At 66.3% G+C, this 57,671-nt stretch carries 48 protein-coding genes and 1 pseudogene (1 of these 49 running past the window's edge); 26 read left to right on the forward strand and 23 right to left on the reverse strand.

What is annotated here, in order from left to right; translation table 11 throughout:
* Positions 1-270 precede the first annotated feature (270 nt).
* From nudE to gspG, 10 genes are read right to left on the reverse strand one after another with little or no spacing between them, the layout of a single operon-like run.
* Positions 271-834 carry an ADP compounds hydrolase NudE gene (nudE, locus tag ACDC67_RS13710; protein WP_376694020.1) on the reverse strand — a complete coding sequence of 188 codons (564 nt, stop codon included), beginning with the start codon at positions 832-834 and terminating at the stop codon, positions 271-273.
* Entirely contained in the window at positions 827-1,594 is a 768-nt protein-coding gene (locus ACDC67_RS13715; RefSeq protein ID WP_376694021.1) for an inositol monophosphatase family protein, read from the reverse strand. Before ACDC67_RS13715 ends, nudE begins: the two co-directional genes overlap by 8 nt.
* A 25-nt stretch (positions 1,595-1,619) precedes the next feature.
* Positions 1,620-2,330, reverse strand: coding sequence for a type II secretion system protein N (gspN, locus tag ACDC67_RS13720; RefSeq protein WP_376694023.1), 711 nt, complete (start codon positions 2,328-2,330; stop codon positions 1,620-1,622).
* Positions 2,323-2,805 (reverse strand): type II secretion system protein GspM, encoded by a 483-nt coding sequence (gspM, locus tag ACDC67_RS13725; RefSeq protein WP_376694024.1) that lies wholly within the window; start codon positions 2,803-2,805, stop codon positions 2,323-2,325. Before gspM ends, gspN begins: the two co-directional genes overlap by 8 nt.
* Positions 2,802-3,977: a type II secretion system protein GspL gene (gene gspL / locus ACDC67_RS13730; RefSeq protein ID WP_376694026.1), complete on the reverse strand. Its 1,176-nt coding sequence runs from the start codon at positions 3,975-3,977 to the stop codon at positions 2,802-2,804. The genes gspM and gspL overlap by 4 nt, the downstream gene beginning before the upstream one ends.
* Positions 3,978-3,979: 2 nt before the next feature.
* Complete coding sequence (gene gspK, locus ACDC67_RS13735) at positions 3,980-4,903, reverse strand: type II secretion system minor pseudopilin GspK (RefSeq protein WP_376694027.1); 924 nt, start codon at positions 4,901-4,903, stop codon at positions 3,980-3,982.
* Positions 4,900-5,490 carry a type II secretion system minor pseudopilin GspJ gene (gene gspJ, locus ACDC67_RS13740; protein ID WP_376694028.1) on the reverse strand — a complete coding sequence of 197 codons (591 nt, stop codon included), beginning with the start codon at positions 5,488-5,490 and terminating at the stop codon, positions 4,900-4,902. Before gspJ ends, gspK begins: the two co-directional genes overlap by 4 nt.
* On the reverse strand, positions 5,487-5,846 hold the full coding sequence (gene gspI / locus ACDC67_RS13745) for a type II secretion system minor pseudopilin GspI (protein ID WP_376694030.1): 360 nt from the start codon (positions 5,844-5,846) through the stop codon (positions 5,487-5,489). Before gspI ends, gspJ begins: the two co-directional genes overlap by 4 nt.
* Positions 5,843-6,328: a prepilin-type N-terminal cleavage/methylation domain-containing protein gene (locus ACDC67_RS13750; RefSeq protein WP_376694032.1), complete on the reverse strand. Its 486-nt coding sequence runs from the start codon at positions 6,326-6,328 to the stop codon at positions 5,843-5,845. Before ACDC67_RS13750 ends, gspI begins: the two co-directional genes overlap by 4 nt.
* 36 nt (positions 6,329-6,364) lie before the next feature.
* Positions 6,365-6,799 carry a type II secretion system major pseudopilin GspG gene (gene gspG, locus ACDC67_RS13755; RefSeq protein WP_376694033.1) on the reverse strand — a complete coding sequence of 145 codons (435 nt, stop codon included), beginning with the start codon at positions 6,797-6,799 and terminating at the stop codon, positions 6,365-6,367.
* 73 nt (positions 6,800-6,872) lie between these two features.
* On the opposite strand from gspG, the gene ACDC67_RS13760 reads away from it, so the two are divergent.
* The 5 genes from ACDC67_RS13760 to ACDC67_RS13780 are packed head-to-tail and all read left to right on the forward strand — an operon-like array spanning position 6,873 to position 11,806.
* Positions 6,873-7,604, forward strand: coding sequence for a 16S rRNA (uracil(1498)-N(3))-methyltransferase (locus ACDC67_RS13760; protein WP_376694035.1), 732 nt, complete (start codon positions 6,873-6,875; stop codon positions 7,602-7,604).
* Entirely contained in the window at positions 7,601-8,533 is a 933-nt protein-coding gene (gene prmA / locus ACDC67_RS13765) for a 50S ribosomal protein L11 methyltransferase (RefSeq protein ID WP_376694037.1), read from the forward strand. The genes ACDC67_RS13760 and prmA overlap by 4 nt, the downstream gene beginning before the upstream one ends.
* Positions 8,530-9,396, forward strand: a complete 867-nt coding sequence (locus ACDC67_RS13770; RefSeq protein WP_376694039.1) for a hypothetical protein — start codon at positions 8,530-8,532, stop codon at positions 9,394-9,396. Before prmA ends, ACDC67_RS13770 begins: the two co-directional genes overlap by 4 nt.
* Positions 9,348-10,805, forward strand: a complete 1,458-nt coding sequence (locus ACDC67_RS13775) for an MBOAT family O-acyltransferase (protein ID WP_376694040.1) — start codon at positions 9,348-9,350, stop codon at positions 10,803-10,805. Before ACDC67_RS13770 ends, ACDC67_RS13775 begins: the two co-directional genes overlap by 49 nt.
* A gap of 2 nt (positions 10,806-10,807) precedes the next feature.
* Positions 10,808-11,806, forward strand: a complete 999-nt coding sequence (locus ACDC67_RS13780; RefSeq protein ID WP_376694042.1) for a hypothetical protein — start codon at positions 10,808-10,810, stop codon at positions 11,804-11,806.
* A 2-nt stretch (positions 11,807-11,808) separates the two neighbouring features.
* Here ACDC67_RS13780 and ppa read toward each other — a convergent pair whose 3' ends face one another.
* Both ppa and ACDC67_RS15910 read right to left on the reverse strand, forming a co-directional pair.
* A complete protein-coding gene (ppa, locus tag ACDC67_RS13785) occupies positions 11,809-12,342 on the reverse strand; it encodes an inorganic diphosphatase (RefSeq protein WP_376694043.1) in 534 nt (177 codons plus the stop codon).
* Between the two features lie 125 nt (positions 12,343-12,467).
* Positions 12,468-12,743, reverse strand: a pseudogene (locus tag ACDC67_RS15910) (hypothetical protein); the annotation flags it as partial.
* A gap of 492 nt (positions 12,744-13,235) precedes the next feature.
* Between ACDC67_RS15910 and ACDC67_RS13795 the strand changes: the two are divergent.
* Positions 13,236-15,257: a sodium-translocating pyrophosphatase gene (locus ACDC67_RS13795; protein ID WP_376694047.1), complete on the forward strand. Its 2,022-nt coding sequence runs from the start codon at positions 13,236-13,238 to the stop codon at positions 15,255-15,257.
* Between the two features lie 293 nt (positions 15,258-15,550).
* Here the strand turns inward: ACDC67_RS13795 and ACDC67_RS13800 are convergent, their stop codons facing one another.
* Positions 15,551-16,243 (reverse strand): M48 family metallopeptidase, encoded by a 693-nt coding sequence (locus ACDC67_RS13800; RefSeq protein WP_376694048.1) that lies wholly within the window; start codon positions 16,241-16,243, stop codon positions 15,551-15,553.
* Positions 16,244-16,475: 232 nt separating this feature from the next.
* On the opposite strand from ACDC67_RS13800, the gene ACDC67_RS13805 reads away from it, so the two are divergent.
* The 4 genes from ACDC67_RS13805 to ACDC67_RS13820 all read left to right on the forward strand — a co-directional run bounded on the left by ACDC67_RS13805 (position 16,476) and on the right by ACDC67_RS13820 (position 24,512).
* Positions 16,476-18,389, forward strand: coding sequence for an ATP-binding cassette domain-containing protein (locus ACDC67_RS13805; protein ID WP_376694050.1), 1,914 nt, complete (start codon positions 16,476-16,478; stop codon positions 18,387-18,389).
* 96 nt (positions 18,390-18,485) lie between these two features.
* Positions 18,486-19,730 carry a hypothetical protein gene (locus ACDC67_RS13810; protein WP_376694052.1) on the forward strand — a complete coding sequence of 415 codons (1,245 nt, stop codon included), beginning with the start codon at positions 18,486-18,488 and terminating at the stop codon, positions 19,728-19,730.
* Between the two features lie 85 nt (positions 19,731-19,815).
* Positions 19,816-21,072 (forward strand): metallophosphoesterase family protein, encoded by a 1,257-nt coding sequence (locus tag ACDC67_RS13815; RefSeq protein ID WP_376694053.1) that lies wholly within the window; start codon positions 19,816-19,818, stop codon positions 21,070-21,072.
* Entirely contained in the window at positions 21,069-24,512 is a 3,444-nt protein-coding gene (locus ACDC67_RS13820) for an ATP-binding protein (protein ID WP_376694055.1), read from the forward strand. Before ACDC67_RS13815 ends, ACDC67_RS13820 begins: the two co-directional genes overlap by 4 nt.
* Positions 24,513-25,334: 822 nt before the next feature.
* On the opposite strand, the gene speD is transcribed toward ACDC67_RS13820, so the two are convergent.
* A complete protein-coding gene (gene speD / locus ACDC67_RS13825) occupies positions 25,335-26,126 on the reverse strand; it encodes an adenosylmethionine decarboxylase (protein ID WP_376694056.1) in 792 nt (263 codons plus the stop codon).
* A gap of 251 nt (positions 26,127-26,377) precedes the next feature.
* Here speD and crp point away from each other — a divergent pair, with 251 nt between their 5' ends.
* A complete protein-coding gene (gene crp, locus ACDC67_RS13830; RefSeq protein ID WP_376694058.1) occupies positions 26,378-27,046 on the forward strand; it encodes a cAMP-activated global transcriptional regulator CRP in 669 nt (222 codons plus the stop codon).
* A 34-nt stretch (positions 27,047-27,080) separates the two neighbouring features.
* On the opposite strand, the gene ACDC67_RS13835 is transcribed toward crp, so the two are convergent.
* Both ACDC67_RS13835 and ACDC67_RS13840 read right to left on the reverse strand, forming a co-directional pair.
* Positions 27,081-27,593: an FHA domain-containing protein gene (locus tag ACDC67_RS13835; protein ID WP_376694059.1), complete on the reverse strand. Its 513-nt coding sequence runs from the start codon at positions 27,591-27,593 to the stop codon at positions 27,081-27,083.
* A 27-nt stretch (positions 27,594-27,620) separates the two neighbouring features.
* Positions 27,621-28,418 (reverse strand): PP2C family protein-serine/threonine phosphatase, encoded by a 798-nt coding sequence (locus ACDC67_RS13840; protein ID WP_376694061.1) that lies wholly within the window; start codon positions 28,416-28,418, stop codon positions 27,621-27,623.
* 125 nt (positions 28,419-28,543) lie between these two features.
* On the opposite strand from ACDC67_RS13840, the gene ACDC67_RS13845 reads away from it, so the two are divergent.
* Positions 28,544-31,138: a bifunctional aspartate kinase/diaminopimelate decarboxylase gene (locus ACDC67_RS13845; protein ID WP_376694063.1), complete on the forward strand. Its 2,595-nt coding sequence runs from the start codon at positions 28,544-28,546 to the stop codon at positions 31,136-31,138.
* Positions 31,139-31,151: 13 nt separating this feature from the next.
* Here ACDC67_RS13845 and ACDC67_RS13850 read toward each other — a convergent pair whose 3' ends face one another.
* The gene (locus ACDC67_RS13850; RefSeq protein WP_376694065.1) at positions 31,152-31,985 is read right to left on the reverse strand and encodes a universal stress protein; all 834 of its coding nucleotides are present in this window, start codon (positions 31,983-31,985) and stop codon (positions 31,152-31,154) included.
* A complete protein-coding gene (locus tag ACDC67_RS13855; protein WP_376694067.1) occupies positions 31,969-34,371 on the reverse strand; it encodes a Lon protease family protein in 2,403 nt (800 codons plus the stop codon). The genes ACDC67_RS13850 and ACDC67_RS13855 overlap by 17 nt, the downstream gene beginning before the upstream one ends.
* 120 nt (positions 34,372-34,491) lie before the next feature.
* Between ACDC67_RS13855 and ACDC67_RS13860 the strand changes: the two genes are divergently transcribed.
* Positions 34,492-35,571 carry a PA0069 family radical SAM protein gene (locus ACDC67_RS13860; protein ID WP_376694069.1) on the forward strand — a complete coding sequence of 360 codons (1,080 nt, stop codon included), beginning with the start codon at positions 34,492-34,494 and terminating at the stop codon, positions 35,569-35,571.
* On the opposite strand, the gene ACDC67_RS13865 is transcribed toward ACDC67_RS13860, so the two are convergent.
* Together ACDC67_RS13865 and ACDC67_RS13870 are read right to left on the reverse strand one after the other, a co-directional pair.
* Positions 35,572-36,261, reverse strand: a complete 690-nt coding sequence (locus ACDC67_RS13865) for an SDR family NAD(P)-dependent oxidoreductase (protein ID WP_376694071.1) — start codon at positions 36,259-36,261, stop codon at positions 35,572-35,574.
* A 53-nt stretch (positions 36,262-36,314) separates the two neighbouring features.
* Entirely contained in the window at positions 36,315-37,277 is a 963-nt protein-coding gene (locus ACDC67_RS13870) for a calcium/sodium antiporter (RefSeq protein ID WP_376694073.1), read from the reverse strand.
* A 132-nt stretch (positions 37,278-37,409) separates the two neighbouring features.
* Between ACDC67_RS13870 and ACDC67_RS13875 the strand changes: the two genes are divergently transcribed.
* The 5 genes from ACDC67_RS13875 to ACDC67_RS13895 all read left to right on the forward strand — a co-directional run bounded on the left by ACDC67_RS13875 (position 37,410) and on the right by ACDC67_RS13895 (position 40,734).
* Positions 37,410-38,945 carry a Na+/H+ antiporter NhaC family protein gene (locus tag ACDC67_RS13875; protein WP_376694075.1) on the forward strand — a complete coding sequence of 512 codons (1,536 nt, stop codon included), beginning with the start codon at positions 37,410-37,412 and terminating at the stop codon, positions 38,943-38,945.
* A complete protein-coding gene (locus ACDC67_RS13880; RefSeq protein ID WP_376694077.1) occupies positions 38,942-39,187 on the forward strand; it encodes a DUF7513 family protein in 246 nt (81 codons plus the stop codon). Before ACDC67_RS13875 ends, ACDC67_RS13880 begins: the two co-directional genes overlap by 4 nt.
* A gap of 634 nt (positions 39,188-39,821) precedes the next feature.
* Entirely contained in the window at positions 39,822-40,193 is a 372-nt protein-coding gene (locus ACDC67_RS13885; RefSeq protein ID WP_376694079.1) for a helix-turn-helix domain-containing protein, read from the forward strand.
* A gap of 12 nt (positions 40,194-40,205) precedes the next feature.
* Positions 40,206-40,409, forward strand: a complete 204-nt coding sequence (locus ACDC67_RS13890; protein WP_376694080.1) for a DUF2281 domain-containing protein — start codon at positions 40,206-40,208, stop codon at positions 40,407-40,409.
* Positions 40,399-40,734, forward strand: a complete 336-nt coding sequence (locus ACDC67_RS13895) for a type II toxin-antitoxin system PemK/MazF family toxin (protein ID WP_376694082.1) — start codon at positions 40,399-40,401, stop codon at positions 40,732-40,734. Before ACDC67_RS13890 ends, ACDC67_RS13895 begins: the two co-directional genes overlap by 11 nt.
* A 303-nt stretch (positions 40,735-41,037) precedes the next feature.
* On the opposite strand, the gene ACDC67_RS13900 is transcribed toward ACDC67_RS13895, so the two are convergent.
* The 3 genes from ACDC67_RS13900 to ACDC67_RS13910 all read right to left on the reverse strand — a co-directional run bounded on the left by ACDC67_RS13900 (position 41,038) and on the right by ACDC67_RS13910 (position 46,835).
* Complete coding sequence (locus ACDC67_RS13900) at positions 41,038-42,060, reverse strand: transposase (RefSeq protein WP_376694084.1); 1,023 nt, start codon at positions 42,058-42,060, stop codon at positions 41,038-41,040.
* A gap of 2,243 nt (positions 42,061-44,303) precedes the next feature.
* Positions 44,304-45,743 (reverse strand): hypothetical protein, encoded by a 1,440-nt coding sequence (locus ACDC67_RS13905; RefSeq protein WP_376694085.1) that lies wholly within the window; start codon positions 45,741-45,743, stop codon positions 44,304-44,306.
* A gap of 228 nt (positions 45,744-45,971) precedes the next feature.
* Entirely contained in the window at positions 45,972-46,835 is an 864-nt protein-coding gene (locus ACDC67_RS13910; RefSeq protein ID WP_376694086.1) for an Nmad3 family putative nucleotide modification protein, read from the reverse strand.
* A 78-nt stretch (positions 46,836-46,913) separates the two neighbouring features.
* Between ACDC67_RS13910 and ACDC67_RS13915 the strand changes: the two genes are divergently transcribed.
* The 8 genes from ACDC67_RS13915 to ACDC67_RS13950 form a co-directional block, all read left to right on the forward strand.
* Complete coding sequence (locus ACDC67_RS13915; RefSeq protein ID WP_376694088.1) at positions 46,914-48,011, forward strand: energy transducer TonB; 1,098 nt, start codon at positions 46,914-46,916, stop codon at positions 48,009-48,011.
* Between the two features lie 58 nt (positions 48,012-48,069).
* Positions 48,070-49,959 (forward strand): DNA topoisomerase IV subunit B, encoded by a 1,890-nt coding sequence (gene parE / locus ACDC67_RS13920; RefSeq protein WP_376694089.1) that lies wholly within the window; start codon positions 48,070-48,072, stop codon positions 49,957-49,959.
* 84 nt (positions 49,960-50,043) lie between these two features.
* A complete protein-coding gene (msrB, locus tag ACDC67_RS13925) occupies positions 50,044-50,604 on the forward strand; it encodes a peptide-methionine (R)-S-oxide reductase MsrB (protein ID WP_376694091.1) in 561 nt (186 codons plus the stop codon).
* 16 nt (positions 50,605-50,620) lie between these two features.
* A complete protein-coding gene (msrA, locus tag ACDC67_RS13930) occupies positions 50,621-51,244 on the forward strand; it encodes a peptide-methionine (S)-S-oxide reductase MsrA (protein ID WP_376694093.1) in 624 nt (207 codons plus the stop codon).
* Positions 51,245-51,327: 83 nt separating this feature from the next.
* Positions 51,328-54,090: a M16 family metallopeptidase gene (locus ACDC67_RS13935; protein ID WP_376694095.1), complete on the forward strand. Its 2,763-nt coding sequence runs from the start codon at positions 51,328-51,330 to the stop codon at positions 54,088-54,090.
* A 43-nt stretch (positions 54,091-54,133) separates the two neighbouring features.
* The gene (locus ACDC67_RS13940) at positions 54,134-54,793 is read left to right on the forward strand and encodes a lysophospholipid acyltransferase family protein (protein WP_376694096.1); all 660 of its coding nucleotides are present in this window, start codon (positions 54,134-54,136) and stop codon (positions 54,791-54,793) included.
* Positions 54,794-55,011: 218 nt separating this feature from the next.
* Positions 55,012-57,417 carry a sensor domain-containing protein gene (locus ACDC67_RS13945; protein ID WP_376694098.1) on the forward strand — a complete coding sequence of 802 codons (2,406 nt, stop codon included), beginning with the start codon at positions 55,012-55,014 and terminating at the stop codon, positions 57,415-57,417.
* Positions 57,418-57,431: 14 nt separating this feature from the next.
* Positions 57,432-57,671 carry the start of a sulfotransferase gene (locus ACDC67_RS13950; protein ID WP_376694100.1) on the forward strand. 939 nt of this gene lie beyond the right edge of the window, so 240 of the gene's 1,179 nt are visible here — the first part of the coding sequence; it begins with the start codon at positions 57,432-57,434; its stop codon lies off the right edge, out of view.

Below are 57,671 nucleotides of genomic sequence, written 5' to 3' on the forward strand. Positions count from 1 at the left end.
TCGTGGGACTTTGACTTTGAAAAGCGCTTTTTCGTATCTTTTTTCGCTTTGGAAAAAAGGTACTCGCCGAAAGTGCCTGCGAAGCAGGCCGGGCGAAACCGCCTTTGACTTGTCGAGGCCACCAAAGCCCCCGGTAGCACCAACCTCACCCGAGCCCCAACACCCAAAGCCACCCACCAAAACACCAAAGAACCAAAACACCCTACCTCGGCCTCGGCGCACTACCCGCCGGCTGCCGGAACGAAGGCGCGAAGCAACGCAGCTGCGGCGTCAACCCGCCCCGAGCATGTCGCGCGCCATGTAGAGCGCGGCAATGGAGCGACCCTCGGTGCAGTCTTCGCGCCGGATGAGCGACACCAGGTCGTTCATCGGCCAGCGGACCACCTCGATCTCCTCGGGCTCGTCGCCGGGCAGGCGCGACTCGTAGAGGTCGCGGGCGAGGATGACGTGGGTGCGGTGGGTCATGTAGCCGGGAGCCAGCGTGAGATGGCCCAGCTCGGTCAGCGAACGCGCGCCGAAGCCGCATTCTTCCTGCAGCTCGCGGTTGGCGCCCTCGGTGTAGCTCTCGCCCGGTTCGAGCCGCCCCTTGGGCAGGCCCAGTTCGTAACGATGCACGCCGCAGGCGTACTCGCGAATGAGCAGGACGTGGTCGTCGTCGGGCATCGCCACGACGATGACCGCGCCGACACCGCGACTGATCAGGCGCTCGTAGGTGCGGCGCACGCCGTTGGCGAACTCCAGGTCCAGCTGCTCGACGCGGAACAGGTCGGCGGGCCGGCGTTCGCGCCGGTCGTGGATGACCGGCAGGGCTCGATCGGATTCGTGCTCACTCATGGCGTGAGGATAGCAACTGGCGATGCAGTTCGGGACAGGCGGCGAGCACGGAAGTCGTCTCCAGGTCGGGTTCGCCGCCGTCGAGGTCGGTGAACACGCCGCCGGCCTCGCGCACGATCACCGCCACCGCCGCGATATCGAGGATATTGACGTCGCTTTCCACGACCACGTCCTGACCGCCGTCGGCCAGGCGGTGGTAGGAATAGAAATCGCCGTAGCCGCGCGAGCGCGCCGCGCGCGAGACCAGCTCGCCGACCCAGGGCCAGCCGGCACCGCGGGCCAGCGTGCGCAGGTTACCGAAGCAGACATCGGCGTCTTCGAGCCGGTCCAGCGGGCGAACCCGGACGCGGCGATCGTTGATGAACGCCCCCTGCCCGCGCACGGCGTGCGCGCGCTCGCCGAAGGTCGGCGCCGAGGAGACGCCCAGCACCAGCTCGCCGCCGACCATCAGCGCGATCTGTGTCGACCAGAACGGCAACGAGCGGATGAAGCTGCGGGTGCCGTCGATCGGATCGATCAGCCACAGGCAATCGCTTTCGCCCTCGCGGCCGTACTCCTCGCCGAACAGCGCGTGGTCGGGGAAACGCTGGTGGATGACCGCGCGGATGGCCTGTTCGGCCTCGCGGTCGGCGACCGTCACCGGGCTCTCGTCGGACTTCAATTCCACCTCGAGTTCGCGCCCGAAGTGACGCAGGGCGACTTCGTCGGCCGCATCGGCGGCGGCCAGCGCGGTCTCCAGCGCCTGTTCGAGATCGATCATGGACAACACTCCTCTCGCATTCGGACTACCAGCCGAGGGCGCCGCTGAGCCGCACGCGCACCTGGCCGTCGGGCTGGGGCTCGCCGAGCCAGGCGATCTGGCGCAGCAACTCGGGACGGTCGGCGCTGGCGCGCAGCCACAGGTCCACCTCGTAGCGTTCGGCCCCCAATTCGATGTCGCCGCGCACCTGGATGGCGCCCGGTTCGGTGGACTCAACACGCGCGCGCTGGCCCTGCTCGCGTGAATCGAGACGCACGGTGATTTCGCCCAGGGATTCCTGAACGGTGCCCTCGAGACGGGCGTCGCGCCAGACGAGTCGGCCGTCGATCTCGGGCGGACGGCCTTCGGCGATCAGCGCGCGCTCGACCTCGACGTCGAGCTGGCCGCGCGGACGCGCGTTCATCAGCCAGGTCCGGGCATCGAGTCGATCCATGTCGATGCTGCCGCCGATGCCGGCCAGTTCGGTCGCTCCGGCGCCGAGCCGCCACTCGCCGCCCAGGTCCACGCCCGTGCCCTGCACCTGCCAGTCCCAGTTGCGGCCGCCGGCCCAGCGCCAGGTCACGTCCAGCGGCGCGAACCCCGGCTGCTGCCAGACGGCGTCGCCGCGCCACATCGTGCCCTGGACATCGCGCACGTCCTCGCCGATCGCCAGCTGCGGCACGATCACCCGCGCCGGCAGGGTGACGGCGATGACCAGCGGGACGGCCAGCAGGACCAGCCAGAGAATCTTACGCATTGCTCACCAGGGTGACGCGCACGTTGACCTGCCCGTCGTCGCCGGCACGGTCGACCTGGAGTTGTTCCACCTGGACCGGACGCGAGCGCGAGAACTCCTCCAGCCAGCCCATCACGCTGACGAAGTCGGCGCCCTCGAGCCACACGCGCACCTCGTCGTCGCCGGTCGGCTCGATGCGCGCGACCGCGCCGGCCAGGCCGGCGGCACGCGCCGTCTCGTCGGCCAGGCCGAGCAGGGAACGACCGCCCAGGTCGCGACTGGCGCGGCTGTTCTCGCGCAGCCGCTCGGCCATGGGCGCAACCGACTCGAGCCAGTTGAGCAGGGCCTGTTGCTGGGCAATCCGCTCGCGCTCGGCTTCGCGCGCCTCGGCCAGCGGCTCCCAGACCCAGACGTAGACCAGGGCGGCCAGCAGCACGGCGGCGGCCAGGCCGACCAGGCGCCGCTGGCGGGAATCGAGCTGCTGCCAGGCGTTCATGCGCCGCCCCCGCGATTGATGCGGATGCGACCGCTGGCGCCCTCATCGTCCAGGCTGGCGGTCTGCACGTCGGCAGAGAGGTCGAGCGCGCGCAGGCGCTGTTCGAGTTGCTCGAGCGCGGCCACGTCGGGGGCGCGCAGGCCCAACTCCAGCACGCCGTCGCGGTAGTCCAGGCGCTCGACCTGCAACTGCTCCTGGCCGTCGATGACCGGGGCGACGCGATGCATCAGGTCGAGCAGGCCGGCGGCCTGGCCGAAGCGCAGGCGGGCCAGCTCGCGCTCGGCCTGGGTCTGCGGTCGAACCATGCGACCGACCTCGGGAAAGGCCTGCCGGAACTGCTGCTCGATGGCGGTCTCGAGCGCCGCCGAGCGCTGCGCCAGCTGGTAGCGCTCCAGGGCCGCGTAAGCGATGACCATCACCACGGCAACGGCGGCGAAGATGGCCGCCCAGCGCCACTGCGACTGCGCCGTAGCGGCCGAGCGGGGCGCCCAGGGCCCGCTGAGCAGGTTCAATTCCAAGTTCGCGGCCTGGCGCGAGAGAATCGCCAGCAGCGGCTGGCCGTCGCTGCAATCGTCGGCGCCGCGCCGCTCGACCCATTCCGGCCGGTCGCCGCCGTACCAGTCCCAGCCGGCTTCCGGCGGGGCGGCTGAATCGATCATGTCGGCGGCCAGGTCGGCATCGAAGCTGGTGAACGACCACTCGTCCCAGCGCACCAGGATGCGGCCGTCGTGCTCGGCCAGGCTCACGCGCCCCGCCTGCCAGGGCAGGCACAGCGCATCGGGCAACATGCGCTCGGCCGCGAGGCCGTCCAGGGGCGCGGTCAGCTCCGCCATCACGTCGTTGGCGATGCTCACGCAACGCAGGCGCCCGGCCGCGTCACGCGGGCCGGCCACGACGTGCTCGTCCTCGGCGCTGCCGGCGAGATGTTCCTCGGCCGCCCAGCGCATGGCCTGCTGCAGCTTCTGGCCGCGCAGCGGCGGCAATTCCAGGCTCAGGCCCAGGCAGCGGGAAGCGTCGACCAGCACGACGGCCGAGGCCTCGCCCGGCCAGTCCGGCTCGGCCGGATCGCAGCGGCCCTGATCGGCCACGCCGCCGGCGCGGTCGAGCAGCGCCCAGGACCATTGCGGTCCGGCGGCATGTACGACCAGGCTTTCCGAGCGCGCTCGCGCCATGTTCAGGGCACCCCCTGGCTGAAACGACGGAAGCCATCATAACCCGCCGCCGCGCCGCTCATCAGGCGGAAATACTCGCGTTCCACGCCGTCGACGACGACCCGCGCATGGGCCAGGTACCAGCGGCTTCGGATGGCCAATCGCACCTGCTCGTCGGGCCGTATGGCCGGCGCGACGAGGGGGTGCTCGGCGAAACGGACCAGGTCGGAATAGGGGCCGTCGGCGATCACGCGTCGGGCCTGTTCGATATCGAGATCGGCGACCACCGCCGCGAGCACCTCGGGCCGGGCCGTGTTGACGTTGATGCGCAGCTCCGGTTCGGGCAGCGCGGTCACCAGCGGCGCGAGCGCACGCCAGGCCTCCTCGTCGACGCTCCTGAGCCAGCGCAGTTCGCTCGTGCTGCCGAGCGGAACGCCGGCGGTTCGATAGGCGGGATCCTGGCGGGCGTACCAGTCGTTGGCGGCGCTGCCCGGCCGCGGCATGACCGCGCCGTCGAGCCAGTCGGCCAGTTCGTCGGCGATGATCGGGTTGAGCCCGAGCCGCTCGAGCAGTCGGCCGAAGGCCTCGCGCGCCGCGTTCGCGGTGGCGCCGTCGGGATGCCCCAGGGCGTTGAGATTGAACAGCGCGCCCTGGTCGACGAGCCGGCCCTGGACCATGCCGCCGGGCACGTTGAACGGCGCCGTCCAGGTATCGTCGAGCGTCGAGGCATCCGCGCCCTCGGCCAGGGCCTGTTCGAGCATGCGCCGGGCCATGATCGACATGCCCCGGGCGTACTGCCAGGAACGTTCGGTGGCCAGTAGCGCCTCGCTGCGCGCCAGCGAACGCTGCCCGCGCTCGAGCATGACCGTGGCGATCACCGCCGCCAGCGCGGCGGTAACCAGCGCGATCAACAGGGCGCTTCCTCGCTGTCGGCCCGGGACGCTCACTGCAGCACCACCACGCGGCGAACCCGGCCGAAGCGGCGCGTGTCGATGATCACCTCGATCGCGGCCGGCAGGCGAGCCAGCGCGTCGTCGCTGGGCCAGCGCTCCTGCCAGGCGCCCGAGGCTGCGCGGTAGGAAAAGGCCAGCGAATCGACGCCCGGCAGGACCGTTTCGGTCAGCACCTGGCCTTCACGGGCGCGATCGGTCACCGGCCAACGCAGGCGCTGGAGTTCGCTGCCGGCCAGCTGCCAGCCGAAACGCTGCAGGGTCGAGCGTTTCAGGCCGGCCGGGTTGGCCCAACCCGCGCGCGTCGCCCGCAGGCTGCGCGGCTCGCCGGCCAGGGCCGGCTCGGTGCGTCCGGCGGGTGCGGCCACCGGGCGCGCGGCGAGCTGCCGCAGGTCGGCATCGAGGCGGGCGACCGCCAGCTGCAGGGCACCGAAGTCCTCGCTGCGATCGCGGTGACCGCCGGCGGCGCGGCTGAGGGCGTCCAGCGCCACGTAGGCACTGGCCGCGAGAATGCCGAAAACCACTACGGCGACCAGCACCTCGACCAGCGTGTAGCCGCCGGTTTTCGCGCGCGGCGCGCTCACGGCGCCAGGAACCCGGTATGCATGATCACGGGCGAGTCGCGCCGCGGGCTGTCGAAAACGGCAACATCGACGCGCAGCAGCTCACCGCCGGGCGCCGGCTCGATCAGCATCTCCCAGTACCAGGTGCGCTCGCCCATGTCCGTGCTGCCCTGGCGCTGTCCGGATGAGACGCCGACCTCCAGCTGAACTTCGGCCAGGGCATTGTCGGCCACCCACAGCGCCCAGGTACGGCGCTCCAGGTCGGCCTGGCTGTCGAGCACCTGGCTGCCGGCCCGTCCCAGCGCGGCGACCGCCACGGCCACCACCACCAGGGCGACGAGCACCTCCAGCAGGGTGAAGCCCGACGAGCGCTTCACGGCGCGGCCTCCAGCGCCAGGCTGCCGCCGGGTTCGCCAATGAGCACCGCGGCGCGACCCTCCAGTCGGAGTTCGAGGTTGAAGTCAGTCATCTCGCCCAGCGGTTCGCAGGTCAGCTGCGGTGTTTCGGGGTCTTCCTCGAGGGCAACGCGGCGCGATTCCACCACCAGGTCCAGGTCGACCGGGCCCTGCCAGGCTCGCGGCCGCGCGACCTGGTCGTCGGGCAGGGGCGCCCAGCCCGAGCCGGTGGCCTGCCAGAAATCGTAGCCCTCCGTGGTCAGGCGAACGCCGCGCGACTTGGACTGGAACAGGGCCTGTTCGCACTGGTAGTCGATCAGCGCGGCCAGGCGCTCGAGCTGCCGGGTCGGCTCGGCGCCGGAGTCCCAGGCCCCCAGACGCAGGATCACCAGCGCGGCCACGATAGCGGCAATGGTGACCACCACCAGCACTTCGATCAGCGTGAAGCCCCTGAGGTTCTTCATTCGTTCGGGGAATCGCCGCGATCGGCAGCGATTGCCTCAATCCTGCCAGTTGCCGATCTCTGCATTGATGCCATCACCGCCGGAGGTACCATTGGCGCCGTAGGACCACACGTCGATTTCGCCGTGCACGCCGGGATTGAGGTACTGGTACTCGTTGCCCCAGGGGTCGCTGGGCAGCTGGTCGATGTAGCCGCCTTCCTTCCAGTTCGGCGCCGCTGGCTGGCCCGACGGCCGACGCACCAGGGCTTCCAGCCCCTGCTCGGTCGACGGGTAGTTGAAGTTGTCGAGCTTGTACATGTTGAGCGCGGTGACCAGGGACTGGACGTCCTGGCGCGCCTTGGTCACGCGGGCGCGGTCGGGCTCGTCCATGACGCGCGGCACCACGACCGCGGCCAGAATACCGATAATGACGACCACGACCAGAATCTCGATCAGGGAAAAACCGCCGTGACGCGAATGCATACTTTTCATGGCTGTACTGGGGACTATGGCTGCCGATTGGCGCCCATGATACGCGCAATCGTTTCGCCCGTAACATAGACCCATGCGCATCATTCGAGTCCATACCGAGCAGGCGCTCGAGGCCGGGCGTGAAACCCAGCTCGAGCCCGGCCCGTCCCGCCACCTGGTTCGCGTCCTGAGACAGCGCGCCGGCCACGAACTGGCGCTTTTCAACGGCGACGGCTTCGAGTATTTCGGCACGATCACCGCCACCGGCCCGGGTGATCGCTGCAGCGTCGCGGTCAAGCAGCGGCGCGAGGTGCAGGTCGAATCGCCGCTTTTCATCACCCTGGTGCAGGCCGTCGCCCGCGGCGACCGCATGGACTTCAGCATCCAGAAAGCCTGCGAGCTGGGCGTCGGCGCCATCCAGCCGGTGTTTACTGAGCGCACCGAGGTCCGGCTCGAGGGCCAGCGCGCCGACAAGCGACTGCGCCACTGGCAGCAAGTGGCCGTGGCGGCCTGCGAGCAGAGCGGCCGGGTGCGCGTTCCCGCCGTCGAAGCGCCGGTCGCTCTGACCGGCCTGGCCTGGCCGCCCGGCGGGCTGGTTCATCTCGACCCCCTGGCCGACCGGGCCCTGGGCCGCATGCAGCCGCCCGGCGCCGACGGGGTTGTCCTCGTCATCGGCCCTGAGGGCGGCCTGAGCGAGCAAGAGATCGACTGGCTCAGGCGACAGGGCAGCACCGGCCTGCGGCTCGGTCCGCGTATTCTCAGAACGGAAACCGCGGGGCCGGCCGCGATCGCCGCCCTGCAGACCGCATTTGGAGACTGGCAATGAACGACGCCCCCGAGACCGTGCGCTGGCTGCAGGTCCGCCTCACCGTCGACGAACCCGCCGTGGACGAGGCCGAAGCCGCGCTTTCCGAGGCCGGCGCGCATGCCGTCACCCTGCTCGACGCCGCCGATGTGCCGGTGCACGAACCCGACCCCGGCAGCACACCGGTCTGGCCACAGACCATCGTCGAGGGCTTGTTCGACGCCGACGTGGACCGCTCGCACATTGGCGAATCCCTGGCCGAGGCGGGCCTGGGCGAGTCCCTGGGCAGCCTGCGCTTCAACGAACTCGTCGAGCAGGACTGGGAGCGGGCCTGGATGGATCGCTACGAACCGATGCGCTTCGGCCGCGATCTGTGGATCTGCCCCTCGCACCTCGAGCCCGACCCCGACTGGCCGCTGGTCATCCGGCTTGATCCGGGGCTGGCCTTCGGCTCCGGCACGCACCCGACCACGGCGCTGTGCCTGGAATGGATCGACTCGCTGGCCATCGACGGCAGGGACGTGCTCGATTTCGGCTGCGGCTCCGGCGTGCTGGCGATCGCCGCCGGGCTCAAGGGTGCGGGCCGCCTGGTGGCGGTCGATCACGACCCGCAGGCGCTGCTGGCGACCGAGGACAACGCCGCCCGCAACGGCCTCGAGGGCCGCATCGACTGCATGCTGCCCGACGCATTCGAAAGCTTGAATGCCGAACGACGGCAATTCGACCTGGTGCTGGCCAACATCCTGGCCGCTCCCCTGGTCGAGCTGGCCGGGCAGCTGATGGCCTGCCTGCGGCCGGGCGCGGCCCTGGTCCTGTCCGGCATCCTGCCCGAGCAGGTCGAATCCGTCGCCGCGGCCTACCGCCGCCTGGGCGAGCCGGTCGATCAGAGCCTGCGCGACGACTGGGCCCGCCTGGTCTTCATCCGCGAAGCTTCCGGGCCGGGCGCGTGAGTTCGATCCGCCAATGGCTGGCCCACCAGCTCCGCGACGCCGTCACGGCCGTGCTGGCGCCGCTTTCGGCGGCCATTCTGCCGGCGCGCCTGTCGAAATCCTTGCTGTGGCGCGTGGCCTCGATCGGCTGGCTTTTTGCCGAGCACCGCGCCGCCATCGCGTGGAGCGAACAAGCGTGCTTCGGCGAGAAGGCCGACCTGCACCGGCACTGGGCCTGGACCAACCTGATGGATGCGATGGAAACCTGGCGCATCGCCCTGGGTCTTTCGCCGCGCCTGGATATCGAGGGCGAGTGGCCCGCCGCGCCGGGATTCGTGGCCGCGGGCATCCATTTCGGTTCGGGCATCGGCGCGCTCTGGCACCTGCGCGAGAGCGGGCTCTCGCCGCGCCTGGTCTACCGGCCGGTGGCCCCGGGCGACATGCCGGGCCGCCCGATTCTCTACCATTGGTCGCGGCTGAGGGTTCGCCTGATGCATCGCCTCTGCCCGGCCGGGGCCATTTCGACGGGCGGTGCGTCGGACAGGATTGTCGAGACCCTGCGCGACGGCGATTCCACCCTGATGCTGGTGCTCGACACGCCCGGGGCGCCGGACAGCCGCTGGCAGCTGACAATGGGTCGGTGCCGGGTCGGCCTGCGAACGGGCGGCCTGAAGCTGATCGATGAAGAGGCGCCGCCGGTGACCTTCTTTCACGGCCGCTTTGATCGAAACACCGGCCGCACGCGGCTGACGCTGCAAACCCTCGACGAGGCATCCACGAATGCATCGGGCCTGCTGGCGATCATGCAGGAAGCGATCGCCGACGACCCCTGCCAGTGGGTGCTGTGGCACTGCATCCGGGGACACTGCGCGCCGCCTCGATGACCTTCGATTCGCTGACTTTCGCGGTTTTCATCGTCGCGCTCTGGGCCCTGGTGGGCGCCAGCCGCGGCTGGCGCGTTCGCAAGCTCGAGCTGCTGGCGGCCAGCTATCTTTTCTACGCCGCCTGGAACCCGGTGTTCATCTGGCTGCTGCTGGTCTCGACCCTGGTCGACTGGACCGCGGCCCGGCGGCTGAACGCCAGCGTCAATCCGGGCCGGCGCAAGGCCTGGCTGCTGCTTTCGGTGGCGGTCAACCTGGGCCTGCTGAGCTGGTTCAAGTACGCCGACTTCTTCGTCGCCAACTACAACCAGGTCGCCGACTGGCTGGGCCTGGCGGCTTACCAGGCGCCCCTGATCGACGTCGTGCTGCCGATCGGCATTTCCTTCTACACCTTCCAGACCCTGTCCTACACCTTCGACGTCTACCGGCGCCGGATCAGCCCGGGCGGCGACCTGGCCGACTACGCGCTTTACGTGAGCTTCTTTCCGCAGCTGGTCGCCGGCCCGATCGTGCGCTACGAGCAGTTTGCCGGCCAGCTCGCCTCGCCCCGACCGATGACCGGCGCCAACCTGGAGACCGGCACCGCGTTGATGGTCGCCGGCCTGTTCCTCAAGACGGTGCTGGCCGACAGCCTGTTCGCGCCGGTGGTCGACACGGGTTTCGCCGCGGCCGGGCAGCCGGGCGCCCTGGCCGCCTGGTCGAGCATCCTGTCGTTCAGCGGCCAGATCTACTGCGATTTCGCCGGCTATTCGCTGTGCGCCATCGGGGCGGCCCGGATCTTCGGCTTTGTCCTGCCGAAAAACTTTCACGCGCCCTATGCGGCGATCGGGTTCTCCGACTTCTGGCGGCGCTGGCATATATCGCTTTCGACCTGGATCCGTGACTATCTCTACATCACCCTCGGCGGCAACCGCCACGGCCGCGCCCGCACGCTCGGCAACCTGGTCGTGGCCATGGGTCTGGGCGGCCTCTGGCACGGGGCGGCCTGGACCTTCGTGCTGTGGGGGCTGGCCCACGGCCTGTGGCTGGTCATCGAGCATGCGCTCAGGCCGCTGGCCGGGCGCATCGCCCTGCTCGGCAGCCGCCTGATGACGCCGCTGTACATGGCGGTGACCTTCATCGTCGTGACCCTGACCTGGGTGCTGTTCCGCGCCGAGGACCTCGATCAGGCCGGCCGCTTCTACGCCGCCCTGTTCGGGCCGGGCGAGTCGTCGATGAACACGGCCGCCTGGCTGGCCCTGGTCGCCATGGCGATCCTGCTCGCCTGGCAGGTAGCCATCCGCCGGCTCGAGATCGAAGCCGTCTACGCCCGCCTGGCCTGGCCGGTCCGCGGCCTGCTGGTCGGCCTGCTGCTGGCGGCCGTGCTGGCAAGCCCCGGCGACAGCCGCGCGTTCATCTACTTCCAGTTCTGACCATGAACCGTATCCGCCGCCCGATTGCAGCAATTCTCCTGGCCGCGCTCACCGCCGGTCTCGCCGTAGCCGCCTGGGAAACCTTCTGGCGCAGCGAGGGCTATCGACCCGCCCTGTACGACAACCGCGACCTGTGGGCCCTGCATCGCGAACGCGTGAGCCGGGTCGAGCAGGCGCGCAACTTCACCGTCATCGGCGCCTCGCGCATCCAGCTGGCTTTCTCGACCGAAACCTTCGAGACCCAACGGCCGGACTGGACGGCCACCTCGCTGGCGATCAACGGGCATTACCCGTTCGCGGTGCTCGAGGACCTCGCCGCCGACGAGGCCTTTGCCGGCGTGCTGCTGGTGGCCGTGGACGCCCGCGGCCTGGCCCACTGGTACCGCGACATGAGCGCGCCCTGGGTGCGCCACTACCGGCGAGATTTCGGCCCCCAGCGCCGGATCGAACGCCGGCTGCTTTCGGCCCTTCAGGAACGGCTGGTCATCGCCGGCGGCGAGTTCAACCTGGTGCAGCGATTGCGCGGCCTGATCGACGGACAGCCACCGCCGCGCCACTACACCCGGCTGCTCGAAGATCGCACCATCCATGCCGACTACGGCGAGGCCGACGTCGCGGGGCTGCGGCGGAACTTCGCCGCCGGCCTGGCCGAGGACTACGCGCGACGACCCGCACCGGCGCCGCAGCGCTGGATTTCCGATCTCGAACCGGTAACTAAAGCAGTGTCGAAAATCCGGGCGCGCGGCGGTGAAGTGGTCTTCCTGCGCATGCCCACGGCCGACGAGCACTGGTCAATGGACGAGCTGAATTACCCGCGCGATGCTTACTGGGATCGCCTCGAGGAAGCCACCGGGGCCGTCACGATTCACTTCGCGGACCACCCCGGCCTTGCAAGCCTGGAGCTTCCGGACACCTCCCACATCGACGGCAGCAGTCGGGCCCGATTCACCCGGTCCCTGATCGACATCCTGGCCGATGCCGGCGTACTGGACGAGCGCTGAGCTCAGTCGTCGCGGCCGAAAGCCTCGATCGCCTTGACGATCTCGCCGCGCGCCTCGTCGGGACCGTGCCAGCCCAGCACCTCGACCCACTTGCCGACCTCGAGGTCCTTGTAGTGGCTGAAGAAGTGACGGATATTGCGCCGGCTGAACTTGGCCAGGTCGTCGATCGACTGGATGTCCTCGTGCAGCGGCGAGACGTCCTGGATCGGCAATGCCGCGATCTTGACGTCACGACCGGCCTCGTCCGACATTTCCAGAAACCCGATCGGGCGGCAGCGGATGATCGAACCCGGCAGCAGCGGCACCCGGATCAGCACCATCACGTCGAGCGGATCGCCGTCCTCGGCCAGGGTATTGGGCACGAAACCGTAGTTGCAGGGATACCGCATGGCCGTCGCCAGCAGTCGGTTGACGTGAATGGCGCCGGTGGCCTTGTCGACCTCGTACTTGACCGGCGGCCCGTCGAGGGGAATTTCGATAATCGCGTTGAAGTCGTCGGGCGGATTGACGCCCGGCGAGATGTCGTTGACGTTCATGTGGCTGCCTGGATGAAAGCTGGAAGCCGATTATACCGGCCCGATACGACCGGCTCGAGTCAGCGACGACGGCGGCGACGGCGAACCATGGACGGGCGCATGCGGGCATTGGGGTCGAGCACCGACTCCTTTTCGCCTTCCGATGCCTTGGGCCCCGGTTCAGATTCCGGTTCCGGTTCCGGTTCCTGCTCGGGCTCGGGCTCGGGCTCCGGTTCGGGTTCGGGTTCGGGTTCTGGTTCTGGTTCCGGCTCAGGCTCAGGCTCCGGTTCGGGCTCTGGTTCAGGCTCCGGCTCCGGCTCCGGCTCTGGTGTGGACGAGCCATCGGACTCGGAATCGAGACTCCAGATCGAAGCGGGATCATCCTGCGCGACCGGCTCGGATTCGGGTTCCGGCTCCGGCTCGGAGTGCAGCAAGGATCGGCCGTCCACTTCCACATCCACGACGGCTTCCACACCCCGGATTCGGGACAGGTCGTCGATCACGTCGCGGGGGTCGCCGAACGGCTCCTCCGACTCGGCCCGCAAGCGGATCTCGTGGCCCGAGTCCACCGGGTTGAAGCGGTGGGAATTGAACTGCAGCCCGGCCCGGTTCAGGGCGGAGACGGCGGCGGCAAGAATCCCCGACTTGCGGGCCAGCGACAAAGTAATGACGACATCGGACATGTCGAACGAGTCCCTCTTTTTTGTTCCCGAATTTATGGTTTTATCGTTGCTGCGCGGTCAGTCCGCGCCGATGACTGGCGCAAAGAACCGCGTCGAAGATCGCTTTTAGTATAGCAAGGATACCCGTTTTTCCTTACAATTACCCGGTTTTGCGGGCCCGAGCATACTGGCCGGGGCTGCATGCTCGAGCTTCTATTCCGCCAAAATCGCCTGTTCTTTTCGGGAGACAAAATGAACCAGTTGATGATCCCCCCGGTTCTCGGGGTCGTGGGCCTTATCGTGGCCTTCATTCTCTATCGCGTGGTGATGCGCTATCCCGCCATGGAGGGTAAGCCCAGCCAGATCGCCGTGATGATCCAGCAGGGCGCCTCGGCCTTCATGCGCCGGGAGCTGATCCTCATCGGCCTGTCGGTTGCCGTGATTTTCGTGGCCCTGGCCGTGTCGGGACTCGGCATCGAGACCGCCATTTCCTTCCTGGTCGGCGCGATCTGTTCGGCCGCGGCCGGCTTCTTCGGCATGATCGCCGCCACCCGCGCCAACGTGCGCACCACGACGGCGGCTCACGAATTCGGTGCCGCCAAGGCACTGAGCGTGGCCTTCTACGGCGGCTCGGTCATGGGCATGCTCGTCGCCTCGCTCGGCCTGGTCGGCCTGGGCACCCTTTACCTGGTGTTCGGTTCGGACCCAGAAACCGCGCATCGCATCCATGGCTTCGGCATGGGCGCGGGCGTCGTGGCGCTGTTCTATCGTGTGGGCGGCGGCATCTTCACCAAGTCCGCGGACGTGGGTGCCGACCTTGTGGGTAAGGTCGAGGCCGGAATTCCGGAAGACGATCCCCGCAACCCCGGCGTGATCGCCGACAACGTCGGTGACAACGTCGGCGACGTGGCCGGCATGGGCTCGGACATCTTCGAATCCTACTGCGGCGCGATGATCGCGACCGTGGCGCTGGCCACCGTGATGGTGCAGCAGGCCGGCGGCGGCTACGTCGAGGGCCTGGGCGAAGGCTCGGCCATCATGAGCCTGCCGCTGCTGCTGTCTTCCCTCGGCCTGGTCTGCTCGATCGGCGCGATCCTGCTGGTTCGCGCCAGTTCCGGCAGAAGCCCCGAGACCGCCCTGCGCATCGGCACCATCTCCGCGGCCGTGAGCTTCATCGTGCTGGCCTTCTTCCTGATTCGCTATCTCGGCGTTGAAACGAGCGTGTGGTTCGCCGCGCTGGTCGGCGCCCTCGGCGGCATCGTGATCGGCCTTTCCACCGAGTACTTCACGGCGGGCAAGCCCGTACGCGACATCGCCCGGGCGGGCGAAACCGGCTCGGCCACGGTGATCATCGCCGGCCTGTCGACCGGCATGCGCTCGGTCGTCATTCCGATCCTGTCGATCTGCGTGATGATTTACGTCGCCAACGCCTCGGCCGAGCTCTACGGCGTGGGTATCGCCGCGGTCGCCATGCTGGCCACCGTCGGCATGACCATGGCCATCGACGCCTACGGCCCGGTCGCCGACAACGCCGGCGGCATCGCCGAGATGGCCGGCCTGGGCGAGGAAACGCGCAAGATCACCGACTCGCTCGATGAGCTGGGCAACACCACCGCCGCCATCGGCAAGGGCTTCGCGATCGGCGCCGCGGCGCTGGCCGCGCTGACCATCATCAGCGCGTATATCGCCGAGGTCAGCCATCGCCTGCCCGGCTTCTCGCTGGAGATTTCCGATCCCAACGTGCTGATCGGCATGTTCATCGGCGGCATCTTCCCGTTCCTGGTCGCGGCCATCACCATGACCGCCGTCGGCGACGCCGCCTTCGAAATGATCACCGAGATCCGCCGTCAGTTCCGCGAGATCCCGGGCCTGCTCGAGGGCAAGGCCGAACCGGATGCGCCGCGCTGCGTCGACATCGCCACCACCTCGGCGATCAAGCGCATGCTGCTGCCGGCCGCCCTGGCCGTGCTCGGCCCGGTGGTCATCGGCTTCGGCCTGGGCGCCGAAGCGCTCGGCGGCATGCTCGGCGGTGCCCTGCTGGGCTGCGTGTTGCTGGCGCTCACCATGGCCAACGCCGGCGGCGCCTGGGACAACGCCAAGAAGTACGTCGAGAAGGGCAACTTCGGCGGCAAGGGCTCCGAAACCCACAAGGCCAATGTCGTGGGCGACACCGTGGGCGATCCGCTCAAGGACACCTCGGGCCCGTCGATGAACATCCTGATCAACGTCATGGCCATCGTCAGCCTGGTGATTGCGCCGCTTCTGACCCACTGATCGGGCTCGTTACGCTTGGTGCTTTGGAAACGCGGCCGCTGGCCGCGTTTCCTTTATGGGGGAGCGGTCAGTGCAGGACAGGGGGAATGTAGCGGGTCAGAAATTTTCAAATCTCAAGCACCAATTTACAAACAACTTTCAATGTCCAATGATCAAATGATCGAAACGATGCCCGACCTCGTTTGCCGGGGATGTGGCCCCGACATGCGTGAGGCTCCGCTTTTCGTTTGGGTCATTCGATCATTGCTCATTGAGATTTGTTTGAAAATTGGTGCTTGATAATTGGTCATTACCTAAGACAAGCTCACTGTCACCCAATCCGGCAGGCGGTTCCAGACGGTCTTGAGTTCCCGCATGTGCTGGCGATAGTCGGGGCAGAGTTCGGCCACGCGATTCCAGAAGCGCGGGGAGTGGTTCGGGTGTTCGAGGTGGACGAGCTCGTGAATGAGGACGTAGCGGCAGGCCTCGGGCGAGCAGAACAGGAGCCTGGCGTTGAGGGAGAGATTGCCGTTGGACGAGCAGCTGCCCCAGCGTGATTTCTGGTTGCGGAAGCTCAGCCGGCCGTACTCGAAGCCATTGGCGAGCGCGAGCTCATCGACCCGGGGTGCCAGCGTCCTCCGGGCGTGCCGCTTGAGCCATTGCTGCAGACGGCCGGTCGTTGCCTCCACGGCCTCGTCATCCGGAAGCCGCAGGAACGGTTCCGGGTCGCCCTCGCCGCCCTCGCCATACACCACCCGCCACTGCTCCTCCACCGCCGGCAGCTCGATGCGCGTCGGGCGCAGGCCGAAGGCGGCCGGGTCGCGTCCCGACCGGCTGCGGGCCAGGCGCTTGCGCACCGCCGCGATCCAGCCTGCCTGGGCCGCCACGAAACGGTCGATCTCACTCTGCCGCAAGCGCTTGGGCGCGGTAACCACCACGGCCCCGTCGCGCTCGATGCGCAGTTTTACTCTTCGGGCTCGGGGATGGCGGAGTAGGCGGTAGGGCATTCGGCAGGTTTCAGGGTTCAGGGTTCAGGTTTCAGGTTTCAGGGTTCAGGGTTCCGGGTTCCGGGTTCCGGGTTCCGCAACAGCTTGAGATCGCACTGCGATAAGATATCGCCAAGTCTAGTCGAATCCCCTCCGATTCGACTTGCGCTTTTCCTGAAACCTGAAACCTGAACCCTGAAACCTTTCTCCCGGTGAACCCCCTCCCCGTCATTGCGCCTGCCGAGCCGGAAGCATGATCCAGCTATCCGGAATCACCCTCCGCCACGGCCCCGAGCCGCTGCTCGTCGACGCCTCGGCCACCATCCATCCCGGGCACAAGGTCGGGCTGGTCGGGGCCAACGGCAGCGGCAAGTCCAGCCTGTTCAGCCTGTTGCTGGGCGAGCTGTCGGTGGACCAGGGCGAGGCCTCGGTGCCGCAGGACTGGACCATCGGGTACATGGCCCAGGAGATCGGCGATCTCGACCGACCGGCGATCGAGTACGTCATCGACGGCGACCGGGGCCTGCGCAAGGCCGAAGCCGCGCTCGAGAAAGCCGAGGCCGGCGGCGACGGTCACGCCATGGCGGAGGCGCACGCCCGGCTCGACGAGTCGGGAAGCTACACGGCGCGGTCGCGCGCGGGCTCGCTGCTCAACGGGCTGGGCTTTGCGCCGGACGCGCACGAGCACACGGTGGGCAGCTTCTCGGGCGGCTGGCGCATTCGCCTGAGCCTGGCGCGCGCGCTGATGACGCCGTCCGACCTGCTGCTGCTCGATGAGCCCACCAACCACCTCGACATGGAAACGGTGGAGTGGCTGGAGGACTGGCTGCGCCGGTACGACGGCACCCTGATCGTCATCTCGCACGACCGCGACTTTCTCGACAACGTGGTCGGCGGCATCGTCCACATCGAGCACCGGCAGTTGTTCAGCTACAGCGGCGGCTACAGCGAATTCGAGCGCCAGCGTGTCGAACGCCTGGCCCAGCAGCAGGCCACCTACCAGAAACAGCAGCGCGAGATCGCGCACATGCAGAAGTTCGTCGACCGCTTCCGCGCCAAGGCGACCAAGGCGAAAGCGGCGCAGAGCCGCATCAAGGCGATGGAGCGAATGGAAAAGGTCGCGCCGGCGCACGTCGACTCGCCGTTCGATTTCGAGTTTCCGGAACCGCCGCGGGCGGCCAACCCGCTCGTGCATCTCGACGGGGTGCGTCTGGGCTACGGCGACACCGTCATACTCGACGACATCTCGACCAGCCTGGCGCCGGGAGACCGGATCGGCCTGCTGGGCCTCAACGGCGCGGGCAAATCCACCTTCGTGCGCGCCCTGGCCGGCGACCTCGAGCCGATGAGCGGCCGCATCACGCTCACCCGCAACCTGGCGATCGGCTATTTCGCCCAGCACCAGGTCGAGCAGCTCGATGTCAACGCCAGCCCGGTCACCCACCTGCAGCGCATCGCCCCGGACGAGCGCGAGCAGGGCCTGCGCGATTTCCTGGGCGGCTTCGATTTCCGCGGCGACATGGCCACAGCAGCAGTCGGCCCGTTCTCCGGCGGCGAGAAGGCCCGCCTGGTGCTGGCCCTGCTCGTCTGGCAGGCGCCCAACCTGCTGCTGCTCGACGAACCGACCAACCACCTCGACCTGGACATGCGCCACGCCCTGACCCTCGCGCTGCAGGGCTTCGACGGCGCGGTCGTGACCGTCTCCCACGACCGCCACCTGCTGCGCAACACCGTGGATGACTACTGGCTGGTGGCCGACGGCGGCGTGCGGCCCTTCAAGGGCGACCTCGACGACTACCGGCGCTGGCTGCGGGAACGCTCCCCGGCGGCCGAAGCAACGGCAACGGCGACTGCTACCCCGGAGCCCGGGCACTCGGCGGGCGCCCGCAAGGCCCGGCGTCGCAACCAGGCGGAGCGGCGGGCCCGCATCAAGCCGCTGCAGAACCGCGTCGACAAGCTCGACCGCCAGCTCGAACGCGCTTCGGCCGAACTGCAGACGGTCGAGGCCGAGCTCGCCGACGCGAGCCTGTACGAAACCGACCAGGCCGACCGCCTGCAGGCCGCGCTGGCCCGCCAAGCCGAACTCAAGCAGTCCCTTGAATCGATCGAGGCGGAATGGATGCAGGCCGCCGAATTGCTGGAAGCCGAGCAAGCCGCGGACGCCTGAAGGGAAGGTCGAATCCGTGCTTCGACCACGGTAGACTGCGTGGGCCTGGTCGAAGCGGGGGCCGGGGACGCAACGAACCGACTCGAGGGACACGCCATGTCGATAAGCCTCCGTTCAGCGACCGCCTGGTCGTTTGCCCTGCTGCTCCTTTGGGCGACGAATGCCGGCGCCGAAACCGCGGCCGAAGCCGTGGACCGATATCTCTCCACCGCCAGCGTGGCCGAGGGTGTGGAAGCCCTTTCGGGCGAGGTCGAAGCTCATCCCGACGACGCCGAACGACGCCTGGCGCTGGGTTTCCTGCAGTTCACTGCCGCGATCGAGCGTCTCGGCCAGTCCTGGTACCGCTACGGGCTGCGCTCGCGCTCGGACTTCGCGAGCATGATGCCCTTTCTGCGGCTCCCGATCCCGGACAACCCGGAGCCCGAACCGATCGCCTACGAAGACGGCCGGGCGGTATTCGAGCGCATGCTGGCCGACTTCGCACGCGCCGAGGCGACGCTGGCGGCCATTGACGATCCCGGGGTCGCGCTCGACATTCACCCCGGGCGTGGCTACCTCGATTTCAACGACGACGGCGAAGCACAGGAAGACGAGGCGCTGTGGCGCATTCTCGCCACGGTCAATCGCGGATCGGGCCTGGATGCCGAAACGGCCGCGCAGTTCCGGATCCGACTCGACTCGGCCGACGTCCACTGGCTGCGCGGCTACACGCACCTGCTCTCGGCGCTGCTGGAGTTCTATCTGTCGCACGACGGCAAGCGCCTGTTCGACCACACCGCGCATCTGTACTTCGAACGGCCCGACACGCCCTATCCCTTCCTGGCCGAGCTGCAGGTCGACGGCGGCATGACGTCGATGTTCTTCGACGCTATCGCGCTGATCCACCTCATCGACCTGCCCGTCGTCGAACCCGACCGGCGGGCGCGCGCGGTGGCGCACCTGGAGGCGGTGATCGCGCAAAGCCGACAGTCCTGGCAGGCCATTCGCGAAGAGACCGACGACGAACGCGAGTGGGTCCCCGGCCCACAGCAGACCGGTGTGATCCCCGGTGCGAACGTCACCGAGGCCATGGTCGAGCAATGGCTGGCTTTCCTCGACGAGACCGAGTCGATCCTGGCCGGCGACACCCTCGTGCCGTTCTGGCGCGGACAGGAACCGATCGGCATCAACCTGCGCCGCGCCCTGCTCGAGTCCGAGCGCTTCGACCTGGTGCTGTGGCTCCAGGGCAGCGGCGCCGCACCCTTTTTCGAAGACGGCCCGATCACCGAGGCAGCTTTCTGGCGCGAACTGCGCGGTACGTTCAACGGCCGCTTCCTGGGCTTCGCCCTGTGGTTCAATTGAGGAACTTGGATAACGGGTCTGCGATCTTGTCGCCCCGAGTCGAATCCATTATGTTGACCGACCGAATCCGACGAGCGACCTTGCCGTGACCACCCTGCTTGCCATCGGCGACATGCACCTGGGACGCCCGCCCACGGCGATTCCCGAGGACCTGCGCCCCCGTCGCGACGAGCTGGGTCCGGAAGCGGCCTTTGCGCGCGCGATCGACGAGGCCATTCGGCGCGAGGTCGATGCGGTGCTGTTCGCCGGCGACCTGGTCGACCAGGATCGCGATTTCTTCGTCGCCTACGGCCAGCTTCGTTCCGGCGTCGAGAAGCTGACCGCCGCGGGCATCCGCGTTCTGGCGGTTGCGGGCAATCACGACACCGAGGTCCTGCCGAAACTGGCCGCCGAGATCGAGAAGCTGGAGCTGCTGGGGGCCGATGGCCAGTGGCAGGCGCAGCGGGTCGACGAGATCACGGTCCTGGGCTGGTCCTTCCCGCGCCCGCAGGTCCGCCAGAGCCCGCTGGAAAACCTGCCCGAGGACATCCCTCAAGGCACTGTCATCGGCCTGCTGCACTGCGACCTCGACCAGGTCGACAGCACGCATGCACCGGTGGCGCGGCGGGCGCTGGAGGACGCGCCCGTCGACGCCTGGCTGCTCGGCCATATCCACCGCCCCGACAATCTCGACGACGACCGTCCGATTGGCTACCTGGGCTCGATTTCGGCGCTGCGCGCCTCCGAAACCGGCCAGCGCGGCCCCTGGCTGATCCACGTCGAGGGTCGCGACATCGCCGCCGACCAGCTGGCGCTCGCGCCACTGCGCTACGAAGCCATCGAAGTCGACTGCAGCGACCTCGACGATGCCGCCGGCCTGGGCGAGCGTGTCCTTTCCGCCGCCCGCGAGCGCCTCGGCACCCTGGCCGGGGGCGACTCGGCACCGACGGCCGTGGGCCTGCGCATCCGGCTGACCGGCCAGTCAAAGGCGGCCGCGGGCATTGCCGCGGCCGCCGCCGAACTCGCTGCCGACGACCGTTCCTGGGACGAGCAGGGCATGGCCTGCTTCGTCCAGAAGATCGAATCCGCCGTGCTGCCGAAGCTCGACCTCAAGCGCCTGTCGCGCCAGTCCGATCCCTGCGGGCTGCTGGCACGGCGCCTGCTAGCGCTCGAGTCGCCCGAGAGCGAGGAATGCCAGCGGCTCCTGCGGCTGGCGCGCGAGTCCATGTCGCCGCTCGTGCGCGCCCGCGAGTTTCGCGAACTGGGCCTGCAGCCGGATGACGCGGCCATTGCCGAATGGCTGCGCCGTGCCGGCACGCTAGCGCTGATCCGCCTGGTCGGCCAGCGCGAGGAGGCGGCATGAAGCTCGAGCGGCTCGATATCCGCAGCCTGGCCGGGCTCGACGGACCGGTGTCGGTGCGCTTCGAACCCGACGCGATCAACTTCATCACCGGCCCCAATGCGTCGGGCAAGTCCAGCATCGTGCGCGCGGTTCGCGCCCTGCTCTACCCGGAGCTCACCCCGGGCTTCTGTCACATCCGCGCGCGCTGGCAGGTGGGCGAACACAGCCTGGAATGCGAGCGCCACGGCGAACAGGTGACCTGGCTCGACGGCAGCGAACCGGCTCCGCCGCCGGCCCTGCCCGGCAGCGACAGCGTTGGCGCCTACCTGATCAGTTCCGAGGATCTGGCCCGCCTGGGCGACACCGATGAACACATCGCCGCGCAGATACGCACGCTGCTGGCCGGCGGATACGACCTGGACGCCGTGCTGTCCGACCCGCCCCTGAGCCGGCCGCCGCGCCCCCAGAAACGCGCTAAGGAACTGTCCGAACTGGCCCGCGCCGTTGACCAGAAACAGAATGAATACACCGCGCTGCAGGGCGAACTCGACACCCTCGACGACCTGCAGCGCGAACTCGAGGAAACCGAACACGCCGCCGGCGAACTGCGCGCCTGCGAAGATGCCCTGGCCCTGGCCGACGCCATTGCCGCCCGTACCGCGCTGGAGAACACCCTGATCGAGGAGTTTCCCGGCGGCATGGACCGCTTGCGCGGCGACGAGCTCACGCGCCTGGACCAGATCGAAGAGCAGATCGCCCAGCGCCGCAAGGAGCTGGGCCTGACCGAGGACGCCCTCGAAGCGGCCGATAAACGCCTTTCGGCCAGCGGAGGCGTCGACCCGCAGCAGCTCGAAGCCGTCCAGGCCGAGCTGGCCGACCGGCGCGACGAACTGGCCGATATCGAGCGCCGCATCGACCAGCACGCCGTGTCGCTCGAACAGGCGCTGCGCCAGCGCGAGATCGCCGGCAAGCGCTTCGGCAAGCTCGATACCGAGGCGCAACCGGAAATGCCGCTGGGCGAGCTCGAGCACATGGAGCGACAGGTCGACCGGGTGCTCGACCAGCGCGAAAAGCTGCGATCGATCACCGCCGAGCTGGCCCGGCTCCATGTCCCGCGCTCGAACGCCGCCGACACACCGGAGCTCCTTCGTCAGGCCCGCGACGCCCTGTCCGAGTGGCTCGAACACGCCCGGATCAGCGGCCTGGAGGGCATTCTCTGGGGCGGGCTGGCGCTGGCCGGGGCCCTGGCGGGCTGGCGCCTGCTGGGCCCGCGCGAGATCGAGCCCCTGGGCGAGCTGATCCTGCTCATCGGGCTCGCGGTCGGTGTGCCCGCATTCCTGCTGGTGCAGTTCGTCATGCGCTTTCGCTACCTGGCCGATGCCCGGTCGCGTTACCTGGCTACCGACGTCGAGCCACCGCTGGGCTGGAGCGAGGACGAGGTCGAGTCACGGCTCGAGCGGCTCGAGCAGGAGCTCGAGTCGGCCACCCACCGGCAGGTTCAGCACAACCACGCCGGTGAGCTGCGCGAACGGCTCAACGAAGAGCGCACGCGGCTCGAGGAGGCGCGCTCGAAGCTGCAGGCCGCGGCCGAATCGCTGGGCCTCAAAGGCGAAATTCGCCTGGAAACCAGCTTCCTGCTCTGGGCGCGGCAGCTGCACGACTGGCAGCAGGCCGACCTGGCGGTTGCCCGGCACAAGCAGGAACTCGAACACGATCGCTCGGCCCACGCCGCCAGCCGCAGGCAGGCGGCCGACCTGCTCAAACGCTACGGTTTCGAGGAAGTCGAGAACCTGTCCAGCCGCAAGCTCGCGGGCGTCCTGCACCAGCTCACGCCGCGCATGCGCACCAACGCCGAGCTGCACAACGAGATCCAGGCCCACCGCAACCGCCTGGGTGAACTCGAGGCCGATATCGCGATGCTGCAGCAGCGCCACGACCAGGTCTTCGAACAGGCCGGCATCCACAGCGGCGACCGCGATACGCTGATCCAGCGCATCGAGCAGCACGAGGACTGGCGCCAGCTCGAGCAGCAGCGGCGCGACCGCTCGCTGGAAGTCGCCCGGCTGGAGCAGAAACTCGAGGCCGACAAGGCGCTGCTCAAGCAGGCGCGCGAGCAACAGCGTGAAGCCCTGGCGCGGCGGCATGAAGACCTGGCCGAAAAGGCCCAGCGGCGCGACGAACTCAACCGCCACATCGCCACCATCCACACCCGCCACGAGGACCTCGTGCGCCGACGCGAACTGCAGTCGCTGACCGGGGAATACGAGCAACAGCGCGAAGCCCTGGCCGAGGATTTCGACCAGCACATGCTCGCCGCGGCCGGTCAGACCCTGATCGAGGACGTGCGCATCGCCCACCAGGCCGACAACGAGCCGGCGGCGCTCAGGCGCGCCGCCCACTGGTTCGAACGATTCACGCATCACCGCTACCGCCTGCGTTTCCGCAGCGAACGCTTCGAGGCCTTCGACGCCCGCGCCGAACAATCGCGCTCGCTGGCCGAACTCTCGACCGCCACCCGCGCCCAGCTGCTGCTCGCCGTGCGCCTGGCCTGGATCGAGCAGGCCGAGCGCAACCGCGAACCCTTGCCGGTGTTCATGGACGAAGTGCTGACCACCTCCGACCCGGACCGCTACCGCCTGGTGGTGGAATCGGTGCAGGAAATCGCGACCGGCGGCCGCCAGATGTTCTACCTCACCGCGCAGAGCGACGAGGCCACGGCCTGGGCCGCCTGGGCGGGCGACGGCCCGCAGCCGCACACCGTCGACATGGCCGAGGTCCGCCGCGGCCAGATCGAACCACTCGAACTGGCCATGCCCGCCGGTGAACGCCGCAAGCGCGAGATTCCCGAACCGGGCGAGCAGTCGCCGGAGGCCTGGGCGCGCGAGGCCGGCATCGGACCGATTAGGCCCTGGCTGGGGACCGGCATGATCGAGGTGTTCCATCTGCTGCACGACGATCTCGGACTCGCCGCGCGGCTGATGCGGCTGGAACTCTCACGCCTGGGTGAATTGTCGGGCTATCTCGACAGCGCCGAAGACGGCGAGCTGCTCTCGCCCGGCGATCGGACGCTTCTGGAGCGGCGCTGCAATGGCGCGGCCCTGGTCCTCGACGACTGGCGCGCCCGGCATCACCGCCCGGTCGACGCCGCCGCCCTGTCGGCCTTCGGTCAGATCACCGACACCTTCATGCCGCGCGTGCTCGACCTGCTCGGGGAAGTCGATGGCCACCCGCGGGCGCTCATAGACGGCCTGCGCGAGGGCCGCGTCAGCCGCTTCCGCAGCGACACCACCGATGCCCTGGAAGAATGGCTGGCCGACAATCGCTACCTGGCCAACCGGCCCGACGAGACCACCATCACGGCCGCCGAGCTGTCCAGCCGCAGCGGCCTGAGCCCCGAAGAAGCCGCCGACCTGCGCGAATGGATCATCAGCGCGATCGACGATCCGCTGGGGGGTGATTAGGCATCAGGTAAGTCGAGCCGGGCGCTGGGTGGGGTGGTGCCACCGGGGGCTTTGGTGGCCTCGACAAGTCAAAGGCGTTTCGCCCGCCTGCTTCGCAGGCTGATGGCGAGTAACTTTTTCTCCAGAGCAAGAAAAAGTCACCAAAAATTGCTCTTAAAAGTCAAAGTCCAACGCTCGATTGTCTCAGGAGCTTGGCGACTGTGGGGGCTGGCCCCTTCGGTGAGCGGGCTTCGCGACAGCCCGGCTGGTCGCGTGGTGCCCTGGATCGTTTCCGAAAGTGGCCATGGGGGGGATCCCGGGCTTGCGCTCTGGATTGACCCCCGCGCGCTTTGCGCGCGCCATCTGCGGGGTTGCGGAGAAGCGTAGGATGCGTGGAGCGAAGCGCAACGCATCAGCCGATGCGTTACGGCCCTACGGGCCTCCACGCATCCTACGCTCTGGATCGAGCCCGCGCGCAGCGCGCCTCACCTTCGAAGCCGAGCCATTTTCGTGCGGGCTTCGCCCCATTCCCGCTAGCGCCACCGGATCCTCCGACCGAGTCTTCGCGAAGCCCGCCCACCGAAGGGGCCAGCCACCTCCCAGTTCCAGTCCTGAAACCCCGGATCGTGGGACTTTGACTTTGAAAAGCGCTTTTGCTTACTTTTGTCGCGAATGACAAAAGTGAATCGCCGCAAGACCCCGCGAAGCGGGCCCGGGCGAAACAGAATTTGACGTGTCGAGGCCACCACACCGCCCGGTGGCGCCAACCACCCACTCGCCCCAAGGACTCAGGGGCCACCCGTCCATCGCGGACACACCCCCGACCCACTCAATCATGACTCCCTAGAGATTCCGCCCGTAAAACAACTCCTGCATTTCCTTACGCAGCCGCTTCTCGATACGGTTGCGCTCACGCTTTTCGATGTCTTCCGCCCTGATACCGAACAGGTAGTTGTCCAGTTCGAACTCCTTCAGGCGCATCTTGGTGTGGAAGAGATTCTCCTGGTACACGTTGACGTCGATCATCTCGTAGGCGCGCTTGGTGTCGCGGCTGAAGTAGTCCTGGATCGAGGTGATCTTGTGGTCGATGAAGTGCTTGCGGCCGCGCACGTCTCGCGTGAAGCCGCGCACCCGATAGTCGACCGTGACGATGTCCGACTCGAAACTGTGGATCAGGTAGTTGAGTGCCTTCAGCGGCGAGATGACGCCGCAGGTGGCCACGTCGATGTCAGCCCGGAACGTGCAAATGCCGTCGTGCGGATGGCTTTCGGGATAGGTGTGGACGGTGATGTGGCTCTTGTCGAGATGCCCGACGACCGATTCCGGCAGCGGGCCGGGCGCCGCCGATGCCGCGTCACCGGCGTTTTCCACCGGCTCTTCGGCGATCAGCATGGTCACGCTCGCGCCCTGGGGCTCGTAGTCCTGGCGCGCGATATTCAGGATGTCGGCGCCGATGATGTTCGAGACATCGGTCAGGATCTGCGTCAGGCGCTCGGCGTTGTACGCCTCGTCGATGTAGGCAATGTAGTCCTTTCGCTCATCGGACGAGGTGGCAAAGCACAGGTCGTAGATGTTGAAGCTGAGCGCCTTGGTCAGGTTGTTGAAGCCGTGAAGCTTGATGCGACGTGAAACCATAGCTTGAAGTCCCGTGCTGGCTGCCGGTTCGAAAAGGGGGGCAATTATCAACCATACGCCGAACTGGTTTCCACCCCGAAATCCGCTACACTGCCAGGCAAAGCGGAATCATGCGTTTGACGCACGTCACGGACCGGGGGCAGAATTGCATGAACGGCAACACTTCCCGGGATTCGCTCGGCAGACCGATTCTCGTGCGTGATCGCTGAAAAGGGAAGTCATCCACCTAACAATACCTACTAGAAGACGCGATGAAAGACTTTCAGTTCTACCCAATCGACCGGGAAGCGATGGATCGCTTCCTCGGCATCTGTCAGCGCCAGCACTATCCGGCCAAGACGACGGTCATGCGCCCGGGCGACGCCGGCGAGAGCCTGCTGTACATCATCGAGGGCTCGGTGTCGGTCTCGACCGAGGGTGACGACGGCCGTGAACTGATTCTCAGCTACCTCAACCCGGGCGACTTCATCGGCGAAATGGGGCTGTTCATGAAACCGTCGCAGCGCGAATCGCTGGTGCGAACGCGCAGCAAGTGCGAAGTGGCCGAAGTGTCCTACGAGCGGCTACGCCAGGCGCTCGAGAACGAGCTGCAGGAACACGCCATCGACATTCTCACGGCCATCGGCTCGAAGCTGGCGCAGCGGCTGCTGCACACGCGCAGAAAAGTCTTCCACCTGGCCTTCCTGGATACCCAGGGCCGCATCGCCAAGACCCTGATCGACCTGTGCAGCGAGCCGGACGCCATATCGCACCCGGAAGGCACGCAGATCAAGATCACCCGCCAGGAATTGAGCCGCATCGTGGGCTGCTCGCGCGAAATGGCCGGGCGCGTCATGAAGAACCTCGAGGAAGAGGGCATGATCCGCGCTTCTGGCAAGACGGTGGTGGTGCTCGGAACCTACAAGGGCGCCCCCGGCTGAGCGACCGCGGCGGGGCGAGGACAGCCGACGCGCCTCAGAGCATCCAGGCCACGGCGGCCACGACAACCACGACGACAATACCCGCCGCCAGCCAGGGCATCCAGCCGGCTTTTCCTTCATGCGGCCCGTCCGACTGGTCGGGGTCGTAGAAGCGGAACTCCACACGGCCGAAACGAAGCCGATCCCCGTTGGCGATGGCCGAACTCGAGATCTTGCGATCGTTGACGAAGGTGCCGTTGGTCGACAGCAGGTTGACCACCCGCCATCCGGCCGAATCCTTGACGATCCGGGCATGCTCGGAGGAAACGCTGGAATCGTCGAGCCGAAGGTCGCAGTTATTCGCCCGCCCGACGACGATGCGCGTCGAGCCCAGCCCGAACGATTGCCCGCTCACCCCGTCACTCAGACCGGTCAGTTCCGCCCGTGAGCCGCCGCCGGGTTCGCCGGCAGCCTCGTCGATGAGCTGGCTGACTTCATCGCGGCTGAACACCTGGGTGCCCTGGGGCCCCTGGTCCTTACGACCCGAACGTCCACTGTCGCTGCTCATGGTGATTCCCTCCAGATTGTCCTTATTCTAGCCGGAACGGCCCAGAAACGGCCACTTCCACCGGGACCTGTTCGCCGGGGTCAACGCGGGGGCCGAAACGGCCACCACCGAGACATTGTCGTGTGCGCCGGAAGCCAGCGCGCCCTGCAGAAGCGTTTCCACCAGGCCTTGTGCATCGGGGGCGCCCGAGTGACGGACGATCCGTTCCATCTCTCGATCGCCGAGTTCGCCGGACAGCCCGTCGGAGCAAAGCAGAATCATGTCGCCGGCGCGCCACTGTCCTTCGACCAGGTCAACCCGCGGCGCCGCGTCGCCGGCCAGGCCCAGGCAATCGGTCAGCACGTGCCGCTGCGGATGTCTCGTCGCCTCATCCGGCGTCAGCGCACCCGAGGCCACGAGCACGCCGGCCACGTTGTGATCGGTGGTGAGCAACTCGAGCCGACTGCCGCCGGGGGAAAACCGGTAGGCGCGGCTATCTCCGACCCAGCACACCTCGTAGCGCGCTTCCCGCTCACGCAGGGCGACGATGGTCGTCCCCATGTCGTTGTACTCGGGACGCTGCAATTGTTCGTCGCGAATCGCGCGATGAGCCGCCTTGACAGCGTCATCGAGGCCGGCGCCTCGGGCGACTTCCGATCGAACCGTATCGCGGGCGATGGAACTGGCGCGCGCGCCGCCGGCATGCCCCCCCATACCGTCGGCCACAAGCCACAGGCCGAGCTCGTCGTCGGCCAGCACGGCGTCCTGATTCTCCCTGCGCACGCGCCCGATATCACTGACCGACGCTGATCGCTGGCTCCCCGACCCTTGAGTGGCGCTATTCATGCTCGCTCTATCGCGTAGAATTCCGGTGGTTCCCGCCCCGACCCGGGACCGGTCCCAACCCCGTTTTCAGCCAGAATAGCTGATTTTTGACAGTACGGCGAATCCACCCACATGGGCACATCGTAATGAATCCAGGCGACAGCGTCCAAACCAGGCCATGGCGCGTTCTCAAGTTCGGCGGCAGCTCGGTCGCCCGCGCGGACAATTGGCCTCGAATCGCCGCGCTGGTCGCCGAGTCCCGCGACGAGGGCTTCGACGTCGCCGTCGTCGTGTCGGCCCTGAGCGGCATCACCGATTTGTTGCAGGCGCATATCGACGCCGGCGCCAGCGCCGAGGTGCCGGCCCTGCTCTCGGAAGTGCGGCGTCGACACGCGGACATGCTGACCGCCTGCAATCTGCCCGAATCGACGCTCGACACGCCCCTGGAACAGCTCGGCCGTTTTGTTCAGCACGACTACGACTGCGATTCGCCGGCCGACCAGGCGCGACTTCTGGCCTTCGGTGAGATCTTGTCCAGTCGTTTCGCGGTCGCGCGACTCGGCCTGGACGCCATCGAAGCGGCCTGGCTCGACAGCCGCCGCGTCCTGGTCAGCGAAGAGCGCGAGTCGCGCAACGACCGCGCCCGCTACCTGTCGGCCCGCTGCGCCGCGCACCCCGACCCGAACCGCGCAGCCGAGCTCGCGCGCGAGTCACGCGTGTGGGTCATGCCCGGCTTCGTCGCCGGCAACCCCGCGGGTGAAACCGTCCTGCTCGGCCGCGGCGGTTCGGACACCTCGGCGACGGCGCTCGCCGCCGTGCTGGGCGCACGCCGCGTGGACATCTTCTCCGACGTGCCCGGCCTGTTCTCGGCCGACCCGCGTCGGGTACCGGGCGCGCGACTGCTCAAGCTGGTGGGGTTCCGCGAGGCCCAGGAGCTGGCCGCCATGGGTGCGAAGGCCCTGCACCCGGCCGCGCTCATACCGGCCCACGAGCAGGACATCGATATCCACATGCGCCAGACCGACCGCCCGGACATCGAGGGCACGCGCATCACCGCCGCGACGCGCGAGCACGGCGCCCAGGTCAAGGCCATCGTCCAGCGCAAGCCGATCACCCTGATATCGCTCGAGGACATCGGCATGTGGCAACAGGTCGGTTTCCTGGCGTCGGTGTTCGATGTGTTTCGGCAACTGGGCCTGTCGGTCGACCAGGTCTCGACCTCGGAATCCAACGTCACCCTGACGCTCGACCCGGGCGCGAACGTAGCCGACAAGGCCACCCTGGACGAGCTGGCGCGGGCACTGGGCCGGCTGTGCAAGGTCGAGATCCTGACCGACTGCGCCACCGTCAGCCTGGTCGGGCTGGGCATCCGCACCATCCTGCATCGCCTCGGCCCGGCGCTGGAAGTGTTCGAGCAGCGCCGCATCTTCCAGGTCAGCCAGGCGGCCAACGACCTGAACCTGACCTTCGTGGTCGAGTCGCGCCACGCCGATCGCCTGGTCCAGCAGCTGCACCAGCAGGTCATTCCCGGCGGCGTCGGCGGCGACTCGGTGTTCGGCCCCACGTTCGAACAGCTGTTCCGGGACGAGGCCGCGCCGGCGCAGGTCACGCCCTGGTGGCGCACGCGCCGGGACGAACTGCTCGCGCGAATGGAAGGCCGCGACAGCGCCTACGTCTACGACCTGCCGACGGTGCGCGCGGCCTGCCGCAAACTGCGCGGGCTCAGCTCGGTCGATCGCGTGCTCTACTCGATGAAGGCCAATTCACACCCGGAGATACTGCGCGCGGCCGTGACCAGCGGCCTGGGCATCGAATGCGTTTCGCTGGCCGAAGCGCGCCATGCGCTCGAGCACGCGCCCGATCTAGAACCGGCCGACATGCTGTTCACGCCCAACTTCGCACCGCGCGCGGAGTATCAACAAGCCGTGGCGATGGGCCTGCCGCTGACCGTCGACAACCTGCACGTACTCGAGCACTGGGGCAGCGACCTGGCCGGCCAGTCGGTCTTCCTGCGGCTGGATCCGGGTTCGGGCCTGGGCCATCACAAGCTGGTGCGCACCGCCGGCAGCCACTCGAAGTTCGGCATTCCCCTGGGCGAACTCGAACGCGCGCAGACCCTGTGCCGGGCCCACGACATCCGCATCCGCGGCCTGCATGCGCACACCGGCTCGGGCATCATGCATCCGGACAACTGGCATCGCAGCCTCGAGACCCTGGGCGAAGCCGCCCGCCGCATCGAAACCGTGGAGATCATCAATCTCGGCGGCGGCCTGGGCGTGCCCGACCGCGCCGACGAACTGCCGCTGGACATGACGGCCATGGACGGCGGCCTGGCCGAGCTCAAGCGGCAGCTGCCCCGCTCGGTCCGGGTCTGGATCGAACCCGGTCGATACGTCGTCTCGCCCGCCGGCGTCCTGCTCGCGCGCGTGACCCAGACCAAGGGCAAGGGCGATGTCCGCTACATCGGCGTGGCCACGGGCATGAATTCACTCATCCGGCCGGCGCTCTACGGCGCCTGGCACGAGATCGTCAACCTGAGCCGCCTCGACGAATCAGGCGAGCACGTCTACAACGTGGTCGGCCCGGTCTGCGAGAGCGGCGACATCCTGGGCCTGGATCGACTGCTGCCGCGCTCGAACGAAGGTGACGTGCTGCTGATCGCCAATACCGGTGCCTACGGCGCGGCCATGGCCTCGCGCTACAACCTGCGCGAACCGGCGGAAGAACTCGTCATCGACTGACCGCTCACCCCGCTCACCGTGCGGGCACGACCAGCACGGGCATGCGCCAATGCGCCAGCAGGCGGTCGGCGGCCGGTGAACCGAGCCAGCCGCCGCGACCGACCACCAGTTCGACCACGCCCTCCTCGGCCAGGACGCGCAGCAGATCGCCGGTGCCCATCGAGGGCAGTGCACGCACACGCCCGACCTTGCGCGTCAATGCCTCGCGGACCGCTTCGTCGACGCCGGGCGCCAGCAGAGCGACCAGGGTACGCCGTTCGCGCGCGGCGGCCATGTCCAGCAGGGCCGCGGCGGAATCGGCATCCTCCACCAGCACGGCCGTGCGACCCCGCGCCTGCGACGCTCCGGCCGAGCAGATATGCACGGCACCCTCGGCGCGTCGGGCCAACGGCAAGGCCGCCGAGCCGAGTCGGCGACCGATGCGCGCAGACCAGCCGACGCGCCCGAGCATCAGCCAGTCTCCGGGCCGGGCCATGGCGAGCACCTCCTCGACGAGATACCCCTGCGCCACCACCATTTCCCAGGCCACGCCGGCCTCGCGCGTGGCCCGAGCGACAGCGCGTCGAACGGTGCCGGCGCCGCTTTCACGCCGCCGGCCCAACAAGGCCTCGTCGATGGGCCGGATCGCGCCGGAGAGCGCGCCAACCTCGCGGGCGAACGGCAACGCCGAACTCCTGACGCTTTCGGGTTCTGCAACCGAAACGGCCAGTAGCGGCACCCGGTGCCGCGCGGCCAGCTCCGCCGCCGCGGCCAGCGCGTGCAGGGCATCCGGCGAGGCGTCGACCAGGACGACCACCCGGACCGGCCGCGCACTGTCGGGCGGGTGCGCGTCAGCCGTCTTCCCCATCACCTCCCCCGTTCGCCGTCTTGTCGTCACGGCTGATCCGGGCAATGCGCGCGAATGCCGCGAGACGATCGGCCACGTGCCGGTTGAAGCTGCCATTCGGGAACTCCCCGTGATCGTCGAGTTCGCCAGCGTCGAGGCCGGTCAACAGTTCGAGCGCCTCGTCGACGCTGCTCACCGGGTAGATCCGGAAGCGATCCTCGGCTACGGCCTCGCGCACCGCCTGGTTGACCATCAGGTGCTCGACGTTGGCGGCCGGCACCACGACTCCCTGGCCGTCCAGTTCACCGGCCTGGCGACAGACCTCAAAGAAGCCCTCGACCTTTTCGCTGATGCCGCCAACGGCCTGGACCCGGCCGTGCTGATTGACCGAGCCGGTGACCGCCAGCGATTGTTTCAGCGCCACCCCGGCGATCGCCGACAGCAACACGCAGGTCTCGGCCAGGGAGGCCGAGTCGCCGTCGACGCCGCCGTAGGACTGCTCGAAGACGATGCTGGCCGAAAGGGAAAGCTCGCTTTCGGGTGCGTAGCGGCTGGCGATGAATCGCGACAGGATCAGTACGCCCTTGCTGTGAATCGGCCCGCCGAGTTCGACTTCGCGCTCGATATCGACCACCTGGCCGCGGCCGGGGCGGGCGGTGGCCGTGATTCGCGCCGGCCGGCCGAAACGGAAATCACCAAGCTGGATCACCGACAGCCCGTTGACCTGGGCAACGGCCTCGCCGCGGGTCGAGACCATGACCGTGCCGCGCTCGATCTGCTCGAGGCTTGCTTCCCGGAGGCGACCGGCCCGGGCGTTGCGTTCGTCGATGGCGCGCTGGACGTGCTCGGATGTGACCACCTGCGATCCCGCTTCGCCGGCCCAGTAGCCGGCTTCCATCAGCACGTCGCGCAAGACGCGATCGTCGGCGCTGAGCTTGCGCTGATCGTCGGCCAGTCGGCTGGCGTGCTCGATCATGCGCGCCACCGCCGAGCGGTCGAGCGGCGGGGTGTCGGTCCTGCGCGCCAGCGAGGCCAGCATGCGCGCGTAGAGCATGTCGTTGTCGTCACTGCGCTCGATCTCGTCGGCGAAATCGGCCTCGACCTTGAACAGCTCGAGAAAGTCCGGGTCGTGCTGCGCCAGGAGGTAGTACAGCAGCCGCTCGCCCACCAGGACGACCTTGACCGAGACCGGCATGTTCTCCGGCTGCAGGCTTGCGGTGCTGACCATGCCGTAGAGCCGCTCGAGCGATTCGATACGGACATCGCCCGAAAACAGCACGCGCTTGAGGCTTTCCCAGGCCATCGGATGCGAGAGCACCCGCCGCGCGTCCAGGATCAGGTAGCCGCCGTTGGCCTTGTGCAGGGTACCCGGGCGAATCATCGACACGTCGGTATACAGGGCGCCGTTGCGCATCTGGTGTTCGATCCAGCCCGTCAGGTGGTGATGCGTGGGCAGATCCTCGTAGATCACCGGCGCGCCCTCGGCCTCGGCGTTGTCGACCAGCAGGTTGACGCGGAACCGCTCGAGCAGTTCCTCCGGCGGTCCGCTGCCGCGGCGGCCGCGCAGGGCTTCGGCGTACTCCACCACGTGTTCGCGCGCGGCATCGAGGTGGGCGATCACGTCGGGCTCGTGCGACCAGTGGTCCTTGAGCTCGCGCACCGGCCCGCCCAGGGCGAACAGCGTCATCTCCTCGTTGAGCTCGCGGACACGGCTGCGCAGCTCCTTGCGCAGCGCGGGTATGCGCTGGATCTCCTGCTGCAGCTTTTTCTGCAGCTCGGCCACCTTCTCCTCGATTTTCTCGCGCTCGTCCTCGGGCAGCTTTTCGTATTCATCCGGTTCGAGCACTTCGCCGTCGCGCATCGGCGCCAGGGTAAAACCGCCGGAGGTGGAGATCAGGGCGATACCGGCTTCACTGGCCTCCTCCCCGATGGCGCTCAGGCCCTTTTGCTGGCGCTGTTCGAACTCGTCCTGGATGTCCTGCATCCGGCCCTGGTACTCCTCGCTTTCGAACACCGCCGCCACGCCGGTGCGCAGCTCCTCGACGAAGCCGTCCATGTCGCGCCGCAGGCGCCGGCCGTCGCCCGGCTTGAGCCGCAAGGCACGCGGTCGCTCCGGCTCGGAGAAGTTGTAGACGTAGCACCAGTCCGGCGGCGCCGACTCCCCGGCCGCGCGGTTCTCCAGGAAACGGCGCACCAGGGCGTGCCGGTCGACGCCGCGCGGACCGAGCACGAACAGGTTGAAGCCGTGGTTGCGAATGCCGGTTCCGAAGCGCAGCGCCTGGAGCACCCGGTCCTGCCCCACCGGCTCGCCAAGCGGCTCGATCGCCGCGGTCGTATCGAAATCCAGGCTCTCCTCCGGGCAGCGCCGGTAAACCTGGTCTGCGCCGAGCGGCTTGATGTTGGCCATGCACGATCCCCTGTCCGAGTCGAATGACCCTACTGTAACGTCCCGGCGGCGGATGCGGGCGAACTGTCCGGCTGGTATTCCGGGCTGCAGAAATAACTGTATTCATGTACAGTACTCGGCATGAGCAACGCCGCCAAAAGCAAGGGTCGGGGCGCCGTATCCAACCCGCAGTCGCGCTTCGCCGGTAGCCGACGCGAATCCTTCGACGACGGCTGGTTGCGCGAGCTCGACGAGCTGCCCGCGCTCGAAACCACCACCCGCCCGGAGCGGGCCCATTCGATCATTTCGCGCAACCGCTCGCCCGACGTCCCGTTCGAGCAGTCCATCAATCCCTATCGCGGTTGTGAGCACGGCTGCGTGTACTGTTTCGCCCGGCCGTCACACAGCTATCTCGACCTCTCTCCGGGCCTCGACTTCGAAACCCGCCTGTTTCACAAGGAGAACGCGGTCGAGCTGCTCGAACAGGAACTGCGCCGGCCCGGTTATCGCTGCCGTCCGATCGTGCTCGGCATCAACACCGACGCCTACCAGCCGATCGAACGCGAGCTGCGCCTGACCCGGCGCCTGCTAATGCTGCTGGCCGAGTACCGTCACCCCGTCAGCATCCTGACCAAGGGTGTGACCATCCTGCGCGACCTCGATCTCCTGGCCGATCTCGCCAGCGACAACCTGGTGTCGGTCTCGGTCAGCCTGACCACCCTGGACAACGACCTGAAACGAACCCTCGAGCCGCGCACGGCCTCGCCCGCAGCCCGCCTGAAAATCCTCTCGGAGATGCGCAAGATCGGCATCCGGCCGGGGGTGATGGTCGCGCCCGTGATTCCGGCCATCAACGACCACGAGATCGAGGCCATCCTCGAGGCGGCAGCGGAGGCCGGCGCCGTGCGGGCCGGCTACGTCGTGCTGCGCCTGCCGCACGAGCTCAAGACCCTGTTTCGCGACTGGCTCCAGAGTCACTACCCCGACCGCGCCGACCACGTCATGAGCCTGGTGCGCCAACTGCACGGCGGCCGCGACTACGACCCGCGCTTCGGCCGCCGCCAGACCGGCGCCGGCATCTTTGCCCAGCTCCTCGCCCGCCGCTTCGAAGTCTCCCGCCGGCGCCGCGGCCTGGACCAGGACCGTTCCCCGCCGCTCGACACGAGCCGATTCAGGATCCCGGGACGGGCCGGCGACCAGATGCGCCTCTTTGCCGGATAACTACCAGTCGATGGCCCGGCGCCGTCGGAAGAAGCCGCCGGTCGGCCCGTCGTCGGGCAGGGTTGCCAACCAGATCGGCGTGTCGGCGCCTTCCTCGACCGAGCTCGTCGCCTGCTCACCGCCCATGTCGGTTCGCACCCAGCCGGGGCAGGCGGAGTTGACCTTGACCGACTCGCCCAGCGCCTGCGCGGCCTTCACTGTCAGGGCGTTCAGGGCGGCCTTGCTGACGGCATAGGCTGGCGGGCCCTGCAGATCTTCGGCAAAAGCGCCCCAGCCGGAGGTCATGTTCACGATCCGCCCCCAGCCGCGCTCGCGCATCGGAACGCCCAGCGCCTGAACCAATTCGAAGGCGGCGATCAGGTGGACCTGCAGCGAGTGCACGAAATCGGCCAGACCCAGGTGTTCGAAGTCGTCCTTGACCAGCACACCGGCATTGTTGACCAGGATATCCACGGGGCCGTACTGCGCGGCCAGCTGCCCGGCAGCTTCGCCGACGACGCCGGGCTCGCTCAAATCGAGCGCAACGCCGGTTGCCAGGCCATCGATCTGCCTGACGGCTTCACGCGCCTTGTCGACATCGCGGGCGGCGGCCAGAACATGGATACGGCGCTCGGCCAGGCCGCGCGCAATCTCGAGCCCGATACCGCGATTGGCGCCCGTAACGAGTGCGGTTCGTCCAGTTTGCGTCATTTGGCTCTCCTTTCGGTCATTCGGGACACCATGGTTCTCGGGTTCGCCTCGCCTCAGGCCGGAAACACACGGAAGGTCACGACGATATACGCGGTGTAGGCCAAGAGGAAGATTGCGCCCTCGATGCGGCTCAGGCGCCGTCCCGTCCACAGCATGAGCAGCACGGCTACGCTGCAGGCCAGCAGCACCCACTGGTCGAACACCAACATCCGATGCGGCAAGGGCAGCTCCTGCAGCAGGGAGGACACGCCGAGAATTCCGAGCAGGTTGAACAGGTTGCTGCCGAGGATATTGCCCACGGCCATCTCGACCTGCCGGCGAATGGTGGCGATCAACGAAACCGCCAGTTCCGGCAGCGAGGTCCCTACGGCGACCAGGGTCAGGCCAATGACCGCTTCCGATATCCCCAGGTCGCGAGCCAGCGCGACGGCGCCGAGCAGCAGTACGCGCGAGCCGGCAATGAGCAGCACCAACCCGCCGAGCGTGGTGGCCACGATGAAGCCCACCGAGCGGTCGGCGCTCCCGGGAATGGCATCGGCGTCAAGCGCCGCGCCCTGCGACGCCTGCACGCGACGTTCGGTCTGGTAGGCCCAGACCAGGTAGAGGGCGAGACCGGCAAGCAGAATGAAACCATCGACGCGCCCCAACGCGATGCCGCCGGCGAGCACGATGAACAGACCGCTGACCGCAACGCCCGATACGGCGTCTCGCGACAGGCCCAGCGGCGAGACCGGCAAGGGCTGGACCACGGCACAAAGGCCGAGGATCAGCAACACGTTGGCGATATTGCTGCCCACCACGTTGCCCAGGGCAATACCCGGCTGATTGATCAGCGCGGCATCCACGCTGACGACCAGCTCGGGCATGGAAGTGCCGAACCCGACCACCACCAGCCCGGTCAGCAAGGCGCTGATCCGCAGGCGGCGCGCCAGTCCGAGCGCGCCCTTGATCAGCACCTCCCCGCCGACGGTTAGCAGGCCGATTCCGACAAGGACCAGCAAAAGGTCAATCCACATGCATCATCCTCATGACAAACAGGCCCCAGTTTAACCGCCGCCTTGAACCCGGCCGGCGATCAAGGCTATTCTCCGCGGGTTGACCCAATTCGCAAAACTGCCGTCAAGAAGCAGCCAGGAGGGAATGCTTCCATGAACCAGCCAGAAGCCGCCGAGCCCGCATCGGCACCGCAGACCACGATCGAGTTTCGCGGCGGCAAGGCGCTCAGCGCCCTGCCCATCCTGTTCTTCATCGCCTGGGCCATCTTCCAGTCGGGCCTTCTAGGCATCAGCGCCACCGGCGGTCTGATCGTCGGCATGCTCGTCGGCCTGATCCTGGGCATGCTCTTCGTCAAGGGCGACTGGAAAGGCTACGCCGACACCGTATTCGAGGGCATGGCCCAGCCGGTGGCCGTAACCGCCATCGTCGCCTGGCTGTGGGCCGGCATGTTCGCCGGCACCTTGCAGGTCGGGGCCTTCGTCGACGGCCTGGGCTGGCTGGCGGTGGCCACCGGCATCGGTCCGCTGCTGTTTCCCGCCATTACCTTCCTGTTGGCCGCCCTGCTGGCGACCGGTATCGGCACCGGCTACGGCACGGTCATCGCCTTCGTGGCGCTGTTCTTCCCGGCCGGCGTGGCGCTCGGCGCCGATCCGGTCATCATGTTCGGCGCCATCCTCTCCGGGGCGGTCTTCGGCGACAACCTGGCGCCGGTATCGGACACCACCATCGTCAGCGCGGTGACACAGGATTCCGACGTCGGCGGCGTGGTCGCCAGCCGCTTCAAGTACGCCATCATCGCCGCCGTGCTTTCGCTGATCGCCTACGTCGTGGCCAGCGCCATGTTCAGCGGGAGCACGATCGCACCGGAAGTCGCCACCGCCTTCCGCGAACAGACCAATCCGGCCGGGCTGCTGCACCTGCTGTCGATGAGTGTGGTCATCTTCACGGCCATCGCCGGCCGCCACATCATCGAGGCCATCTCCTGGGGCCTGATCGTGGCCATCATCGTCAACCTGGTCTTCGGCCTGGCACCGGGCACCGCCATGCTGGTGTTCAACGTCGCCGAGGGCGGCTGGGCAGCATCGACCTTCGGCGGCTGGCCGCTGGTGGAAGTGGTCGCCGCGGCCGATGCCGGTGTGGGCGGCAGTCTCTACGACGGCGCGCTCGGCTTCGCGGAGCTGGCCGTGCTGATCCTGCTGGTCATCGCCGGCGCCCAGATCATGATGCGCGGCGGCGCCTTCCACGCGCTTCAGGACTGGCTGCTGACCCGGGTCGCCAGAACCGTGCGCTCGGCCGAGATGGTCATGGTCACCGTCACCGCCTCGATCAATGCCGCGATCACCATCAACACGGCCGCCCAGATTGCCGTCGCGCCCTACATCGCCACCATCGGCAAGCGCTTCAACATCAACGGCTACCGCCGCGCCAACATTCTCGACGCCAACACCTCGGCCCTGGGCTACATCTTCCCCTGGGCTGGCGGGGTGCTGGTCGGCTACACGCAGATGGTCGCCCTGGTCGACCAGTACGACTGGTTCACGACCGACATGGTGGTCGCCCCCATCCAGGCCTGGCCCTGGGTCTTCCACGGCTGGCTGCTGGTCATCGTCTTCCTGGTATCGGCCTGGACCGGCTTTGGCCGCGAATACACCTCCGACCGCCTGAGCAACCGGAGCAACGAATCATGAGCAAGGGACTGTTTGCCAACTGGCGATTCCGCACGACCCATCCGACGTTCGAACCCGGCCAGCGGATCGAGGTCTACCTGACCGCCTTCGACGAGGCCACCGGTAAGGGCGAGGCGCGCGTCGGCGACACCATTCTCGAGGTCGAGGGCGCCCGCGCCGACCAGGTCGACACCCTGGTCGAGCTCAAGGTCGATTCGTTCGACGGGCAGGCGCACCGCGGCGCGGCGCGGGTCGAAACCTGAGCAACCTGAGCGGCGGTCAGCCGACGCGCATCGGGTATCAGGGTTTTTCGCGGGCAATCCGCTCGTGGACTGAACCCAGCTGAGGAAGAACCGGGACACCCACGCTTTTGCTGGCGGAAGCACCCTCACCATGGTCCGTTGCAGGTCAGAATCTGGTGAAATCGGTACCCAATAGACCGCGATCTGGCAGGTTGAGCCGTGTGACGGCTGGGAAAGGCTCGATTTGCGCACCGGCCACTCCCGAAGCCTTTTGAACGCAAACTATCTGGAAGCTCTTGCCTGTGAAAGCGTCGCATCCACAGAGAAAGGCGCGCCGCACGCAACGGCTGACGCAATGGTAGACGCCGGGCTCCCCATGGCAGACCAGATTGCTGCGCGGATAGGTCATGGGCGTAGTCTCACTTAGAGGTCGATGCCATCGAAATAGCTAATCGCCGCGACTTGGTATAGGGAATATCCTACGGATGATGGGTGTCCCCTATTTCGATGCTGGGTGTCTCTTTCTTCTATTTCGGGGCTTCAACTACCGGGCGACAACCTATACACTTGATGCATATCTAGTCGAGCGGGTTCCCGCTGATGACGAAAAACCGGTCTTACAATCTCCGGCATCGATGCCCCCCGAACCACCACGATGCCCAAACAGGATGTGAACAAGATCGCCGGCCTCGCTGCCCGACTTGCCGCACTGCGCCGGGCCGCCGGCTTTACCCAGATCGAACTGGCCGAGGCGCCGGAAGTCACGCAGCGGATGATTTCCTACTACGAAGACCAGACCGATCCACCGCCGCCAGCCCTGCTGCCGAAGCTGGCCCAGATATTCGGCGTGTCGGTCGATGAACTCCTGAGCGTCAAGCCGATCAAACCGAGCCACAAGCCCGATTCGAGAACGCGGCAGCGACTGAGCCAAGTCGAGAATCTATGGCCGGCCGCCAAGCGCCAGGTGATTCAGCTGATCGATGCCTTCATCATGCGTGAGATGCTCAATCAACAGTTCAGCGGCTAAGGAGAAGGCCCCATGCAAGCCGACGAGATCCAACCCTTGATAGACAAGCTCAAGGAACTGCCGCCCGAGCGGGTGGCAGAAGTCGAGGACTTCATCGACTTTCTGAGCCAGCGTGCACAAGACCGTGCGCTGACCCAGGCAGCCATGTCGGTTAGTGAACCGGCCCTGGAGAAGATCTGGGACAACGACGAAGACGCCGTCTATGATGAGCTATAGTTTCGGTGACGTCGTTCTGGTCCGGTTCCCGTTCACCAACCAGCAAGACAGCAAGCGTCGACCTGCAGTCGTCGTCAGCACCCAGAGCTACAACCAGCAAAAACCCGACGTGATCCTGGCGGCAATCACCAGCCAGGTTCGGACGCCACTGGCCTTCGGGGAGGCAATGATCCAGGACTGGCAAGCCGCCGGCCTGCTCAAGCCTTCGGTGCTCAAGCCGGTCGTCATGACCGTCGAGAAAGCCATGCTGGCGAAAATGCTCGGCCAACTGAGCCAGGCGGATCAGCGAGCACTGCGAGATGCGGTCCGGCAAGCGATCCAATAAGTGTGGCCGACCACCGAAAGGCCGTTCAAATCCGCTTCAGCCCACCCCCAGCGAAACAAAGAACCGGGACACCTACGCTTTTGCTGGCGAAAGCACCCTCCTCATGGTCCGTCGAGAACCGGGACACCCACGCTTTTGCTGGCGGGAGCACCCTCACCATGATCCGTTGCAGGTCAGAATCTTTTGAAATCGGTGCCCAACTGACCGCGGGTTGATCCGTCTTACGGCTGGAAAAGGCTCGACTTGAGCACGCGCTAGCGCCCGATCGTTATCAGGTGGTCGGAAGCTCGGATTGAGAAAGGTCTACCAAGGCACCGGCTGCTCCCGAAGCCTTTTGAGCGCAAACTCTCTGGAGACGCCCTTCATCCAGCGCTGGCCGAGGTCAGCGGCCTTCAGCATCAGCGACTCTGCCGAGCCGATTGCTCGGTAGTAGCGGCTTTCTGTCCCCTTCACTCGCTGAATCCACTCGCGCGGATGGTTGGCGACTTGCCAGAGCTCCTCGGGTGGTGCTTCCTTGGCAGCGGACAGCGTGCCACGCTTGCCGGGATGCGCCTGCAGTCCGGTCCACCGCACCAATTCTATGTAGCTGGACTCGGTGAGCTCCGAGAGGACGCCCACATCCAGTCCGGCGACAGGGCGCAGAGCTGTCTGCTTCCGGCGCCGACTCAAAGCCCTGGAGACTCGCGGGCGCTCCGACGTCAGACGGTGTCGCACCGAGGTATGCTCGGACTCCCGGAGCGCCTCGCACATGCCAGCACGAACCGGGTTGAGATCGACATAGGCCATGCACGACAAGACCGCCTGTTCGTCCAGCAGCGCCTGGCATTTGAAGCGCCCCTCCCAGAACCGGCCCGTGCAGCCGTCCTCGCGGTTGGCCATGCGCGCGATGGGCTCGTTGAGCGCGCGCATGAACCAACTAATCGAGCCCAGGCGCTGGCGAATGACGACCAATCGCTCGGAATTCCCCAGAAGAGCCAGGGTGGCACGCTCCACACAGGCCGGGTCGTTCCGATCGCTGATGGAGCCGGGGAATATGGCCAGCCAACGCTCCGCGACCTCCCGGTCCGACCACTGCTCCGCTGCCTGCGGATCGTTGCGCAGGACGACATGAAAATGATTCGACATCACCGCGTAGGCGTAAACGGAGACGGCAAAGGCATCTGCCAGCTTGAAGATCCGCTCCTCGATCCACTGACGCCGGTGCTCGAAGCTCTTGCCGGTTAAAGCGTCGCATCCACAGAGAAAAGCGCGCCGCACGCAACGGCTGACGCAATGGTAAAAGCCGGGCTCCTCATCGCTAACCAGATTGCTGCGTGGATAGGTCATGGGCGCAGTCTCACCTAAAGGTCAACGCCCTCGAAACAGCGAATCGCCGCGACTTGATGTAGGAAATATCCTACGGATGATGGGTGTCCCTTTTTTCTCTGCGCTAGTCCGTGGGTGTCCCACTTTTTCACCCTGGCTCTCATGCCATATCGAACTGCATCAGCCTCTTGAGGAGAAAGAGCCGGCCCAGGTGGGTCGACATCGCTAAGCATAATATTGTCTTCGCTTAGGTGCCGCAATTCGTGCCCAACGGAATCGTACGCTTCTCCCAAAGTACTTGCACCCTGGGCGTCCACTCTAATCGTAATATTTCCGGGCCGACGAGAGACTCGATGCTCCGACACCACGTCGAATCTGATTCGAGCAGCAGCACCCTCCAAGTCCTCCACGTAACGCCAATTTATGCCCTCGAAACCTCCAATGAGATCAGTAGACTTAATCCCCAAAGGGAGTTCATTTGCTCGGATGGCAGCAACGACTCGTTCACGGGCAACCCTAAAAGTTTCTTTTGGATCAGACCCATATGAAGGATCGACATCGAGCAACGACTTGCGATCGCGCGATGTACTCTGCATTGCGCTGACCATAGCAAACTGCATAGCAGCAGTCGCGGCCCCATTTGCGAACTTTCCTTGAGTCAGAATATCGGGAAATCCCACATGCTGCATAGCTCGGATGATTTGGGGTACGCTGAAGTCAGCGCCAATCGGGGGCCTGTTCGTTCCAATCAGCCCACCCAAAAAGCCAAGAAGAGCCCCTATGAATCCTTGTACTCAGAGGCGGCCCAAAACGCCCATGCAGTAGCGTATCTTCGGTAGCATGACTCATCATCATCACAATTGTAGAATTCTAAATTGAATTCCGTCAGCCACGGCAAAAGATACAGGACAAGCTGCCGGCGCTCTGAAAAAGAATGGTGGTAGACTCGTTCTCGCGACCAGAATGGTGGAGCAAAACTGCCCGTTTCTAGAGATCCCCTAGACCCCAACTGAGCAATCAAACATCTGATTTGTTGTCTGGAAAGCCGGCCGACACTAAAAAGCCTATCTATTATTCTTTGTTGATTCCTCCCGTCAATCTCAGCAATGTCAAAATTAAATGCCTTAGCGCATGAGGGAGTATCTGAAAGAAACCTTTCTCCGATGCGTCGCGCTCGTTGGGAAATTGATCTCAAGTTTCTTTCTGATAGAGCCTGACCATGGATCCAGCCATCTCCTGGAATCCGGATCGCCTGCGACCACGAGCTCCCTTCCTGAACAACCCTTCTAATAAAGACAGTACCCTCCCTGCCTGAACTTTCAATAGCGATATCGGGGTGGTCTGAACTTGCCAACATTGCATATATTGGCGTGTGCCCCTCGCAGCCTTCAACATCGATAGCGATGTGCCCTCTTGGATCGGAGTCAAGCCTTTCGACAGCTTCAATTACCCCGCTACAAGCAGACTCTGACAGGACGACCGCTACTGTAGTCGCAATCATCGACTTAGAGCCACCAACCCTTTCGACATCACCACTTGAGGAGCAACTTACGGGGGCTAGCAAGGCAAACAGCACTGCAGCTCTTCCAATCATCATTACCAATTCTTCCTCTCCAATCGCGGATCCCAACCCCCCGCCGTGTTTGCCCTTATCACCGATATCTGATCATTGGTTAAGGAGGGGCCAAAATCGGCCATCATATTTCCGCGATAATTATCAGCCGGAACCGTGCCGTTAGGCGTTTCAATGTACCTATCATCGAGACCAAATGCGTGACCTACCTCATGGGTAAAGACTGCCCCAGGTGCTGACCACCTTATATCCATATGTGAAATCTTTCCAAACCAGGTATCACTGACCCCACTCCTCTCCGTCATCCCTACGACGTTGACAACGAGAGCATTGGGATTCTGGGCGAGAGATGTTCGCCTAAACTCAAGGTGGATGCCGTGACTACCATAAAATGCTTCCGCATGTGCGGTCCAAACGTCAGCCATCTCGTAAAACGAATAACTAACCCCATCTGCAAACGTTAGCGCGTAAGGAACTTCAGCCGGAGCGAGCAAAGGGGGATGCCAGCCACTGTTACCATACCCGCCGTTCGCAGATCCAGAACGATTTGGCTCCCGAGATGAACCGCCGTTCAATGCTCGACCGGCAGCGTACTGGAAAGCAGCAGTCGCCGCCCCATTTGCGAAAACGGGGCCACCCGCTTGGATGGCCCCGGATTCGATTCACAGTGGGTATCAATATTGCCTCAGGGCTACGGGCACATCTGCTGCTCGGTGTTGTAGACCTTGACGATCTCGTAGACGCCCGAGCCGAAGCCACTGGTCGAGTTGTAGTGGACCGTGCCTTCCTCGCAGTCGTCGAAGGTGAAGGACAGCGTTCCCCAGTCGCTGATGACGACGTCGGAACTGTCGAAGTCGGGACCGAAGACCGGGCCGGTGACCTGGTTGACGCTCATGGTCGCCTGGCTGCCCTCGAAGTTTTCGGCCACGCCGGTCAGCCACATCTGGTTGCCGGCGTCATCGTAGGTGAACCAGATGGCGACGAGCTGGTTGCTCTCGGTCACGTCGATCATGAAGCCTTCGCCGTCGTGCCCGAACACCGACCAGTTGCCGCCCAGGCCGCGTGGCCGACTCACGGTCGTGATCTGAAGGCCAACGTTGTCTCGGCGAGAGGAATCGAGCGGCGGCGACGTACCGTGGGTCTGGACGATATCGGTGCAGCCGCCCGAACCATTGGCCACGTCGTAGCTGATGCCAGCGCTACCGGGCTGTCGAACGATCTCGTGGCTGAAGGCAACCACCGCACCCTCGGTAACCGTCGCGCCGCCGAAGTCATAGGTCTGGCGCACGACGTCACTGCCACTGGAAGAATTGAAGGAAACCGTCCGTCGACCGATCAGCCGACCGTCGTAGGCGCCCTCGCGGGCAGTCAACTCGAGCTTGTAGTTTCCGGCGGCTTTTGGATAGTACTGCAGGGTGACCTCGTCGAGCCGTTCGGCAGGGAAGTCCTCGACATAGAAGCCGCGCCCGAGATTGTCGCCGCCGGTGCCATCGAAGGGGCAGGCATAAAGAGGAGGAAGCGGCGGCGGCGATGAAATGACCCCTTCCGTAACCAGCCCACCATCACTGGTGGTGGCGGCCGCCGAGGCAGCGTCCTTGTCGAAGGCGTACTCGCTCTTGACATCCCGCGTGTCGCCATCGAAGAAGTAGCCGTCGGCGCCGGCCGGACAGTCCTCTACCGTGATGTCGATAAGCAGGTTGCGCGGCGATCCCTGGAAATTGAAGGGCACGTCGATCGGCAGCTGGAAATCGAATGGGTTGGTCGGCGAGTCCGTGCCAGCCGACACCGTGAGGTCGCCCTGGAAGACCAGGGTCTCGTCGGAACCGACGTTGTCGGCAAAGGTCTTGCTCATATTGCCGGGCGTGCGGGTCGTCGACGACAGTTTGATGGTGGTGTCGCCGTAGGTCACCGAACCGAGCGCCGACTCGCCATCGTCTAGGCGGAATGCGAGGCCACTGATATTGCCGCCGCTGATGGCGTCGCCGCTAACGATCTGCTGGAATCGCATACCATTCGTGCACTGCCCTGTGGCTCCGAAAGGCTCGCTGGTGCTGGTGTTGCCCGGTGAGCCCGCGGCTTCGTCCGGGACCACGAACAGCGCGATGGCGGCGTGCAACTGACTCGCCGCCAACAAGGCCGCCAGCGCAATCGCCGGTATTAGCCCTCTGCGACCTGCGCGGGCTGTCTGGTTCAGGAATTCTGGATACATGGTGCACCTCCGTGCGTAGAAACCAATGCCGACGCGCGCACGCGCTCTGGAAACACGCGCCGACCTTTCATCCATACATGACGTAATTTCCGCCCGGATCGCGCCGTACATCTTCACCTGCGTGAAGGCAGCGGGCACCTCATCGGCGGTTCACCCCCGACCCAGGCGCGCAATCAGTGCCTCCAGCCAGGCGGCGGCGCGCGGATAATGGTCGGTCGAGAAGACGAACTCCTGGCCCCGGGCGGCCGAGCGCAGGCGGGTGATTCCGTCGACGGTGGACCAGCGCGACGACTGGCGATGGTAGGACGGCGCGACCTGCATGCCCGACGGCGACATCCACGCGGGAAGCCGCCAATCGCTCGGCCGCCCCGAGGCCGGGTCGCTGAGCCTGAGGAGGCGGTTCAGCCGCGGAAAGGTTCCGCTGCCCGGCAGGCCCGGCCGCCCGAAGCCGGGCAGCGCCAGGCGCCGGCGGGCCAGGTAGAGGACATTGTCGGGTGTCGGCGCGTGCTGGAAATGGGGGTGCTCGCCGACCCGGCGCCGAATCGAATCCGGGCATTCGCCGACCGGCACGACGGAATCGACCTGCAGCCAGCCCCAGATCAGGTGCAGGCGGGGCGCGGCCGAGTCGAAGACAAATCGCCCACGCTGTCTCACCACCCGCTGGAACAGACCGAAGAAGACGAACAGATCGCCGGGTCCGACGCCCTCGTTGCGCAGGTGTCCCTGGGCCGCGCCTTCCTGGCCGAAGAGCGGCCGCCAGCCGGCCGGTCGCGGACGGTCGGCCGCGACCAGGTCCGGATCCAGATGCGCGCGCGAACTGCGCCGTATCCGCCCGCCGGTCAGGTTCGAGACCAGGGCGCCGATGTCACGCCCCGGACTGCCGATCTGGCCGTAGCGCAGCGGCGAACGCGGATCGGGAATCGGCAGCGACACGATCCGCCCGTCCGGCAGGATCGGGCTGGGTACGCCGCCGGCCGACGAGTCAAAGCCCTTGCGGCTGAGGATGATCTTCATGACAGACCTGCCACCAAATTGCCGAGAGCGGTTTGGCGATGCTAAATTGAAATCGGTGTTGGACACATGGAGATTGTAGTGATCCGGAAGAATGTGCTGATTGGGGGATGGGGACTGTTGATCGTGACCGGCGCCTTCGCCGAGGCGACCAACCACACGCTACCGGAATGTTCGGCTCAAGATCGCGATGTCGAAGTTCTCTCCCGCCAGGAACCCTACTATCCGCATTCTGCGCAGATGTTCTGCGTGACGGGCAGGGTCAAGGCGGCATTCACGATCGACCGTCAGGGCAAGCCGAAGGACATCGAGATCCTCGAGAGCAAGCCCGAAGGGATTTTCGACCGGTCCACCGTGGAAACGATCGAGCAGTGGCGCTTTATCCCGGCCTGCCGCGAAGGCGAGCGGGCCGAACGCGAAGCCGTGCAGACGATCAATTTTCGCTTGCCGGATGCCGCCGGACAGACTTGTGCCGAAGCGGTCGGGCAACTCGACGACAGAACGGCCGACCTGCTCGGCGAGATTGGCGCCCGATATGCGTTGCTCGCGGAATACTGGCGGACCGGTGCTGGCGGTCCAGCGGTGAAGTCAGCCCTGGAAGCGCCTTTCAGCGACTTCTCGGGCGACCTCGCCCGGGTAGCCACTTTTCATCGGCGGTCTCTCGAGGCGATTGTGCAAAACTGGCGGGGCCCCCACGTCAACCGGCTATTCTCCGAGGCCGTCGTTGCCCTGATGCCTGATTCGCTGGAAGATGACCGGGCACTCGAGCAAGCGCGGGAGCGCTTCGAGCGCAGCCGCTCCGCCTTCGACAAGCAACGCGAGCGGGCACGGCGGGTGCATGAAGAACTGTCTGCGGCCTACCGGCGGCTCGAACGCGACACCCGAATGGACAACGAGACCCTGACGCTCCTTGTCGAGCCATTCACCGGCGACCCGGAAGTTTCTTTCGAGCAGACGATCCAACCAGTAAGCAAGTCGATCGGGGACCTTGAGCGGGTTCTGACTTTTCTCGAGTCGAAACGCGAGGAATGGCGAATCGTCGACAACGAAGTCCGCTTCGACCGTGAAGACGACCTCGTCACCTACCAGGCCCTGTGGGAAGACTTCCTGGAGCATCGACACAGGCTCGAGACCGAGGCCTTGAACAGCATGCGAAGCTTCGAGGATTACGCCGACTAAAACCCGGTCGATTGCGCCATAATGAGGCGCCAGTCATCCGCACCGGGAAGCAATCTCCATGAGCAACGCCTACCAGGCGTCCGATATCGAAGTCCTCCAGGGCCTGGAGCCGGTCCGGCGCCGGCCTGGGATGTATACCGACACGACCCGGCCCAATCACCTGGTCGCAGAGGTGGTCGACAACGCCGTCGACGAAGCCCTGGCCGGCTACGCGAAGCATATCGAAGTAATCCTGCACGAGGATGGCGCGGTCGAGGTCACCGACGACGGCCGCGGCATGCCGGTCGACCCCCACCCGGAGCACAAGCTGCCCGGAGTGGAGTTGATCCTCACGCGCCTGCACGCCGGCGGCAAGTTCTCGGGCAAGAACTACAAGTTCTCCGGCGGCCTGCACGGGGTCGGGGTTTCGGTGGTCAACGCCCTGTCGAAGAAACTGGTCTGCCGCATCAAGCGAGGCGGCGAGGAACACGAGATCGTCTTCGCCGGCGGCGAAACCGAGAAGTCGCTGACCGTCGTCGACTCGGTCGGCAAGCGCAATACCGGCACCCGGGTACATTTCTGGCCCGACCCGCAATACTTCGACTCGCCCAATATTTCCCGCCCGCGCCTGAAGCACCTGCTGAAGGCCAAGGCCATTCTCTGCCCCGGCCTGGAAGTCAAACTCGACGACCGCGTCAACAAGGATGTCGAAACCTGGCAGTTCGAAGACGGCCTGACCGACTACCTGACCGAAAGCCTCCAGGGCCTCGAACGCGTACCCGAAAAGCCGTTCACCGGCGAGTTCTCCGGCGCCGACCAGGAGGCCCAGTGGGCGTTGAGCTGGGTGCCCGAAGGCGAACTGGTCCAGGAGTCGTACGTCAACCTGATTCCGACACCGTCCGGCGGCACCCACACCAACGGCCTGCGCACGGGCCTGATCGAAGCCCTGCGCGAGTTCTGCGAGATCCGCAGCCTGCTGCCGCGCGGCGTCAAGCTCGCGCCCGAAGACGTCTGGGAGCGGCTGAGCTTCCTGCTGTCGATCAAGCTCGAGGATCCGCAGTTCTCGGGCCAGACCAAGGAGCGCCTGTCGTCGCGCTCGGCCGCCAGCTTCGTCTCCGGCGTGGTCAAGGACGCCTTCGCGCTGTGGCTGAACAAGCACGTGAGCGACGGCGAGACGATCGCGAAACTGGCCATCGACAATGCCCTCAAGCGCCAGAAAGCGCGCAAGAAGGTCGCCCGGCGCAAGGTCACCGCCGGCCCCGCCCTGCCCGGCAAGCTGGCCGACTGCGCCTCGACCGACCTGGAGGAAACCGAGCTGTTTCTCGTGGAAGGGGATTCGGCCGGCGGCAGCGCCAAGCAGGCGCGCAACCGCGAGTACCAGGCGATCATGCCGCTCAGGGGAAAGATCCTCAATACCTGGGAGACCGACCCGGCCCAGGTGCTGCAATCGCAGGAAGTCCACGACCTGGCGATCGCCATCGGCGCCGACCCGAGCTCAGACGATCTGAGCAAACTCAGGTACGGCAAGGTCATCATCCTGGCCGACGCCGATTCCGACGGCCTGCACATCGCCACCCTGCTCTCGGCGCTGTTCCTCAAGCACTTCCGACCGCTGGTCGATGCCGGACGCGTGTTCGTGGCCATGCCGCCGCTGTTTCGCATCGACGTGGGCAAGCAGACTTTCTACGCCCTCGACCGCGAGGAGCGCCAGGGCCTGTTCGCCCGCATCGAGGCCGAAAAGCTCAAGGGCAAGGTCACCGAAACGCGCTTCAAGGGCCTGGGCGAGATGAGCCCGCTGCAGCTGCGCGAGACGACCATCGACCCCGACACCCGCAGGCTCCTGCAGCTGACGGTCGACGACCCGGCCCAGACCGACGCCCTGATGGACATGCTGCTGGGCAAAAAGCGTGCATCCGACCGCCGGGCCTGGCTCGAGGAAAAGGGCAACCTCGCCGAAATCGAAGTCTGAGCGACAGTGCCCAGGTCGTCTCACGCCCAACCCACCGAGAGGCTCTTGACGAACTACTGACGCTGAATCTGATCCAATGCGGTAATGAAAACGTCAATCCGCAATGGTTCCCGCAGGCGCCTGCTCGGGCTGGCAGCAAGCTCGCTGCCGCTGCTCTGGCTGGGCGGCCTGCCCACTCGCAGTCTTGCAGGAGAGACCATGAATTCGATGCCGATGTCGTTCGAACCCCTCAAACTCGACGACTCCCGCTGGCGCGAGCTCCTCTCGCCGGAGGCGTATCGAGTCCTGCGCCGCGAGGCGACCGAGCGCGCCGGGAGCAGCCCGCTGAACGACGAAAAGCGCGTGGGCACCTACATTTGCGCCGGCTGCTTCCTGCCCCTGTTCTCGAGCGAGCACAAGTTCGAATCGGGAACCGGCTGGCCCAGCTTCTACCAGCCCATTCATCCCGATCACATGCAGACCCGCAAGGATTTCCGCCTGATCTGGCCGCGCACCGAGTATCACTGCGCGCGCTGCGGCGGCCACCAGGGCCATGTCTTCGACGACGGCCCCGAGCCGACCGGCAAGCGCTGGTGCAACAACGGGGTGGCGCTCGATTTCGTGCCCGAGGGCGAATCGCTGCCCGAATTGCGCCAGGCCGGGTGAATCAGTGAAAACGCCGATGAACGCAGTTAAACGCAGATCGCTGAATACCTTCACCGCGGCCGTCGCGTTCATCCTGCTTGCAGGCGCGCAATTGGCCGGGGCGGATGAAACGGCGTATGCCCGGGCGACCTTTGCCGGGGGATGCTTCTGGTGCATGGAGCCGCCCTACGACAAGGTAGACGGCGTGGTCGAGACGATTTCCGGCTTCAGCGGCGGGCAGGTCGAGAACCCGACCTACGACCAGGTCGTTCGCGGCGGCACCGGCCATCTGGAAGTCGTCCAGGTGGTCTACGATCCGGAAAAGGTCGACTACGAGGAGCTGCTGGAGATCTACTGGCCCAACGTCGATCCTTTCGACGGCGACGGACAGTTCTGCGACCGCGGTGAGAGCTACCGACCGGCGATTTTCGTGCATGACGATCGGCAGGAGCGCCTGGCGCGCGCGAGCCTGGCCCGTATCGAGCGGCGCTTCGAGCAGCCGATCGAAGTCACCATCGAGCCCTTCGAAGCCTTTTACGCCGCCGAGGATTACCACCAGAACTACTACCAGGAGAACTCGGTGCGCTACAAGTATTACCGCTGGCGCTGCGGCCGGGACGACCGCCTGGAGTCCGTCTGGGGGGACGAAGCCGGCGGCTGACCATGACTTTCGTCACGCTCATCGTGACCGCCGATGCGGCATGATGGGCGCCCGATCCAATGCTCATGAACGGAGACTCTCTCATGCAGAAGCTTGCGTGTAACGGCAGACTTTGGCTTTTCTCACTGCTCCTGACGCTGCCCTTGCTGGCCGGCGCCCAGGCCGGCGACATCGAACCGGTCACCAGCGTGGAAGGCATTACCGAATACCGGCTCGACAACGGCATGAAGGCGCTGCTGATGCCCGACGGCAGCCGGCCGACGACGACCATCAACATCACTTACTTCGTCGGCTCCAAGCACGAGAGCTACGGCGAGACGGGCATGGCCCACCTGCTCGAGCACATGCTGTTCTACGGTACGCCCGACCACCAGGACATCAAGGCCGAGATCTCCGAGCGCGGCGGACGCGCCAACGGCACGACCTGGTACGACCGCACCAACTATTTCCAGACCCTGCCGGCAGGTGAGGAAAACCTCGAGTGGGCGATCCGCATGGAAGCCGACCGCATGGTCAATTCCCTGATCGACGGCGAGGACCTGGAGTCGGAAATGACGGTCGTTCGCAACGAGTTCGAGATCGGCGAGACGAGCCCGTTCCGCGTGCTGATGCAGCGCGTCATGGCCACCGCCTACATGTGGCATGGCTACGGTCGCTCGACCATCGGGGCACGCTCCGACATCGAGAACGTGCCGGTCGAGCGCCTGCAGGACTTCTACCGCCGCTACTACCAGCCCGACAATGCCGTCCTGATCCTGTCGGGCAATTTCCAGCCCGAGCGCGCGCTGGAACTGGTCGAGAACCACTTCGGCGCCATCCCCGAACCTGAACGCAGCGGCGACATGAAACTGTGGCCGACCTACACGCGCGACCCGGCCCAGGACGGCGAACGCAGCGTCAACGTCCGCCGTGTCGGGGAATTCCAGATGGTCATGGGCGCCTGGCACGTGCCGGCCTCCGCTCATGCCGACTACGCCGCCATCCAGGTACTGGCCCATGTGCTGGGAGAAGCCCCCAGCGGTCGACTGCACCAGGCCCTGGTCGAGCAAGAACTGGCCAGCCAGGTCGGCGCGTTCTCCATGGCGCTGGGCGAGCCCTCCCTGCTGATGACTTTCGCCCAGGTCGATCGCGACGACGATCTCGCAGCCGCGCGCCAGGCCCTGATCGACACCATCGATGCCGTGGCGGACAATCCGCCGACGCAGGAGGAAGTCAGCCGGGCAGTCAATGCGCTCAAGCGCAACGTCGAAGTCACGCTCAACGATTCCAATCGCGTCGGCATCGAGCTGAGCGAATGGGCCGCCAGCGGCGACTGGCGCCTGATGTTTCTCAATCGCGACCGGCTCGACGAGGTCACCGTCGACGATGTCGTGCGCGTGGCCGACAAGTACCTCAAACGCGACAACCGCACCCTGGGCCAGTTCATCCCCGACAGCGACCCCCAGCGCGCGGAAATTCCCGAAGCACCCGAAACCGAGGAACTGCTGGCCGACTACCAGGGCCGCGAAGGCCGCAGCCAGGGCGAGTCCTTCGACCCGACGGCCGAGAACATCGAGAGCCGACTGGTTCGCTTCGAGCTGGCCAACGGCGCGAAGGTCGTGCTGCTGCCGAAGGAAACGCGCGGCGATCGCGTCGAGGGCCGCATCGTCATGCGCACGGGCACCCTCGAGAGTCTGACCGGTATGGGCGATGTGCCCGGCACGACCGGCGCGATGCTCATGCGAGGGTCGGAGAACTACGATCGCCAGGCGATTCGCGACCGCGTCAGCGAGCTGCAGTCGACCCTGTCGATCAACGGCGGCGCCACGGTTTCGGCCAGCATGGAAAGCGTCCGCGACAATCTCGGCGACTTGCTCACGCTGACCGCCGACGTGCTGCGCAACCCGACCTTCGATCAATCGGAGCTGTCCGAACTGCGGCGCCAGCAGCTGACCCAGCTCGACCAGTCGCGCGATGACCCCATGTCGGCCGCCTCGCGAATGCTCGGTCGCCACAGCAACCACTACCCGCCGGAGCATCCCGAATACACGCCCAGCTGGGAGGAAGCCGAAGCCCGGATCGAGGCGGTCGAGCGCGACCAGCTTGTCGACTTCCACCAGCGCTTCTACGGTTTCGGCCCGGGTACGACAATCAGCTTCGTCGGTGATTTCGACCCCGAGGAGCTGCGCGGGCAGCTGGAATCCCTGTTTGCCGACTGGGACCAGGAGATCGCCTTCGAGCGCTACGAACGTCCCTACCATGAGCCCGAACCGGCCGCGCTCGAAGCACAGCTCGACGACAAGGCCAACGCCGGACTGCTCGGCAGCCAGCCCATCCGGATGAGCGACGAGCATCCCGACTACCCGGCGCTGTCGCTGGCCGGCCACCTGCTCGGCGGCGGCTTCCTGAGCTCGCGCCTGGCCGATCGCATTCGTGACACCGAGGGCCTGAGCTACGGCGTGGGCGGTCGCATCAACGCCAACAGCATCGACGAGCGTGGCTCCCTTTTCGTGTACGCCATGTACGCGCCGGAAAACCGCGAGCGCCTGGTCGAGGTGCTGTTCGAAGAGCTCAACGCCGCCGTCGACGACGGCTTCGACACCGAGGAAGTCGAGCAGGGCCGGCGCGGTTACCTGCAACAGCTCGAGCTGGCGCGCAGCGACGACGGCCAGCTGACGTCGATGCTCAACAACCATCTCTACCTCGACCGCGACATGCAGCACCAGGCCGAATTCGAGCAAAAGGTCGCGGAATTGAGCGCCGAGGATGTCAGTGAGGCGGTTCGCGAGCACCTCGATCCCGAGCGGCTCAGTTATGCCGTCGCCGGCGACTTCGAGGACGAATCGAGCGAGGAATCCGACGACTGAGTGATCGGGCCGGCGGCACCCGCCCGGGTGCCGCCGGGGTATCATGCGCGGCATCATGTTTCGCCGCGTCATCCTTCCAAGAATCGTATACGCCGTCTACCGTGGCTGGAGCGCGACCTGGCGACTGCGCCGGCGCGAGCCCCCGGCCATGCTCGAGCGGATGCACAAGGGCCAGCCTTTCGTCGTTGCCATGTGGCACGGCGACGAGTTCGGCCTGATCTGCTTCTCCCGCTTCTATCACCTGGCCACCATGACGTCGTGGAGCAAGGACGGCGAATTGATGGACTACGTCCTGCGCAGGCTCGGCTTCGAAACCGCGCGCGGCTCATCGAGCCGGGGCGGTTCGAGCGCGCTGCGCGGCCTGTTGCGCCTGGCAAGACGCGGCTGGTCACCGGTCATCACCGTCGACGGACCGCGCGGGCCGGTTCACAAGGCCAAGCCCGGCGTGCTCGAGCTGGCCCGCATGACCGGCCTGCCCGTGTTTCCCTGCGCGATGGCCTGCACCCGCCATTTGCCCCTGCACCGCTCCTGGGACCAGGCGAAGCTGCCGACCCCGTTCGCGAAAGTACTGATCTACTGGGGCGACCCGATCATCGTCGATCGTGAAACCGACGCGCGCTCGCCGGCGATGACGCAGCGCCTGGAAGACGCCATCAACCGCTGCAGCCGGGAAGCGAGAGCGACGCTGGCGGCCGGAGATTGAGGCATCCCGCAAGACCGGCGCCGGGCCGTGACACGTCTCACAGCGGACCCCGAAGGCGCCTGCCCGGGCTTCGTGCAACGTGCTATCGTTCGCGGCGCGCTCAGTAGCCATTTCTCGAAAAGGGGAGAAACCCGCGGCATGACCCGATCGCCTCAAATGCCCGCCCGGCGCATGAAGCGCCATCCGATGTCGACCACAGGGCTTGCCGGATGCCGGGCATGAACAACGGCGCCGGCAGCGTGTTCGAGAACAACTACTCGGTCATGCTGCTGATCGATCCGTCGGACGGACGGATCGTCGACGCCAACCCGGCGGCCGCCCGCTTCTACGGCTGGTCACGCGAGACCCTGCGCAGCATGCGCATCTCCGAGATCAACCAGCTCGGTGATGCCGAAGTCCGGCGCCGGATGGACGAGGCCCGGCACGAAAAGCGCAATACGTTCCTGTTCCGGCACTGCACTGCCGACGGCAGCGTGCGCGACGTGCAAGTGCAGAGTGGACTGATCGACCATCACGGCCGCAAGCTGCTCTACTCGATCGTTCACGACGCCGGCGAGTACCTGGCGACACTGCGCGCGCTGAAGAAGAGCGAGCACAAGTTCCAGCAAGTCATCCAGGCCGCCCCCGACGCGATCTTCATCCACTCCGACCTGGCTTTCAGCTACGCCAACCATCAAACCGCACGCCTGCTCGGCCTGCGGGACGAAAACGAACTACTGGGCCGGCGGGTCCTCGACTATATCCACCCGGACTTTCGCGAACTCGCCCGATCGCGCATTTCCAGGATGGCGGTCACCGGCGACGGCGTGCCACCGGCCGAGGTGGACATGCTGCACGCCGACGGCAGCATCATCCACGTCGAAGTGTCCTCGGTTCCGATCGAACATGACGACCGATCCGGCATCCTGGTCATCGCGCGCGACATCACGCTCAGGCGCCAGGGCATGCAGCGCCTGCGCCTGTCGGCGACGGTGTTCGAGAACACCGGCGAGGGCATCATCATCACAGACGCCAGCAGTCGTATCGTCGGCGTCAATCGGGCATTCAGCCGCATCACCGGCTACGCCGAGGCCGAGGTTGTCGGAGAGAACCCGCGTCTCCTGCAGTCGGGCCGCCAGGGCCGCTCGTTCTACCGCCGACTCTGGAAAGGGCTGCGCGAGAAAGGCCGCTGGCAGGGCGAGATGTGGAACCGGCGCAAGGACGGCAGCCTCTACCCGCAGCTGACCCGCATCAACGCCGTGCGCGACGACCAGGAAAGGCTGACGCATTACGTGGCGGTCATCACCGACCTCAGCGAGCTGCACAGCTCGCAGCAGAAGATCGAGAAGCTCTACTACCACGACCTGCTCACAGGGCTTCCCAACCGGGTGATGTTCCTTGCCCGGCTAAAGTCGGCCCTGGCGCGCGTGAGGCGACGCAATCACGCCGTCCACGTGCTGCATATCGATCTCGACGGCTTCAAGCACATCAACGAAAGCCTGGGCCTTCAGGCCGGGGACCAGGTGCTTCAGGAAACCGCGCAGAGGCTGCAGGCAGTGCTGGCGCCGCAGCATCTCATCGCTCGCATCGGAGCCGACGAGTTCGCCGTCCTGCTGGCCGGAGGATCGAACGCCGAATCCCTGGCCGAGGCCGCCCGCGCGGCCCTGGCCGAGCCGATCACGGTCAACGACCGCGTCCTGTTCGCCACCGCCAGCGTCGGCATCGCCGTGGGCTGGCAGTCCAGCTGCGATCCGGAGGCCCTGTTGCAGCAAAGCGACGCCGCCTCCCACCAGGCCCAGGGCGAGGGCGGCAACCTCGTTCGGCACTACAGCGAGGAACACGGGCAGTACGCACACGACCGCGTCCTGCTGGCGGCCCAGCTGAGACAGGCCATCGAGCGCCGTGAACTGATCGTCCACTACCAGCCCCAGGTCGACCTCGAATCCGAACGCGTGGTGGGCCTGGAGGCGCTGGTAAGGTGGCAGCATCCCGACCTGGGCCTGCTCTCGCCGGAGCGCTTCATTCCCATCGCCGAGGACACCGGCCTGATCATCGACCTGGGCCGGCTGGTACTCGAAACCGCCTGCAGCCAGGCGCGATCATGGCTGGACCAGGGCATCGACTTCGGTTTGCTGTCGGTCAACGTCTCGGGCGTGCAGGTCCAGCGAAGCGACCTGCGGGACATGGTCGAGCAGGTTCTGGACCAATGCGAGCTGCCTGCCCACTACCTGGAACTGGAGTTGACCGAGAGTTTCATCATGGGCTCGGGCGATTCGGCTTCCGAGCTGCTTCAGGGCCTCAAGCGGCTGGGACTTGGCATCGCCATGGATGATTTCGGCACCGGTTATTCGTCCCTGGCCTACCTCAAGGAATTACCCTTCGACACGCTCAAGATCGACCAGAGCTTTACCCGGACCCTCGATCGCAGCAGCCGGGATACGGCCATCTGCCAGGCCATCGTGGCGCTCGGCCGGGCGCTGGGCTTTCGCACGCTCGCCGAAGGCGTCGAAACCGATGAACAGCGTGAAAAACTGAAATCGATCGGCTGCCGGTTCGGCCAGGGCTTCCTGTTCGACCGGGCGGTCGGCGCCGACCGGGTGCCCGAGGTGATCGAACGCATCAATACCCGCAAGGCGCCCGCCTAGGCGACAATGGGGCCATGTGGCGGCTTTTCCTTGAATCGCAGTGGCGACTGATACGCCTGTGGGCTCGGGCCCTCTGGCCGCCGCGCGACGGCATGGGTCGGAGATCACTGCGACGGGGCCTGGTCATGCTCGCCGTCCTGCCCGTGCTGTTCCTGCTCAATCTCTATCAATGGCTCGGCCTGGCGCTGGACGAAGTGCTCTTTCGCGGTTACCGAAAGGTGGAGGTCAGGCATCCGCTGTTCGTCGTCGGCGTT

Origin of the sequence: Wenzhouxiangella indolica (assembly GCF_042310355.1) — a bacterium.
Lineage (GTDB): Bacteria > Pseudomonadota > Gammaproteobacteria > Xanthomonadales > Wenzhouxiangellaceae > Wenzhouxiangella.

Excerpts from the sequence above, each read along its gene's own strand:
- ACDC67_RS13890 (WP_376694080.1), top strand. The coding sequence starts at position 40,206 with ATGCAAGCCGACGAGATCCAACCCTTGATAGACAAGCTCAAGGAACTG.
- gspG (WP_376694033.1), bottom strand. The coding sequence starts at position 6,799 with ATGAAAAGTATGCATTCGCGTCACGGCGGTTTTTCCCTGATCGAGATT.
- ACDC67_RS13860 (WP_376694069.1), top strand. The coding sequence starts at position 34,492 with ATGAGCAACGCCGCCAAAAGCAAGGGTCGGGGCGCCGTATCCAACCCG.
- ACDC67_RS13885 (WP_376694079.1), top strand. The coding sequence starts at position 39,822 with ATGCCCAAACAGGATGTGAACAAGATCGCCGGCCTCGCTGCCCGACTT.
- ACDC67_RS13760 (WP_376694035.1), top strand. The coding sequence starts at position 6,873 with ATGCGCATCATTCGAGTCCATACCGAGCAGGCGCTCGAGGCCGGGCGT.
- nudE (WP_376694020.1), bottom strand. The coding sequence starts at position 834 with ATGAGTGAGCACGAATCCGATCGAGCCCTGCCGGTCATCCACGACCGG.
- parE (WP_376694089.1), top strand. The coding sequence starts at position 48,070 with ATGAGCAACGCCTACCAGGCGTCCGATATCGAAGTCCTCCAGGGCCTG.
- gspN (WP_376694023.1), bottom strand. The coding sequence starts at position 2,330 with ATGCGTAAGATTCTCTGGCTGGTCCTGCTGGCCGTCCCGCTGGTCATC.
- ppa (WP_376694043.1), bottom strand. The coding sequence starts at position 12,342 with ATGAACGTCAACGACATCTCGCCGGGCGTCAATCCGCCCGACGACTTC.
- ACDC67_RS13940 (WP_376694096.1), top strand. The coding sequence starts at position 54,134 with ATGCGCGGCATCATGTTTCGCCGCGTCATCCTTCCAAGAATCGTATAC.
- ACDC67_RS13835 (WP_376694059.1), bottom strand. The coding sequence starts at position 27,593 with ATGAGCAGCGACAGTGGACGTTCGGGTCGTAAGGACCAGGGGCCCCAG.
- ACDC67_RS13880 (WP_376694077.1), top strand. The coding sequence starts at position 38,942 with ATGAGCAAGGGACTGTTTGCCAACTGGCGATTCCGCACGACCCATCCG.
- gspM (WP_376694024.1), bottom strand. The coding sequence starts at position 2,805 with ATGAACGCCTGGCAGCAGCTCGATTCCCGCCAGCGGCGCCTGGTCGGC.
- ACDC67_RS13895 (WP_376694082.1), top strand. The coding sequence starts at position 40,399 with ATGAGCTATAGTTTCGGTGACGTCGTTCTGGTCCGGTTCCCGTTCACC.
- ACDC67_RS13855 (WP_376694067.1), bottom strand. The coding sequence starts at position 34,371 with ATGGCCAACATCAAGCCGCTCGGCGCAGACCAGGTTTACCGGCGCTGC.
- prmA (WP_376694037.1), top strand. The coding sequence starts at position 7,601 with ATGAACGACGCCCCCGAGACCGTGCGCTGGCTGCAGGTCCGCCTCACC.
- ACDC67_RS13850 (WP_376694065.1), bottom strand. The coding sequence starts at position 31,985 with ATGGGGAAGACGGCTGACGCGCACCCGCCCGACAGTGCGCGGCCGGTC.
- ACDC67_RS13820 (WP_376694055.1), top strand. The coding sequence starts at position 21,069 with ATGAAGCTCGAGCGGCTCGATATCCGCAGCCTGGCCGGGCTCGACGGA.
- ACDC67_RS13780 (WP_376694042.1), top strand. The coding sequence starts at position 10,808 with ATGAACCGTATCCGCCGCCCGATTGCAGCAATTCTCCTGGCCGCGCTC.
- ACDC67_RS13845 (WP_376694063.1), top strand. The coding sequence starts at position 28,544 with ATGAATCCAGGCGACAGCGTCCAAACCAGGCCATGGCGCGTTCTCAAG.
- gspL (WP_376694026.1), bottom strand. The coding sequence starts at position 3,977 with ATGGCGCGAGCGCGCTCGGAAAGCCTGGTCGTACATGCCGCCGGACCG.
- ACDC67_RS13865 (WP_376694071.1), bottom strand. The coding sequence starts at position 36,261 with ATGACGCAAACTGGACGAACCGCACTCGTTACGGGCGCCAATCGCGGT.
- ACDC67_RS13795 (WP_376694047.1), top strand. The coding sequence starts at position 13,236 with ATGAACCAGTTGATGATCCCCCCGGTTCTCGGGGTCGTGGGCCTTATC.
- ACDC67_RS13800 (WP_376694048.1), bottom strand. The coding sequence starts at position 16,243 with ATGCCCTACCGCCTACTCCGCCATCCCCGAGCCCGAAGAGTAAAACTG.
- msrB (WP_376694091.1), top strand. The coding sequence starts at position 50,044 with ATGAAAACGTCAATCCGCAATGGTTCCCGCAGGCGCCTGCTCGGGCTG.
- crp (WP_376694058.1), top strand. The coding sequence starts at position 26,378 with ATGAAAGACTTTCAGTTCTACCCAATCGACCGGGAAGCGATGGATCGC.
- ACDC67_RS13715 (WP_376694021.1), bottom strand. The coding sequence starts at position 1,594 with ATGATCGATCTCGAACAGGCGCTGGAGACCGCGCTGGCCGCCGCCGAT.
- speD (WP_376694056.1), bottom strand. The coding sequence starts at position 26,126 with ATGGTTTCACGTCGCATCAAGCTTCACGGCTTCAACAACCTGACCAAG.
- ACDC67_RS13910 (WP_376694086.1), bottom strand. The coding sequence starts at position 46,835 with ATGAAGATCATCCTCAGCCGCAAGGGCTTTGACTCGTCGGCCGGCGGC.
- ACDC67_RS13750 (WP_376694032.1), bottom strand. The coding sequence starts at position 6,328 with ATGAAGAACCTCAGGGGCTTCACGCTGATCGAAGTGCTGGTGGTGGTC.
- ACDC67_RS13875 (WP_376694075.1), top strand. The coding sequence starts at position 37,410 with ATGAACCAGCCAGAAGCCGCCGAGCCCGCATCGGCACCGCAGACCACG.
- ACDC67_RS13900 (WP_376694084.1), bottom strand. The coding sequence starts at position 42,060 with ATGACCTATCCACGCAGCAATCTGGTTAGCGATGAGGAGCCCGGCTTT.
- ACDC67_RS13810 (WP_376694052.1), top strand. The coding sequence starts at position 18,486 with ATGTCGATAAGCCTCCGTTCAGCGACCGCCTGGTCGTTTGCCCTGCTG.
- ACDC67_RS13945 (WP_376694098.1), top strand. The coding sequence starts at position 55,012 with ATGAACAACGGCGCCGGCAGCGTGTTCGAGAACAACTACTCGGTCATG.
- ACDC67_RS13935 (WP_376694095.1), top strand. The coding sequence starts at position 51,328 with ATGCAGAAGCTTGCGTGTAACGGCAGACTTTGGCTTTTCTCACTGCTC.
- ACDC67_RS13840 (WP_376694061.1), bottom strand. The coding sequence starts at position 28,418 with ATGAATAGCGCCACTCAAGGGTCGGGGAGCCAGCGATCAGCGTCGGTC.
- ACDC67_RS13805 (WP_376694050.1), top strand. The coding sequence starts at position 16,476 with ATGATCCAGCTATCCGGAATCACCCTCCGCCACGGCCCCGAGCCGCTG.
- ACDC67_RS13870 (WP_376694073.1), bottom strand. The coding sequence starts at position 37,277 with ATGTGGATTGACCTTTTGCTGGTCCTTGTCGGAATCGGCCTGCTAACC.
- msrA (WP_376694093.1), top strand. The coding sequence starts at position 50,621 with ATGAACGCAGTTAAACGCAGATCGCTGAATACCTTCACCGCGGCCGTC.